Source organism: Clavibacter michiganensis (assembly GCF_002151125.1).
GTDB lineage: Bacteria > Actinomycetota > Actinomycetes > Actinomycetales > Microbacteriaceae > Clavibacter > Clavibacter michiganensis_C.
The window spans coordinates 113619-167637 of sequence record NZ_MDJZ01000017.1 but is presented as its reverse complement, the minus strand read 5'-3'; the positions used below and the strand labels follow the sequence as shown (position 1 = coordinate 167637).

Annotated in this window: 57 protein-coding genes, 1 pseudogene and 1 riboswitch (2 of these 59 only partly in view); of the genes and pseudogenes, 23 read left to right on the top strand and 35 right to left on the bottom strand. The window is 73.7% G+C overall.

The annotated features are described in order from the left end of the window. Both BFL37_RS12650 and BFL37_RS12645 read left to right on the top strand, forming a co-directional pair. Positions 1-69: the final stretch of an ABC transporter substrate-binding protein gene (locus BFL37_RS12650; protein ID WP_086515470.1), read on the top strand. It extends 1290 nt beyond the left edge of the window; 69 of the gene's 1359 nt are visible here — the last part of the coding sequence; its start codon lies off the left edge, out of view; it ends in the stop codon at positions 67-69. 51 nt (positions 70-120) lie between these two features. Continuing rightward, positions 121-185, top strand: a riboswitch (guanidine-III (ykkC-III) riboswitch). A 10-nt stretch (positions 186-195) separates the two neighbouring features. After that, positions 196-519, top strand: a complete 324-nt coding sequence (locus tag BFL37_RS12645) for a DMT family transporter (RefSeq protein WP_086515469.1) — start codon at positions 196-198, stop codon at positions 517-519. A gap of 23 nt (positions 520-542) precedes the next feature. On the opposite strand, the gene BFL37_RS12640 is transcribed toward BFL37_RS12645, so the two are convergent. The 3 genes from BFL37_RS12640 to BFL37_RS12630 form a co-directional block, all read right to left on the bottom strand. Further along, positions 543-1538, bottom strand: coding sequence for a carbohydrate ABC transporter permease (locus BFL37_RS12640; protein WP_086515468.1), 996 nt, complete (start codon positions 1536-1538; stop codon positions 543-545). Beyond that, on the bottom strand, positions 1538-2497 hold the full coding sequence (locus tag BFL37_RS12635) for a carbohydrate ABC transporter permease (protein ID WP_086515467.1): 960 nt from the start codon (positions 2495-2497) through the stop codon (positions 1538-1540). Before BFL37_RS12635 ends, BFL37_RS12640 begins: the two co-directional genes overlap by 1 nt. Before the next feature lie 211 nt (positions 2498-2708). Further along, positions 2709-3827 (bottom strand): ice-binding family protein, encoded by a 1119-nt coding sequence (locus BFL37_RS12630; RefSeq protein ID WP_086515466.1) that lies wholly within the window; start codon positions 3825-3827, stop codon positions 2709-2711. Between the two features lie 99 nt (positions 3828-3926). On the opposite strand from BFL37_RS12630, the gene BFL37_RS12625 reads away from it, so the two are divergent. Then, a complete protein-coding gene (locus BFL37_RS12625) occupies positions 3927-4349 on the top strand; it encodes a GNAT family N-acetyltransferase (RefSeq protein WP_086515465.1) in 423 nt (140 codons plus the stop codon). A gap of 13 nt (positions 4350-4362) precedes the next feature. Here the strand turns inward: BFL37_RS12625 and BFL37_RS12620 are convergent, their stop codons facing one another. The 3 genes from BFL37_RS12620 to BFL37_RS12610 form a co-directional block, all read right to left on the bottom strand. Beyond that, entirely contained in the window at positions 4363-5001 is a 639-nt protein-coding gene (locus BFL37_RS12620; RefSeq protein WP_241534074.1) for a hypothetical protein, read from the bottom strand. 77 nt (positions 5002-5078) lie between these two features. After that, positions 5079-5882, bottom strand: a complete 804-nt coding sequence (locus BFL37_RS12615) for a nitroreductase family protein (RefSeq protein WP_086515718.1) — start codon at positions 5880-5882, stop codon at positions 5079-5081. Next, positions 5861-6259 carry a hypothetical protein gene (locus tag BFL37_RS12610; RefSeq protein WP_086515719.1) on the bottom strand — a complete coding sequence of 133 codons (399 nt, stop codon included), beginning with the start codon at positions 6257-6259 and terminating at the stop codon, positions 5861-5863. The genes BFL37_RS12615 and BFL37_RS12610 overlap by 22 nt, the downstream gene beginning before the upstream one ends. 88 nt (positions 6260-6347) lie before the next feature. On the opposite strand from BFL37_RS12610, the gene BFL37_RS12605 reads away from it, so the two are divergent. Continuing rightward, a complete protein-coding gene (locus tag BFL37_RS12605) occupies positions 6348-6971 on the top strand; it encodes a histidine phosphatase family protein (RefSeq protein ID WP_086515464.1) in 624 nt (207 codons plus the stop codon). Here BFL37_RS12605 and BFL37_RS12600 read toward each other — a convergent pair. Then, positions 6968-7336 (bottom strand): hypothetical protein, encoded by a 369-nt coding sequence (locus BFL37_RS12600; protein ID WP_086515463.1) that lies wholly within the window; start codon positions 7334-7336, stop codon positions 6968-6970. The genes BFL37_RS12605 and BFL37_RS12600 overlap by 4 nt on opposite strands. Before the next feature lie 268 nt (positions 7337-7604). Between BFL37_RS12600 and BFL37_RS12595 the strand changes: the two genes are divergently transcribed. From BFL37_RS12595 to BFL37_RS12580, 4 genes are all read left to right on the top strand, one after another. Then, positions 7605-7943, top strand: a complete 339-nt coding sequence (locus BFL37_RS12595) for an STAS domain-containing protein (protein ID WP_086515462.1) — start codon at positions 7605-7607, stop codon at positions 7941-7943. Further along, positions 7936-8358, top strand: a complete 423-nt coding sequence (locus tag BFL37_RS12590; RefSeq protein WP_086515461.1) for an ATP-binding protein — start codon at positions 7936-7938, stop codon at positions 8356-8358. The genes BFL37_RS12595 and BFL37_RS12590 overlap by 8 nt, the downstream gene beginning before the upstream one ends. Beyond that, a complete protein-coding gene (locus tag BFL37_RS12585) occupies positions 8358-9683 on the top strand; it encodes a PP2C family protein-serine/threonine phosphatase (RefSeq protein WP_086515460.1) in 1326 nt (441 codons plus the stop codon). The genes BFL37_RS12590 and BFL37_RS12585 overlap by 1 nt, the downstream gene beginning before the upstream one ends. A 176-nt stretch (positions 9684-9859) precedes the next feature. Next, entirely contained in the window at positions 9860-11113 is a 1254-nt protein-coding gene (locus BFL37_RS12580; RefSeq protein WP_086515459.1) for a PP2C family protein-serine/threonine phosphatase, read from the top strand. Here the strand turns inward: BFL37_RS12580 and BFL37_RS12575 are convergent. Beyond that, entirely contained in the window at positions 11095-11634 is a 540-nt protein-coding gene (locus BFL37_RS12575) for a DUF2087 domain-containing protein (protein ID WP_241534073.1), read from the bottom strand. The two genes, BFL37_RS12580 and BFL37_RS12575, sit on opposite strands and share 19 nt — an antisense overlap. A 109-nt stretch (positions 11635-11743) precedes the next feature. On the opposite strand from BFL37_RS12575, the gene BFL37_RS12570 reads away from it, so the two are divergent. From BFL37_RS12570 to BFL37_RS12565, 3 genes are all read left to right on the top strand, one after another. Further along, on the top strand, positions 11744-11917 hold the full coding sequence (locus tag BFL37_RS12570) for an Rv0909 family putative TA system antitoxin (RefSeq protein WP_086515457.1): 174 nt from the start codon (positions 11744-11746) through the stop codon (positions 11915-11917). Between the two features lie 142 nt (positions 11918-12059). Then, the gene (locus tag BFL37_RS14615; RefSeq protein ID WP_172403816.1) at positions 12060-12200 is read left to right on the top strand and encodes a hypothetical protein; all 141 of its coding nucleotides are present in this window, start codon (positions 12060-12062) and stop codon (positions 12198-12200) included. A gap of 140 nt (positions 12201-12340) precedes the next feature. After that, positions 12341-12586: a hypothetical protein gene (locus BFL37_RS12565; RefSeq protein ID WP_086515456.1), complete on the top strand. Its 246-nt coding sequence runs from the start codon at positions 12341-12343 to the stop codon at positions 12584-12586. Here the strand turns inward: BFL37_RS12565 and BFL37_RS14890 are convergent. The 9 genes from BFL37_RS14890 to BFL37_RS12525 form a co-directional block, all read right to left on the bottom strand. Further along, a complete protein-coding gene (locus BFL37_RS14890) occupies positions 12568-12660 on the bottom strand; it encodes a pentapeptide repeat-containing protein (RefSeq protein WP_086515717.1) in 93 nt (30 codons plus the stop codon). The two genes, BFL37_RS12565 and BFL37_RS14890, sit on opposite strands and share 19 nt — an antisense overlap. 69 nt (positions 12661-12729) lie before the next feature. Next, complete coding sequence (locus BFL37_RS12555) at positions 12730-12921, bottom strand: DUF2795 domain-containing protein (protein WP_086515455.1); 192 nt, start codon at positions 12919-12921, stop codon at positions 12730-12732. A 159-nt stretch (positions 12922-13080) separates the two neighbouring features. Continuing rightward, on the bottom strand, positions 13081-13947 hold the full coding sequence (locus BFL37_RS14520; RefSeq protein WP_143331607.1) for a hypothetical protein: 867 nt from the start codon (positions 13945-13947) through the stop codon (positions 13081-13083). 270 nt (positions 13948-14217) lie between these two features. Then, a complete protein-coding gene (rfaE2, locus tag BFL37_RS12550; RefSeq protein WP_241534072.1) occupies positions 14218-15798 on the bottom strand; it encodes a D-glycero-beta-D-manno-heptose 1-phosphate adenylyltransferase in 1581 nt (526 codons plus the stop codon). Continuing rightward, entirely contained in the window at positions 15795-17297 is a 1503-nt protein-coding gene (locus tag BFL37_RS12545) for an aldehyde dehydrogenase family protein (RefSeq protein WP_086515454.1), read from the bottom strand. The genes rfaE2 and BFL37_RS12545 overlap by 4 nt, the downstream gene beginning before the upstream one ends. Before the next feature lie 107 nt (positions 17298-17404). Continuing rightward, positions 17405-19198: a glycoside hydrolase family 35 protein gene (locus tag BFL37_RS12540; RefSeq protein ID WP_086515453.1), complete on the bottom strand. Its 1794-nt coding sequence runs from the start codon at positions 19196-19198 to the stop codon at positions 17405-17407. Between the two features lie 86 nt (positions 19199-19284). Continuing rightward, positions 19285-20637 (bottom strand): ABC transporter substrate-binding protein, encoded by a 1353-nt coding sequence (locus tag BFL37_RS12535; RefSeq protein WP_086515452.1) that lies wholly within the window; start codon positions 20635-20637, stop codon positions 19285-19287. A gap of 67 nt (positions 20638-20704) precedes the next feature. Continuing rightward, on the bottom strand, positions 20705-21655 hold the full coding sequence (locus BFL37_RS12530; protein WP_086515451.1) for a carbohydrate ABC transporter permease: 951 nt from the start codon (positions 21653-21655) through the stop codon (positions 20705-20707). Positions 21656-21657: 2 nt separating this feature from the next. Beyond that, entirely contained in the window at positions 21658-22599 is a 942-nt protein-coding gene (locus BFL37_RS12525; protein WP_086515450.1) for a carbohydrate ABC transporter permease, read from the bottom strand. Positions 22600-22709: 110 nt separating this feature from the next. Between BFL37_RS12525 and BFL37_RS12520 the strand changes: the two genes are divergently transcribed. Then, positions 22710-23768 carry a LacI family DNA-binding transcriptional regulator gene (locus tag BFL37_RS12520; RefSeq protein ID WP_172403815.1) on the top strand — a complete coding sequence of 353 codons (1059 nt, stop codon included), beginning with the start codon at positions 22710-22712 and terminating at the stop codon, positions 23766-23768. Between the two features lie 76 nt (positions 23769-23844). Continuing rightward, entirely contained in the window at positions 23845-24981 is a 1137-nt protein-coding gene (locus BFL37_RS12515) for a glycosyltransferase family 9 protein (RefSeq protein WP_086515448.1), read from the top strand. 45 nt (positions 24982-25026) lie between these two features. Here BFL37_RS12515 and BFL37_RS12510 read toward each other — a convergent pair whose 3' ends face one another. The 13 genes and pseudogenes from BFL37_RS12510 to BFL37_RS12455 all read right to left on the bottom strand — a co-directional run bounded on the left by BFL37_RS12510 (position 25027) and on the right by BFL37_RS12455 (position 39366). Next, positions 25027-26337, bottom strand: a complete 1311-nt coding sequence (locus BFL37_RS12510; RefSeq protein WP_086515447.1) for an alpha/beta hydrolase — start codon at positions 26335-26337, stop codon at positions 25027-25029. A gap of 139 nt (positions 26338-26476) precedes the next feature. Further along, a complete protein-coding gene (locus tag BFL37_RS12505) occupies positions 26477-27859 on the bottom strand; it encodes a glycoside hydrolase family 26 protein (RefSeq protein ID WP_086515446.1) in 1383 nt (460 codons plus the stop codon). Between the two features lie 109 nt (positions 27860-27968). Continuing rightward, positions 27969-28973 (bottom strand): glycoside hydrolase family 26 protein, encoded by a 1005-nt coding sequence (locus BFL37_RS12500; protein WP_086515445.1) that lies wholly within the window; start codon positions 28971-28973, stop codon positions 27969-27971. Between the two features lie 204 nt (positions 28974-29177). Next, on the bottom strand, positions 29178-29882 hold the full coding sequence (locus BFL37_RS12495; RefSeq protein ID WP_086515444.1) for an SDR family oxidoreductase: 705 nt from the start codon (positions 29880-29882) through the stop codon (positions 29178-29180). Between the two features lie 75 nt (positions 29883-29957). Then, entirely contained in the window at positions 29958-31340 is a 1383-nt protein-coding gene (locus BFL37_RS12490; protein ID WP_086515443.1) for a PfkB family carbohydrate kinase, read from the bottom strand. Then, positions 31337-33337 (bottom strand): glycosyltransferase, encoded by a 2001-nt coding sequence (locus tag BFL37_RS12485; protein ID WP_086515442.1) that lies wholly within the window; start codon positions 33335-33337, stop codon positions 31337-31339. Before BFL37_RS12485 ends, BFL37_RS12490 begins: the two co-directional genes overlap by 4 nt. Beyond that, complete coding sequence (locus BFL37_RS12480) at positions 33334-34422, bottom strand: glycosyltransferase (protein WP_086515441.1); 1089 nt, start codon at positions 34420-34422, stop codon at positions 33334-33336. Before BFL37_RS12480 ends, BFL37_RS12485 begins: the two co-directional genes overlap by 4 nt. Further along, positions 34419-35570, bottom strand: coding sequence for a glycosyltransferase family 9 protein (locus BFL37_RS12475; protein ID WP_431305862.1), 1152 nt, complete (start codon positions 35568-35570; stop codon positions 34419-34421). The genes BFL37_RS12480 and BFL37_RS12475 overlap by 4 nt, the downstream gene beginning before the upstream one ends. A gap of 27 nt (positions 35571-35597) precedes the next feature. Beyond that, positions 35598-36089, bottom strand: a pseudogene (locus BFL37_RS14885) (D-glycero-alpha-D-manno-heptose-1,7-bisphosphate 7-phosphatase); the annotation flags it as partial. A 185-nt stretch (positions 36090-36274) separates the two neighbouring features. Further along, positions 36275-36934, bottom strand: a complete 660-nt coding sequence (locus BFL37_RS12470) for a hypothetical protein (RefSeq protein WP_086515440.1) — start codon at positions 36932-36934, stop codon at positions 36275-36277. Next, on the bottom strand, positions 36928-37773 hold the full coding sequence (locus tag BFL37_RS12465) for an endonuclease/exonuclease/phosphatase family protein (RefSeq protein ID WP_086515439.1): 846 nt from the start codon (positions 37771-37773) through the stop codon (positions 36928-36930). Before BFL37_RS12465 ends, BFL37_RS12470 begins: the two co-directional genes overlap by 7 nt. A 64-nt stretch (positions 37774-37837) precedes the next feature. Then, the gene (locus BFL37_RS12460; RefSeq protein ID WP_086515438.1) at positions 37838-38530 is read right to left on the bottom strand and encodes a hypothetical protein; all 693 of its coding nucleotides are present in this window, start codon (positions 38528-38530) and stop codon (positions 37838-37840) included. Positions 38531-38733: 203 nt separating this feature from the next. Further along, a complete protein-coding gene (locus tag BFL37_RS12455; protein ID WP_086515437.1) occupies positions 38734-39366 on the bottom strand; it encodes a GNAT family N-acetyltransferase in 633 nt (210 codons plus the stop codon). Between the two features lie 65 nt (positions 39367-39431). Here BFL37_RS12455 and BFL37_RS12450 point away from each other — a divergent pair, with 65 nt between their 5' ends. Then, the gene (locus tag BFL37_RS12450) at positions 39432-40055 is read left to right on the top strand and encodes a TetR/AcrR family transcriptional regulator (RefSeq protein WP_086515436.1); all 624 of its coding nucleotides are present in this window, start codon (positions 39432-39434) and stop codon (positions 40053-40055) included. A 19-nt stretch (positions 40056-40074) separates the two neighbouring features. Here BFL37_RS12450 and bla read toward each other — a convergent pair whose 3' ends face one another. Next, positions 40075-41082, bottom strand: coding sequence for a class A beta-lactamase (gene bla / locus BFL37_RS12445; protein WP_241534070.1), 1008 nt, complete (start codon positions 41080-41082; stop codon positions 40075-40077). A gap of 293 nt (positions 41083-41375) precedes the next feature. On the opposite strand from bla, the gene BFL37_RS12440 reads away from it, so the two are divergent. Together BFL37_RS12440 and BFL37_RS12435 are read left to right on the top strand one after the other, a co-directional pair. Next, positions 41376-42041 (top strand): DedA family protein, encoded by a 666-nt coding sequence (locus BFL37_RS12440; protein WP_086515435.1) that lies wholly within the window; start codon positions 41376-41378, stop codon positions 42039-42041. A gap of 58 nt (positions 42042-42099) precedes the next feature. Beyond that, positions 42100-43131 carry a glycosyltransferase family 9 protein gene (locus BFL37_RS12435; protein WP_086515434.1) on the top strand — a complete coding sequence of 344 codons (1032 nt, stop codon included), beginning with the start codon at positions 42100-42102 and terminating at the stop codon, positions 43129-43131. Between the two features lie 40 nt (positions 43132-43171). Here BFL37_RS12435 and BFL37_RS12430 read toward each other — a convergent pair whose 3' ends face one another. Together BFL37_RS12430 and BFL37_RS12425 are read right to left on the bottom strand one after the other, a co-directional pair. Continuing rightward, positions 43172-44236 (bottom strand): S66 family peptidase, encoded by a 1065-nt coding sequence (locus BFL37_RS12430; protein WP_086515433.1) that lies wholly within the window; start codon positions 44234-44236, stop codon positions 43172-43174. A gap of 35 nt (positions 44237-44271) precedes the next feature. Next, complete coding sequence (locus BFL37_RS12425) at positions 44272-44940, bottom strand: response regulator transcription factor (protein ID WP_086515432.1); 669 nt, start codon at positions 44938-44940, stop codon at positions 44272-44274. A 124-nt stretch (positions 44941-45064) separates the two neighbouring features. Here BFL37_RS12425 and BFL37_RS12420 point away from each other — a divergent pair, with 124 nt between their 5' ends. Together BFL37_RS12420 and BFL37_RS12415 are read left to right on the top strand one after the other, a co-directional pair. Continuing rightward, entirely contained in the window at positions 45065-45343 is a 279-nt protein-coding gene (locus tag BFL37_RS12420) for a GlsB/YeaQ/YmgE family stress response membrane protein (protein WP_086515431.1), read from the top strand. Positions 45344-45687: 344 nt separating this feature from the next. Continuing rightward, a complete protein-coding gene (locus BFL37_RS12415) occupies positions 45688-47583 on the top strand; it encodes an ABC transporter ATP-binding protein (protein ID WP_086515430.1) in 1896 nt (631 codons plus the stop codon). 25 nt (positions 47584-47608) lie between these two features. On the opposite strand, the gene BFL37_RS12410 is transcribed toward BFL37_RS12415, so the two are convergent. Continuing rightward, entirely contained in the window at positions 47609-48427 is an 819-nt protein-coding gene (locus tag BFL37_RS12410; RefSeq protein WP_086515429.1) for a sugar phosphate isomerase/epimerase family protein, read from the bottom strand. Between the two features lie 175 nt (positions 48428-48602). On the opposite strand from BFL37_RS12410, the gene BFL37_RS12405 reads away from it, so the two are divergent. The 3 genes from BFL37_RS12405 (at position 48603) to BFL37_RS12395 (ending at position 51167) form a co-directional block, all read left to right on the top strand. Further along, complete coding sequence (locus BFL37_RS12405; RefSeq protein ID WP_086515428.1) at positions 48603-49334, top strand: ThuA domain-containing protein; 732 nt, start codon at positions 48603-48605, stop codon at positions 49332-49334. Then, a complete protein-coding gene (locus tag BFL37_RS12400) occupies positions 49331-50437 on the top strand; it encodes a Gfo/Idh/MocA family protein (RefSeq protein WP_241534069.1) in 1107 nt (368 codons plus the stop codon). The genes BFL37_RS12405 and BFL37_RS12400 overlap by 4 nt, the downstream gene beginning before the upstream one ends. A 121-nt stretch (positions 50438-50558) precedes the next feature. Continuing rightward, entirely contained in the window at positions 50559-51167 is a 609-nt protein-coding gene (locus BFL37_RS12395) for a nitroreductase family protein (RefSeq protein WP_086515427.1), read from the top strand. Positions 51168-51250: 83 nt separating this feature from the next. Here BFL37_RS12395 and BFL37_RS12390 read toward each other — a convergent pair whose 3' ends face one another. Next, positions 51251-51658, bottom strand: coding sequence for a hypothetical protein (locus BFL37_RS12390; RefSeq protein ID WP_086515426.1), 408 nt, complete (start codon positions 51656-51658; stop codon positions 51251-51253). A gap of 356 nt (positions 51659-52014) precedes the next feature. On the opposite strand from BFL37_RS12390, the gene BFL37_RS12385 reads away from it, so the two are divergent. Both BFL37_RS12385 and BFL37_RS12380 read left to right on the top strand, forming a co-directional pair. Beyond that, on the top strand, positions 52015-53397 hold the full coding sequence (locus BFL37_RS12385) for a serine hydrolase domain-containing protein (protein WP_086515714.1): 1383 nt from the start codon (positions 52015-52017) through the stop codon (positions 53395-53397). 85 nt (positions 53398-53482) lie between these two features. Beyond that, positions 53483-54019, top strand: the 5' portion of a protein-coding gene (locus tag BFL37_RS12380; protein WP_241534068.1) for an acid phosphatase. 723 nt of this gene lie beyond the right edge of the window; the window shows 537 of its 1260 coding nt (coding positions 1-537); the start codon lies at positions 53483-53485; the stop codon falls past the right edge of the window.

Genomic DNA, 54019 nt, shown 5'->3' with positions numbered 1-54019 from the left:
ACCCCGGAGCAGGCGCTCGGCGACGCGCAGACCGCGGCCATGCGGGCCTACGAGCAGGCGGCCCGCTGATCCGCCGCTGACGTGCACATGGCGTGATCAGGGCGCCCGGCTACCGTGGGGACCGGGCGCCTTCCCGCGCTCCCGGACGAGGGATCAGTACCCGGAACGCGACAAGACTGGCCGCAAGGAGTCGTCATGTCGTGGATCGTCCTCATCGTGTCCGGGGTGCTCGAGGCCGTCTGGGCCACCGCCCTCGGGAAGTCCGCCGGGTTCACCAAGCTGGGGCCGTCGATCGTCTTCGGCGTCGCCGTCGTGCTCAGCATGGTCGGGCTCGCCTACGCGATGCGCGAGATCAGCACGGGCACCGCGTACGCCGTGTGGGTCGGCATCGGCGCCGCGCTCACCGTGACCTACGCGATCGTCACCGGGGAGGAGCCCGCGAGCGTCGTCAAGGTGCTGCTGCTGCTCGGCCTCGTCGGCTGCGTGGTGGGCCTCAAGGTCGTCGACACCGGGAGCTGACCTCGCCGCCACCGCCGCGCGGATCAGCCCTTGCGGCCCTGCGTGGCGATGCCCTCCACGAAGTAGCGCTGTCCGAACGCGAAGAGCACGAGCATCGGCAGGGTCACGAGGAGCGCCGCGACCATCACGAGCTGGTAGTCGCCCTGGCCGCCGTTGGTCGGGCTGAACGCGGTCATCGCGTAGGAGAGGCCGAGCGGCACGGTGAACCCCTCGACGCTGCCGGCGTTCAGGTAGATGAGCGACGCCTGCAGGTTGTTCCAGCTGGCCTGGAACTCGAAGATGAAGATGATGACGAACGACGGGATCGACAGCGGCAGCGCGATCCGCCGGAACATCCCGAAGTAGCTGGCGCCATCGAGGCGGGCCGCCTCGAACAGCTCCCGCGGCAGCCCGAGGAAGAACTGGCGCTGCAGGAAGATGTAGAAGGCGGAGCCGAAGAGGTTCATGCCGAACAGCGGGATCCACGTGCCGATGAGCCCGAGGTTCTTCCAGATGAGGAACTGCGGCACCATCGTCACGGCGCCCGGCAGCATCATCGTCGCGAGCACCAGGCCGAACAGGATCCTCCGCCCCGGGAACCGGAAGTACGCGAAGCCGAACGCGACGAGCGCGCTCGAGATCGACACGAGCGCGGCGGACAGGAGCGCGATCGCCAGGCTGTTGCCCATCCAGCCGAGGAGCGGCAGCTGCTCCCACACCTCGACGTAGTTCTGCGGCGTGAACGTGCGCGGCCAGAGCGCATTGTCGAACACCTCGCCGCGCGGCTTGAGGCTCGCCGCGAGCAGCCACGCGAACGGGTAGAGGAACAGGAGCGCGAAGCCCACGAGCAACGCCGTGATGAGGGCGCGGCCGATGCGGGAGCGCACGCGGCGGCCGCGGTCGGGGTCGGTGCGGCGGCGGAGCGGATCCCGCGACGGGAGCGGGGTGAGGGCGGCGGCGATGCGCGGATCCCCGGTGGCGGCGGCGGGTGCGGCCTCGGGCGTCGGAGCGGCGTCCGGCGTGCGGTCGGTGACGGCCATCAGCGGTCCCCCTCGTAGTAGACGAACCGGTTGCTCAGCTTCACCTGGATGAGCGTGATGATCAGCACGATCACGAACAGCAGCCACGCCATCGCGGCCGCGAACCCGAAGTCGAACGACCGGAACGCCTGCTGGAACAGGTAGACGCCGTAGAACAGCGACGAGTCGGGCGACGCGTTCGTCTGGTCGCGCCAGAACAGCAGGTACGCCTGGTCGAACACCTGCAGGGCGGCGATCGTGAGCACGACGACGTTGAAGAAGATGGCGCCGGAGATCATGGGCACGGTGATGGCGAAGAACTGCCGCACGGGTCCGGCGCCGTCGAGCGAGGACACCTCGTACAGCTCGCGCGGCACGTCCTTGAGGGCCGCGAGGAAGATCACCATGGTGCCGCTCACGCCCCACAGCGTCATGAGGACGATGGACGGCTTCACCCAGTCGGGGTCGATGAGCCACTGCGGGCCGTCGATGCCGATCGCCTCCAGCCCCTGGTTGACCGCGCCCGTGTTGCCGTTGAGCAGCAGCAGGAAGACGCTCGCCGTGGCGACCGTCGGGGTCATCTTGGGCAGGTAGTAGAGGGTGCGGAAGATGCCGGCGCCGCGGCCGAGGCGGGCGAGCAGGATCGCGAGCAGGAGCGCGAGGCACACCTCGAACGGCACGGCGAGGATCGCGTAGAAGAGGGTGTTGCCGAGGCTCAGGGCGACCCGCGGATCCGTGAACAGCCGCTCGTAGTTCTCGGTGCCGACCGGGGTGGCCACGTCGGTGGCGAGGTTGTAGTCGCTGAACGACACCACGAGGCTGTAGACCATCGCGCCGAGCGTGAAGACGAGGAACCCGATGATCCACGGGCTGATGAAGAGGTAGCCGGCGACGGCCTCGCGGCGGGCCATGCGGGACCGGCGGGGACGGGGCGGACGGTCGGCGGAGGCTCTTCGCGCAGGGCGGCTCGTCGTCGTCATGGTGGTCCTCGTCGACTGGTGGATCGGAGCGGCGCCGCTCCTCCTGCCGACCCTACAACTGCTTCTCCTTCGCGTCCGAGGGGGGATCCGGCGCCTGTCCGGCGGGCGTCGGCGGCGCGTCCGGCGGGCATCCGCGGTGGGCAGCCCCGGTGGGCGCGGACGCACGGACGCCCGCGCTCGGGGAGCGCGGGCGTCCGGTCGTGCGGGGGGATCAGCGGCGTCGGCGGCGGGTGCGGACGGCGATGACCGCGACGACACCGGCTGCGAGGGCCGCCGCGCCGAGGGCGAGCTCGATGACGAGGCGGGCGCCGTCGCCTCCCGTGCGGGGGAGGTGGTGGTTCGGGGGCGGCACGTCGCCGGGGGGCGTGGTCGACGACGGCACGCCGGAGGTGGGCGTGGGCGAGGGGGTGGGCGTGGATCCGCCGGTCGTGCCGCCCGTGCCGCCGCCGGTGGATCCGCCCGGCGGGGTGGGCGACGGCGCCGGCGTGGCCGTGGGGGCGGGGGTCGGCGTGGGCGCCGGGGTCGGGGTGACGACGGGGGTGGTGCCGGAGCCGACGGGCGAGGTGGCGGTGCCGCACGTGGAGGAGACGAACGCGTCGTCGTCGAGCGTGACGGAGCCGTTGCGGGCGAGCATGCGGCCGTCGACCGTGGCGCCCGTGCCGACGGAGACGCTCGTGAGGGCGAGCACCGTGCCCGCGAATCCGGAGCCCGTGCCGAGCGACGCCGAGCTCGACACCTGCCAGAACACGTTGCAGGCCTGGGCGCCGTTCACGAGCGAGACCCGGCTGCCCGAGCCCGTGGTGAGGGACGACGGCGCCTGGATGACGAAGACGGCCGAGGGGTCGCCCTGCGCGTCGAGCGTGACCGTGCCGGTGAGGCCGAGCGGGCCGGCAGCGGTGTACACGCCCGGGGTGAGGATGGATCCGACGAGGTCGGCGGGGACGCCGGCGGTGGTGGGGCGGCCGGCCGCGTCGTCGTAGGCGGTGGTGAGGTCGGACTGCGCCTGGCCGGCCGCCGCGTCGGCCGCGTGCGTGGCGCCGCCCACGACGCCGGGCGGGAAGCCCGTGACGGAGCCGGAGGGGCTGGTGCCGAGATCCGCGGAGAGCGTGGTGGGGCCGGTGTTGGTGACACCCTGGCCGGCGAGCACCGAGTACGACGCGGCAGTGCCGAGGCCCACGGTGGCGGTGGCGGCGAACGCGCTGGCCGGGGCGAGGAGGGCGGCTCCGAGGCCGCCCGCGGTGATGGCGGCGACGGCCAGCGAGGCGATGGCGAGGGACCCGGATCGGGCCCGGCGAGATGAGGAGGTGCAGGCATGGCGCGACTGGTGCATGGACAGCTCTCGTCGGAGGGGATGGCGGGTGGAACCGCGACCGTATCGACGGGCGATCCTCGGCCGTGCGCCGAGTGCACAGGCGGTTACGGTGTGGGGGTGACCCGCCTCGCCGACGAGATCCCCGCCCGCGACGAGCTGCTCGACCTCTACGGGTCCGTCGGCTGGACCGTCTACACGGGGGACCCCGCGCGGCTCGAGCGGGCGCTCGCCGGATCCGACCTCGTCGCCACCGCGCGCGACGACGCCGGCCGCCTCGTCGGCCTCGTCCGCACCGTGGGCGACGGGGTCACCGTCTGCTACGTGCAGGACCTCCTCGTGCGGCCCGACCGGCAGCGCGGCGGCGTCGGCCGCGCGCTCGTCGAGCACGTGCGCGCGAGCCATCCGTCCGGCGTCCTCCTCGTGCTCACCACCGACGCGGGCGGCACCGAGGACGGCGACCGCTCGCACCCCTTCTACCGGTCGCTCGGCTTCGCGCCGCACGCGGAGCAGGAACTCGCGGCGTTCTCGCTGCGGGTCTGACGGCGGTTGCGCCTCAGCGCGGCAGCGTGCGGGCGTGCTGCGGGTCCTCCAGCAGGCGGACCGTCTGCTCGATGTCGAGGCTCCCGGGGAAGTTGAGGTGCGTGAAGCGGCCGTCGGGGTCGTAGGACGCGGTGGGCGCCTGGATGCGGGATCCGCGCACCGCCGCCACGAGCGCCGCCGTGCGCTCCGGAGACAGGGAGTCCTCCGGCCCGATCGCGAGGATCACGCGGAAGCGCCGCTTGCCGGCGAGGTCGAGGCGGAGCACCAGGGGATCCTTCCGCGGTCGCTTCCTCGGCTTGTCGTAGCGCGACTCCGGCGGGATCTGCGGCTGCTCGACGCGCGCGGCCACCAGGTCGGTGAACGGCCGCTCCCGGCCGCGGAGCCGGAGGAGGCCGCGGTCCGCGTCGATGTCGAGGCCCGGGGTGAGGCGCGTGACGACGAGGAGGACCAGGGCGCCCAGCACGGCGACGCCGACCACGGTGACCGCGGCGACGGTGATCCAGCCGCCGCCGATGCGCTCCTCGAGCCGGACGCCGAGCCAGGCCGCCGGCCGCCAGCCGAGGTAGGTCGCGACGAATAGCCAGATGCCGCCCATGATCAGGCGCTGCACGTAGCTCGGCGGCGGGATCCGCACCCACGTCCCCTCGGCCATGCTCCGACCCTATGGGCGCGGGCCCACGGCCAGCTCCCGGCAGGCGCCCACCCGCGCCCCCAGAACGAGGCGCGTGCTCAGCCCTGCGCCGGCTCGTCCCACCCCTCCTGCGGCGTCTCGCACGTGCCGCGGAACACGTACTGCGACGGGAGCTTGCGCTCGCGGCTCGACCAGTCGATCGCGGGGCGGCGGGCCTCGGGCGGCAGGTAGCCGAGCCGGTACACGGCCTTCAGCTCGAGCTCCGGCGGCACGCGCAGCAGCTCCTCGACGCGGGTCCACTGCTCGCGGATCTCCATCGGGAACGAGATGAACTGGATCCCCATGCCGATCGCGCCCGTGGTCAGCCAGACGTTCTCCATGGCCGCCCCCATCGAGAACGTCGAGTAGAAGCCCGCGAGCGACTCGGGGCGCTCCTCGGCGCGGTCGAGCATCACGCCGATCAGCAGCGGGCTGCCGGCGACGAGCTTGCGGTTCTCGCGGCCGAGCGTCTGCGGGACCCGGAGTGAGTTCATGAGCCTCTGGCCGCGCGGCGTGAACGCCTGCTTCGTGAAGGGGCGCAGCGGCGCGGGCAGCCTGTCGAAGAGCATGCCGTCGCGGCGCGCGTCCATCTCCTCCTGCGAGAAGCGGAAGTAGTGCTTGTAGCGCTCGAAGAACGTGCCGTTCGACATCGTCTCGGTCATGCTCTCGCCGCTGATCTCGGCGATCCGCTCGATCGTGTCCCGCTCCTCCACGAGCACGAAGCGCCAGGGCTGGCTGTTGAGCTGCGAGGGCGCGCGGCCGGCCACCTCCATGAGGAGGCGCTGGTGCTCCTCGCTCACGGGATCCGGCAGGAAGGCGCCGTTGGTGGTCCGCCGGGCTCTCAGGACGTCGAGGAAGTCGATGGGTCTCTCCAGGTGGCGAGGGCGCCCCGGGCGAACCAGGGGGCGGCGGTCAGGGCGACGGCGGGGTGCCGGCGGGTGCGGGTGCCGACGCGGGGGAGCGCGGCGAGCGGGATCAGGGCAGGGGCCAGCGCGCGGGCGGCGCGGACGGCGGCGGGGCGCGCGGCGGATCCGGCCCAGAGCGGCGACGCGAGCGCGACCGCGGTGAGGGCGCTCGTGAGCACGTACGCGCGGTGGTGGAGGCGGAGCTCCGGACGGGGCGGCAGGATCCGCGTGGCCGCCGCGATCCCGATGGCGCAGTTCACGAGGTAGGCGGCGCTCGCCGCGGCGAAGGCGACGCGGACCGCGGGCGACGCGGCGCGGGTCCGGCTCCTGGTCATCCCCTCCGACGCTAGTCCGGCGTCGCGCCGGATGGCCGGGCGCAGCGGAGGCGCACAGCCGCGGGTGGCATCCGGGTTGGATGGAGGCATGCAGACACCCCCGGCGGCGCCCGCGCGCCTGCTCCTCACCCGGCACGCGCAGACGCCCTGGAACCGGGAGTACCGCTACAACTCGCGCACCGACGTGGACGTGGGCGACGACGCGGCGGAGCAGCTGGCGCCCCTCGCGGCGCGGCTGGCCGGTGAGGGCGTGGAGCGGATCCTCGTGAGCACGCTCGCCCGCGCCCGCAGCACCGCGCGGATCCTGCAGGAGCAGGGCGTCGCGCCGGGCGTCGCGCCCGAGCCGCGGCCCGAGCTCGTGGAGCTCGACTTCGGCGGCTTCGAGGGGATCACGCGCGAGGAGCTCCGCGGGCCCGTGCACGGGGAGGCGTTCGCGGCCTGGCTCACGGGCGACGACGGCGAGCCCGCGGCGCCCGGCGGCGAGACGTGGGCCGCCGCCGCGGTGCGGGCGCGGGCGGTCCTCGACGACGTGGCGGCGGATCCGCGCACCACCCTCGTGGTCGCGCACGGCTACCTGCTGCGCGTGCTCTACCTCACGGCGCTCGGCCGCTCGCCGGCGCTCACGCGGTCGCTGGTGTGGGCGAACGGGCAGCTCATCGAGCTGGAGCGCGACGGATCCGGGTGGCGCGAGCGGGGCGCTCCGGCCGGCTAGGCGTCCGCGTCCCCGGGATCCGCGCAGTCCGCCGGGTAGCGCAGCTCGAACACGACCTCGTCGAGCACGCCCGTCCAGACCATGTCGTCGCCGCGGCGCGCGAGCGGGCCGTCGGTGAGGTCGATGGCGTCGGCGAGGCCCAGCCCGGCGATCCACGACTCGATGACCTCGCGGCGCACCTCGGGCGCGTACGCGTCGGCGTCGCCCGAGAAGTGCACGCCCTCCCACGGCCCGCCGAGCTGCCACGCGAGCGGCGGCAGCCCGCGGATCGCGCCCTCGGCGTTCCACGCCAGCGCGACGGAGGTCTCGATCGCCAGCCGGGTGATGCGGCGCTCGGTCGGGACGTGCTCGGGTGCGGTCGACACGGTCTCTCCTCGTGCGGCCGGTGCGGCCGTGCTCGTGCGTGCGGGTCAGCCGCACAGTATCCGGGCGTCGAAGATCCCGCCGGTCGGATGCGCCACGCGGACATGCGACGGGGCGCCGGATCCATCGTATTTCCTCGCGCGTGGGATGAGAGGATGAGCGCGGCGGAGGCAGGGGATCCGGGCGGGGGACCGCGCGGGACCGGCGTCGCCCGCGGGCCGCATCGGGGGATGACGACGCCGGCGCACGACACCACCCGAGGGGGGACGCATGGCGCTCACGACCGCCACCGCACGACGAGAGGACGACGTCACCGTCGTCACCGCCACAGGCATGCTCAACATGGCGGCGGCGCCCGAGCTCCGCCAGGCGATCCACGACGCGCTGGATCCCGCGCCCCAGCGGGTCGTCATCGACCTCGCCGGCGTCGACTTCATCGACTCCTCCGGCCTCGGCGCCCTCATCGCGGGCCTCCGCGCGGCGCGCGACGCCGGCGGCGACCTCCGCATCGCGGCGCCCGGCCCGCAGGTCGCGATGGTGCTGCAGCTCTCCAACCTCGACCGCGTGCTCGTCTCCACGCCGACGGCCGAGGCGGCCTACCGTGACTGAAACGACGAGGAGCCTCACCCTTCAGTCCCCGCCCGACGACGTGGATGCCGTCCACGAGCTCGTCGCCGGCCTGTGGGACGACCGCCCCGACGTGGGCGCGCTCGACCGGATGGCGTTCGAGACCGCGCTCATCGAGCTCGCGTCGAACGTGATCGAGCACGCCGACCACGGTCAGGGCGTCTCGTGCGTGGTGAGCGTCACGGTCGACGACGGCCAGATGAGCGCGCGGCTGCGCGACGGATCCGAGCCCGGCGACTTCCGCCTCGCCCCGCGCGAGATGCCCGGCGTCGACGCCGAGTCGGGTCGCGGCCTCGCCATGGTGCAGATGCTCTGCGACGAGCTGACCTACGAGCGGGTCGGCGGCGAGAACGTGTGGAGCGTCCGCCGGACCCGGATCGAGCCCGAGGCGTCCTGATGTCCTCGCCCGCGCGCGCGCCACGGCTGCCCGCGCTCTCGCTCCCCGCGTGGGTCGGCCGCGTGGCCTGGATCCCCGAGTCGGCCGTCCGGACGGGATCCGCCGGCTCGTCCGGCCCGACCCCCGTGCTCAAGCAGCTGCCGATGCTGGTGCTCTTCGTGCTCGCGGTGCTCACCAGCCTCGCCGTGCCGTCGCTCGGCGTCACGGCGCCGCGCGCGCTCCTCGTGTCGTGCGGGATCCTCGCGGTCGCCACCGCGCTCGCGGTCCTCGTCTCCCTCCGCCGCGACCTCGCGCGCTACGCCGTCGTCGTGCCCGCGCTCGACTTCCTCGCCGTCGGCATGCTGCGGATCGGGACGGGCGAGAACGTGTCCGTCTTCGGATCCCTGGTGATCCTCCCGGTCGTCTGGTTCAGCCTCAACGCGAGCCGCTGGAACGTGCTCGTCGCCTTCGTCGGCGTCTACGTGTCCCTCGGCCTGCCGCTCCTCCTCGACCTCGGCGCGCAGAACGCGAACGAGCTGTGGCGCGGGTTCTTCAGCGCCCTGGCCTTCGCGGTCGCGGCGCTCGTGGTCAACGAGCTGTCCCGGCGCACGCGCTTCAGCCTCGAGGCGTCGCGCCACCGCGAGCGGCTCAGCGAGGAGGAGCTCGCCCGGGCGTCCCTGGTGCAGCAGGCGCTCCTGCCGCAGACCACCGCCCCGCTCGCCGGCTACCAGGTCGCGGGCGCGTGCCTGCCCTCCAAGGCCGTCGGCGGCGACTTCTTCGACTGGTACCCGGTGAAGGAGGGCCTGGCGTTCACCCTCGGCGACGTGATGGGCAAGGGCGTCGGGGCGGGGATCATCGCGGCCACCGCCCGCGCGGTCGTCCGCAGCGCCAAGAACGTGCCGGATCCGGTCGCCGCCCTCGAGCGGACGGCCGACTGCTTCACCGCGGAGCTCAGCGGCGCCGCGTCCTTCGCGACCGTCTTCCACGCGCGCGTCCGGGCGGAGGACCACACCGTCCTCTACGCGGACGCCGGCCACGGGCTCTCCGCGCTCGTGCGCGCCGACGGCACGCACCAGCGGCTCGAGTCGACCGACCTGCCGGTCGGTGTCCCGGGCGGCGGCTGGAGCGCGCACGAGGTCGTGCTCGGCCCCGGCGACCTCATCGTCACCTTCAGCGACGGCGTGCTCGACCTCTACGACGGCACGCTCCGCGCGGTCGACCGGGTCGCCGAGCTGGCGCGCGCGTCGGCGTCGGCGGACGAGCTGGTGGAGCGGATCACGACGCTCGCCGCCAGCCAGGCGAACCCGGACGACGTGACCGTGGTGGTGCTGCGCCGCGAGGCGTGACGGCCGGTCGCCCGATGCGCGACGGCGGCATCGGGTGGGCCACGGCGCCTTCCGAACCGGGGAGGGCTCCGAACCCCTGCGCATACACTCGAAGCAGGCGCCGCGGTCCGGGGGGATCGTGCGGCGGGCGGCCACCGCCCGGCGCGACCGGGCCCGGGACACTCGCAGGGGGACACATGGTCATGCAGCAGCCCGTCGCGCGCCAGGGCGGTTCGGATCCGGCCGGTCGCGCCACCCGCGATGCGGACGCGCTGCACGGCACCGCCGAGGAGGCGCGGCTGCGCGCCGTGCACGACCTGCGGCTCGTCGGATCCACCGCGGAGGAGCGCTTCGATCGCGTCACCCGCATCGCGCGCGAGCTGTTCGACGTGCCCGTGGCCGAGATCAACCTGGTGGACTCCGTCGAGCAGTTCACGAAGTCGCCGCAGCCCGCGGGCGTCTCGCTGCTCTCCGACCGCTCGCAGTCGTTCTGCGACGTCACGATCCGCAGCCCCGAGATCCTCGTCGTGCCGGACGCGACCCAGGACGTGCGCTTCGCGGACCGCACCACGGTCACCGGCCCCCGCCACATCCGCTTCTACGCGGGCCGTCCGCTCCTCTCCGGCGGCCAGACCGTCGGCACGCTCTGCCTCGTCGACACCGAGCCGCGCGACCTCGCCCCCGCGCAGGAGAAGCTGCTCGACGAGATGGGCGCGTGGGTGGAGCGCGAGCTCTGTGACAGCCGCGACGAGGAGCTCGCGGGCGACGTCCAGCGGCGGCTCCTGCCCGTGGACCGGCCGCTCTGGCCCGACTTCGACCTCGCCGGGATCAGCATCCCGGCGCGCGGCGTGGGCGGCGACTTCTACTCCTGGGGCGAGGATCCCGACGGGCTGCACGTGACCATGGCCGACGTGATGGGCAAGGGCGCGGGCGCGGCGATCCTCGCGTCGGCCGTCCGCTCGGGCTTCCAGGCGCACCGCGGGCCGGACGCCGCGCGCACGGTCACCGCCGTGCAGGCGCAGCTCCAGTCCGACCTCGACGCGACCGAGACGTTCGCGACGTTCCTGCACTGCCGCATCGACGGATCCACCGGGCGCCTCGCGTACGCGGACGGCGGCCACGGCCTCACGGTGCTGATCCGGGCGGACGGCGGGCACGAGATGCTGCCGGCGCTCGGCCTGCCGCTCGGCGTCGTGCCCGATGCCACGTGGGCGGCCGGATCGGACGAGCTGCGCCCCGGCGACCGGCTCCTCGCCTTCACCGACGGCGCGCTCGACCTCTTCGACGGATCCCTCGACTCGATCGCGCCGCTCATCGACCTGGTGCGCACGGCCGCGGACGCCGCCGAGACGGTGGGCCGCATCGCGGACGCGGCCGCGGAGGCCGCCGCGCGCGGCACCCTCGGCGACGACGTGTCGGCGGTGTGCGTGCGCTACGCGGGCGGCGCCTGAGGCTCGTCCGTCGAGGGCGTCATGTCGGCCCGGGCGTACTCGGATCCCGAGCGCGTCCGCAGCACGAGGCCCGCGTCCACGAGGTGGCGGCGGAGCAGCGCGTGGTCGTCGGTGAGGCGGACGAGGCGCTCGGTGAGGGCCTTCTCGTCGAGCACCTCGTCCGGCTCCAGCACGCGGGCGACGACGTGCTGCAGCAGCGCGTCGAGGTCGGCGGGGGAGGCCGGCCACTGGGCGATGCGGCCGTCGCGGAGGAAGCGCTCGACGCCCTGCGCGGGCGGGGTCGCGGGCTGCTGCGCCAGGATCGCGCGGAAGACGGCGTCGGGCGCCGAGGCGGTGCCGTCGGGGTCGACCGCCACGAGGCCGGAGCCGACGAGCGAGGCCTGCGCCTTCTTCCGTCGCGCCGGGGAGAGGTGCGCGAGGGCGTCGTCGAGGCCGGATCCGAGCACGACGCGCGCGTACGCGGCCCGCATCTCCGTGTCGGCGAGCACGGCGGCGAGGCGGCGCGGGTCGATGTGGTCCATGGATCCAGCCTCCCGCATCCTCGACCGCCCGGTCGCACCGGCCGGATGGGAGCAGGGTGGAGGTGCACCCCGCAGCAGCGGGGCGCGACGCAGACGACAGGAGGCGCACATGGCGGATCTCGCAGACAAGGCCAAGGGACTCATCGACAGCGACAAGGGCGAGCAGGCGACGGACGGAGCCATCGACAAGGGCCAGGACGCCGCCAGCAGCGCGACCGGCGGCAAGTCCGACGGCGCCGCGGAGAAGGCCGGCGACGTCGCCGACCAGAAGCTCGGCCAGTAGTCCCGCATCCCGACCGGACGGCCCCGACCCTCATCGCGAGGGCCGGGGCCGTCCCTCGTCCGGCATCGTCGCGTTCGCATGCCGCGCCCCCGTCCGTCGCCGTGCCTGGCGGGCCCGCGCGCGGCGCCGATACGGTCAGGAGATGACCGCCCTCCGCCTCCTCGGCCGCGCCCTGATGCGGATCCTCTACGTGCTCGGCAAGGTCCGCCTCGGCGGCAGCGGCCAGAACCCGTCGAACGGCGACCCCATGGGCTTCGACAGGCCGCAGCGGTACCGGCCCTGAGGGGCGTGGCCCGCCCCTCCTCCCGAGAGTCGCCGCGTCCCGGCAACTGACGGTTCATGTCGCGGGCGTCGTCGTCGTCGGTCGCCACACCTACCGTCGTGCGGACGGGGCGTTTCCCCGTGCGGAGAACAAGGGGGCCCATGCAGCACATCGACGGACGCCTCGAGGTCGTCGCGCTCAGCAGCACGGAGTGGCGGGTGTGCGATGCGCGCATCCCCGAGTCCGACGCGAGCCGCCTCCTCGCCTACGTGCAGCAGCACGACCACCGGGTGGAGCTCATGCGGATGCGGCCCGTGCCCGGCCTCTGCGACTGGTTCGGCAGCCTCGACGACGCGCTCGCCACCGTCGCGGCCGAGCTGCCGCGGGATCACGCGCTCACCGCGTAGCGCCGGGCGCTGAGCGGCGCGCCGCTGAGCCGCGCGCCGCTGAGCCGCGCGCCGCTGAGCCGCGCGCCGGACAGCCGGACAGACGAACGGCCCCGGCCCTCGCGAGGAGGGCCGGGGCCGTTCGCATCCTGCGTGGAGCCGGATCAGCTCGCGTCGGAGACCGCGGCGTTGATGGCGGTGGGCGCGTCGTACTCCGTGTCGGCGATGCCGCGGAGCGCGTCGAGGGTGTCGGAGTCGGCGCCCGACTCCTCCGCCTTCTTCACGATCGCGTCCTTGGAGGCCGGGTAGTCGAGGCCGCTGAGGTGCTTCTGGAGCTCGATGGGGTTGATGGCCATGGGGTGTCCTCTCGTCGGTGGATCAGAGCGACCGGCTTCCGCGGCGGCCACGTGTCAAGTTGACACCCGAGGGAGAGCAGTGAACAGGGCCCCATGGTGACTTACGGGGAGCTCCGGGCCACGCAATTGGAGATGTAAAAGGCCGCAGTCGGCGCATTTCTAATGCTCGGCAGAAAAATCATTATCTGGGTACCAGATGTCATTTGCGAACCTGGCAATATCGATACATTCTTCACGCCAATGTGAAAACTCGTCAGGACCTAGGCCGAAGTACTCCCACAGGGGTAGCATCACCTTTGTTTTGGCGAAGAATACAGGAGTGAGATATTGCTCGATATTGACAGTTAACCCAGGAGGGTGAAAAACAAGTGCATGGTCACTATGTAGCGCCTCCTCAATTAGCCAGTCGGTGCCCGGCCTTTCGGAGTGCGATAGTGAAGCCATCATGGCATAGTAACTAGACGATCGATCCTCTTCCGGAAGAGTCAGTACGGCTTTTGCTAGCATGGGTGGCGTGATGGTTTTATTCGGGTAGGAATCTTGCCCTCCTAGGGCCGCGAGCTCTGCTCCCCACGCTTCCCCTACTTCCTTGGCGTTGACGCCCCACTCTGGAGCGTAGGTCTTGTACTGCTCATTTGCCAAGAATGACACTGCGCGAATCTTTGAGCGCATATATCTGTAATACATATCAAGCGCCGACTCCCGGGAAAGTAAGAAGTGCGCCCTTCCAAAGCCCTCCGCAGAAGCCCTCGCTAAGGATCCGTAAGCCCATCCGCCCTGGTTCACGCTCTGTAGCGCGGAAGCAAAGGCGTTCAGGTGGTCATAGGCCGACCGGGCCGCTTGTAAAACGTCATGATTTGCTTTAAGTAAGTCGAGTTCGGGCACTAATCCTCGCTCGTCTAACGTTCGAGCGGCTTCCGACCCGGGCCGAGCTTTATTGTCAAGAAGGTCGAGCAGCATGCTGTAGGTGGTAGCTACATGTTGAGTCATTTTATCAGCTAAGACACTGAATGCGTCGTCGGTCATACGAAGAAATTGTAGTGAAGACGCAAGTAGTAGTAAAGACTTCGCCCCGAAGGGGGGGTCTGGGCCAAGATGAGATGAGAACGGCTTTACTCCAACGACGAGGGTGGCGGAAAGCCTCGTCGTTCAACAGGTCTAGTCAAAGCATGCCATGACCATGTGGCACCTCATTGTGGCCAATCGGTCCATCACTATGTGTGCGCGTGAAATCATCGACAATGTCCTCAAAGTTACACACACGCGATCAACTCATTGCCATCGACTTAGTCAAGCCTAAATCCCTGCGCTGTCACCGCTGATCTGAGATGGTTCGCTTTTCGAGCCAGGACCGGCGTTTTGGTCCGGCACCGGCGCGGACGTCGCGGTGCCCGCGGGCCGGGTGAAGCCGGGGTCGGGTGCCGAGGCGCGGATCCGGTCCACCATCGAGCTCGTCGATTGCGACGGCACGTAGCCGAGGATCGACACCTCGCCGCCGTACGCGCGCACCACGTCGGTCTCGTCGAGCATCTCGGGCGTGTAGTCGCCGCCCTTCGCGTAGACGTCGGGCCGCACGGCCTCCAGCAGCGGGATGGGGGTGTCGGTGTCGAAGACGGTGATCACGTCGACGCACGACAGCTCGGCCAGCACGCCCGCGCGGTCCTCGGCGGTGTTCACCGGCCGGTCGGATCCCTTCAGCCGCCGCACCGAGTCGTCGCTGTTGAGCGCCACCACGAGCACGTCGCCGAGCCGCTTGGCCTGCCGCAGGTAGGTGGTGTGGCCGCGGTGCAGCACGTCGAAGCAGCCGTTCGTGAAGACGATGCGGCGGCCCCGGTCGCGCTCGGCCGCCACGAGGTCCACGAGCTCGGCCTGCGACACGGTGCGCGACCGGGTCTCGCCGAGGTGATCCGCGAGGGTCGCCGCCGAGCACACCGACGTGCCGGGCAGGCGCACGACCACGTCGGCCGCGGCCTGCGCGAAGTCGGCGCTGACCGTGAGCGGGAGGCCGACGGCGCGCGCGAGCGTGAGGGCGGCGACGAACGTGTCGCCCGCGCCCGACGCCTGCTTCTCCGGCACCGGGTGCGCGCGCGTGCGGTACGGCTCGCCCGCGCCGAGCACGACGGTGCCGTCGCGGTCGAGCGTGACCACGGCGGTGGCGGATGCGGCGGCGGCCAGGATCCGGTCGCCGAGCCCCGCGACCACGGCCGCCCGGTCCTCGTCGCGCGCGAGCGGCCGGTCGATCAGCCGGCCGGCCTCGCCGGCGTTCGGCGTGATGAGGTCGGGCCGGAGCGGCGCCCAGATCGCGGGGTCGTGCGCGTCGACCACGGTCAGCCCGGGGCGGCGCTCGCGCGCGGCGAGCGACTCGAGCACCACGCCGTGCAGGGTGCCCGTGCCGTAGTCGGAGACGATCTCGGCGTCGACGCCGGCGGTGGCCTCGAGGGCGGCGCGGGCGAGGGCGCGCGCGTCGTCGCGATGGACGGATCCGCGGTGCACGTCGTCGACCCGCACGATCACCTGGTCGTCGCCCACGATGCGGGTCTTGGTGGTGGTCCGCAGGCGCGGCGAGTGCACGAGGCCGGTGACGTCCACGCCGGCCGCCGCGAGCAGGTCGCGCACGCGGTCGCCCGCGGCGTCCTGGCCGACGAGGCCGACCATCCGCACGGTGCCGCCGAGGCTCGCGAGGTTCACGGCGGTGTTCGCGGCGCCGCCGAGCGACTGGATCCGCTCGGTCACGTCCACCACGGGCGCCGGCGCCTCGCGGGTCATCCGGTCGCTGTGGCCGCGCCACCACTCGTCGAGGATCACGTCGCCGATGACCGTGACGGTCGGGCGGCGCTCCGCGAGGAGGCCGATGATCCCGCGCAGCTCGCTGGTCATCGCGCGTCGTCCGCGTCGGTGCTGACCGAGCCGGAGGCGTCCTCGGCCGGGGTGGTGGCGGCCGGCGCGTCGCCCGCGTCGAGCACGGGGAGCCCCAGGTGCACGACGGTCGTGGTGCTCATCTCGTCGAGGAGCTCGGGGCCGTAGCCGAAGCCGGATCCGCTGCGGCCGCGGGGCTGCGCGGCGCCGCCGGGTGCGCCGCCGAAGACGCCGTTGACCTTGATCGTGCCGACGGGCAGCTCGGCCGCCGCCCGCTGGGCGTGCTCCATCGAGGCCGTGAGCACGCTCGCGGCGAGCCCGTAGCGGTCGTCGGATGCGCGGGCGAGCGCCTCGTCGAAGTCGGCGACGACCTGCACGGCCGCGACCGGGCCGAACGTCTCGGCCGTCATCACGGTCATGTCGGCGGTGCAGTCGACGAGCACGGTGGCGGGGTAGCGGGATCCGGGGCCGTCGGGCACGCGCCCGCCGACGAGCGCGCGGGCGCCCTCGGTGAGCGCCTCCGCGACCTGCTCGTGCACGGCGTTGCGCATGCGCTCGTCGACCAGCGGGCCGAGGTCGCCGGAGGAGTTCCAGCGCTCGGCCTCCGCGACCAGCGCGGCGGTGAAGCGGTCGGCGATGTCGCGGTGCACGTAGATCCGCTCGACCGAGGTGCAGATCTGGCCGGCGTTGGCGAAGGAGCCGAGGGCGGCCTGGGCGGCGGCCCAGGCGGGGTCGACGCCGGCGTCGACGAGGAGCGGGTCGTTGCCGCCGTTCTCGCGGATCACGTGGGTGGGGGTGCCGGCGGCGCGGCGCGCGATGGCCTCGCCCGCGGCGGTGGATCCGACGTGCGCGACCATGCGCGTGTCCTCGTGCGCGACCAGCTGGTCGCCGACGTCGCCGCCGCCGACCACCGAGACGAGCACGCCGTCCGGCAGCGCCTCGGCGAGGACCCGGCCGAGCAGCTCGCCGGTGTGCGGGCAGCGCTCGCTGGGCTTGTGGATCACGGTGTTGCCCATCACGAGCGCCGCGCCGATGATGCCGGCGGCCACCGCGACCGGGTCGTTCCACGGAGTGAGCGCGACCGTGACGCCGCGCGGCCGCGGCACCGAGAAGTCGACGTTCGGCAGGGTGCCGAGCAGGCTGCGCCCGCGGTGCACGGGCCCGAGCTCGGAGTACTGCAGCAGCGTGTCGACGCCCGCGCCGACGCCGCCGAGCGCGTCGCCGTGCGGCTTGCCGGTCTCGCGCACGTTGAGCTCGGCGAGCTCCTCCGCGTGCTCGGCGAGCGCGTGGGCGGCGCGGCGCACGGCCTGGCCGCGCTGGGCGGGCGGCGTCGCGGCCCACGCGGCGGCGGCCTCGACCGAGCGGCGCACCGCGGCGTCGACCTCGGCGGGGGTGGATGCGTCGATGTCGCCCACGCGCGACCCGTCGCGCGGATCCGTGATCCGCAGCGTCCCGGGCCCGGCCTCGGTGTCCTCGGGGTCGATCAGGCCGTCGATGTCGAGTGCGGTGTCGGTGGTCATCGTTCTCCTCGTGCGGGTCGGCGGCCCGGCACGGGTGCGCGGGCGGTGGCGCTCGCGCGCCACCCGGCCCGTACCCACTTCTCCCGTCCCTCACACGGAGGCGCGGATCACGACTCCAGGTGCCCCAGCTCCGGCTGCGCCAGGAACGCCACGACCGGATCCGCCGCCGCGCCCGTCTCGAAGACGACCAGGTCGTTGCGGCCCGCGCGGAGCTGCGCGCCCGGCACGTAGAGCGTGTGCTGCGGCCCGCGGGTCCAGTAGCGGCCGAGCGCGAAGCCGTTGACGAAGGCGACGCCCTTGCCCCAGGAGCGCGTGTCGAGGAAGAGGTCGGCGGGCGCGTCCATCTCGAAGGACGCGTGCGCGAGCACGGGACCGTCGAGGACGGCGACCGGCGCGGTCGGCGCCACGGCGAGGGTCGCGGCCGCGACCACCGACGCCGCCATCGCCCCGAGGTCGAGCGGCACGCTCTCCCACCCGGTGAGCTCCTCGCCGTCGAGCGTCGCCGGCCCGATGAGGCCCTTCGCCTCGCCGATCCGCACGCCGTAGTTGACGCGGCCCTGGTCCTCCACGAGCACCTCGAGGATCCGGCCGGGCGGCACCGCGATCGCGGTCTCGTGCTGGTCGCGCTGGATCACGCCGACCCGCACCCCGTCGACCGAGACGACCGCCCGGTCGCGCACCTCGCCGAACGCGAGCACGCGCGTGCGCGGCGACGCGGGCAGCTCCACCCGGTGCAGCGCGAACCCGCGGAAGACGCCGAGCCGGTCCATCGACGGCACGGCGTCCGTCGCCCGCCAGGCGGCGGCGTCCGGCACGAGGTCCGCCAGCGACACGGCCGCGTCGAAGGCGACCTCGAAGGCGGGCGCGTCGCCGCGCTGCGCGGGCACCTCGTCGGGCACCGACCGGTAGCGGGCGATCACCTCGCGGAAGGCGAAGAACTTCTCCGTCGGGGATCCGGTCTCGTCCAGCGGGGCGTCGTAGTCGTACGAGGTGACGTGCGACTGGTACGTGCCCTTGTGGTTGGCGCCGTTCGTGAAGCCGAAGTTCGTGCCGCCGTGGAACATGTAGATGTTGACGGACGCGCCCGCGGCGAGCAGCGCGTCCAGCTCGGCGGCGGCGTCGGCCGCGGAGGTCGTGTGGTGGTGCTCGCCCCAGTGGTCGAACCAGCCGTCCCAGAACTCGCTGCACATGAGCGGGCCGGTGGGCTGGTGGCGGCGCAGGGTCTCGAGGCGCTCGGTGGCGCGCGAGCCGAAGGATCCCGTGCGGTGCAGCTCGTCGAGGCTGCCGCGGGAGAGCATCTCGTCGGTCGGCTGGTCGACGGTCGTGAGCGGCACGATGATGCCGGACTCGCGCGTGAGGTCGACCAGGTGGCGGAGGTACTCGGCGTCGTCGCCGTACGCGCCGTACTCGTTCTCGATCTGCACGAGGATCACGGGCCCGCCCATGTCGATCTGCCGCGGCGCGACGATCTCGTACACGCGCCGGAGGAACTCGTCGACCGCGGCCAGGTACAGCGGCTCGCTGCGGCGGACGCCCACCGCGGGATCCTCGAACAGCCAGCCGGGCAGCCCGCCGCCGTCCCACTCCGCGCAGATGTAGGGGCCGGGGCGCACGATCGCGTGCATGCCCTCCGCGTGCACGAGGTCGAGGAAGCGGCCGAGGTCGAGCCCGTCGGACGTGTCGAAGGTGCCGCGCTCGGGCGAGTGGGCGTTCCAGGCGACGTACGTCTCGATGGTGTCGAGCCCCATCAGCCGCGCCTTGCGGATCCGGTCGGCCCACTGGTCGGGGTGCACGCGGAAGTAGTGGAGGGCGCCCGCGATGACGCGGTGCGGTCGGCCGTCGAGCTCGAAGTCGTCGGCGCCGATGCGGAAGCGGGCGGAGGTGGCGGGAAGGCCGGGCATGCGTCGTGTCCTCTGTGTGCGGGGGTGGCATGGGAGAGGGGAGGCGCGACTCGCGTCGCACCTCCCCTCGGGTCGATCCGGTGGTGCTACTTCACGTCGACGGTGAAGCCCTGCTGCTGGCCGTACTCGGCGGCCGCCTTGCCCCACGCCTCGAGGACGGGGTCGAGCGACGTGCCGTTGGAGTACGCGGCCGAGGCCGAGTCGCTGAAGATGCTGTTCGTGTACACCTGGAAGGGCAGGTACTGCCAGTCCGGGACCACGTTCTTCGAGGCCTCGCTGAGCACCTGGTTGATCTTCTGGCCGCCGAAGTACTCCGGCGTCTCCTCGAGGAACTCGGAGCTGTTCAGGTCCGCCGTGGTGGACGGGAATCCGCCGGCGTCGAACGAGATCTGGCGACCCTGCTCGTCGGCCGTGGTGAACTTCGCGAACTCGGCCGCGACGAGCTTGTTCTCGGACTGCTGCATGACGGCGATGGAGGATCCGCCGCTCTCCGCGGTCGCGGTGTCACCCGCGGTGTACTGCGGCATGGGGGCGACGCGCCACTGGCCGGAGCCCTCGGCCGCCTGGGCGATGAGGTTGCCGGGCATCCAGGCGCCGGTGATCAGCGTGGCGATGGATCCGTCGCCGAGGCCGCGGAACCACTCGTCGGTCCAGCCGGGGGTCTGGGCCAGCGAGCCGTTCTCGACGAGCTGGTTCCACATGGCCGTGTACTTCTTGGCGCCCGCGTCCTGCATGTCGATGGTGACGTTGTCGCCGTCGACCTTGTAGGGCTTGCCGCCGGCCTGCCAGATCATGCTCGTGGTGAAGCCGGCGTCGCCGGAGTCGCTGGTGATGTACTGGTTCGGGTCGGCGGCGTGCATCTTCTCCGCGGCGGCCACGTACTCGTCCCACGTGGTGGGGACGGCGATCTGGTACTTGTCGAAGACGTCTTGGCGGTAGAACATCGCCATGGGGCCCGAGTCCTGCGGCAGCGCGTAGAGGGCGTCGCCCTCGGTGACCGCGTTCCAGGTGGACGCAGTGAACTGGTCCTCGAGGTCCGTGTAGCCGTAGCCCGAGAGGTCGGCGAGGGACTTGCCGAGCGCGAACTGCGGGATCGCGAAGTACTCGATCTGCGCCACGTCGGGGGCGCCCTTGCCCGCCTTGATGGCGTTCTGGAGCTTCGTGTACTGGTCGGCGCCGGTGCCGACGTTCTGCACGTCGACCGTGATCTTCGGGTGCTCCTTCTCGAACGCCTCCGCGATCGGCTCGATCGCGGGGGCCCAGCCCCAGACGGTGATGGAGGACTCGGTGTCGAGGGCCGTGGCGAGGTCGTCGGCCGAGGCGGAGTCGGCGCTGGCGCCGCCGGATCCGGAGGAGCACGCCGCGAGCGAGCCCGCGAGGACGATGCCGAGGCCGAGCGCGATGGCGCGCTTCGCCCTGCGGGGGAACGAGATGGACATGGTGGTGCCTTTCACTTCTTCGTGGTGGTGAGGGGACGAGCCGTGGTGCGAGGTGGGGCTTGGGGGACTACGCCTTGACGCCGCCGGCCGAGAGGCCGGACTGCCAGTAGCGCTGGAGGAAGAGGAACGCGATCACGATCGGGATGATCGCGAGGAACGAGCCCGTGATGACGAGGTTGTAGATCGGCTGGCCGCCCACGGTGGTGGACTGCGCGTTCCACTGGTTGAGGCCCACGGTGAGGGGGTACCAGCGAGAGTCGCTCAGCATGATCAGGGGCAGGAAGTAGTTGTTCCAGGTGGCGACGATCGAGAACAGCAGCACCGTGATGAGGCCGGGGCTGAGGAGCCGGAGGCTAATCGTGAAGAAGGTGCGGATCTCGCTCGACCCGTCGATCCGGGCCGCCTCGAGGATCTCCTCGGGGACCGAGTCGACCGCGTAGGTCCAGATGAGGTACAGCCCGAAGGGGCTGATGAGCGACGGCAGGATGATCGCCCACGGGGTGTTCGTGAGGCCCATCTGGCTGAACAGCAGGAAGGTCGGCACCGCGAGGGCCGTGCCGGGGATCGCGACGGCGCCGAGCACCACCGCGAACACGATCTTCTTGCCGGGGAAGTCGAACTTCGCCAGGCCGTAGCCCGCGAGGGTGGCGAGCAGCGTGGCGCCGCCCGCTCCGACGACCACGTAGATAAGCGTGTTGCCGAGCCAGCGCACGAACTCGCCGTTCCCGTAGGTCAGCACGCCCTGGATGTTGTCCCACAGCGCGAAGTCGCCCGAGAACCAGAGGCCGAACGAGCTGAACAGCGCGTCCTGCGTCTTGGTCGAGTTGACCAGGAGCCAGAACAGGGGGAGCACGGAGTAGATGAGCAGCAGCGCCATGACGAGCGTGAGCACGATGCTGCGGCGCTCGCGCGGGGCGCCGGCGGAGCGGCGGCGCTTGGGCGTCCTGTCGGCGGGCGCGTCCTTCATGGGCGTTCCGGCGTCGGGCGCGGCGAGGGGGGTTCCGGTGAGGGTCGACACGGTCAGCTGTCCTTCCGGGTGCCGACGAGCTGCACCACGTAGGCGACCACCATCGTCAGGACGCCCATGATGATCGCGATGGCGGCGGAGTAGTTGAACTGCTGTCCCGCGAAGGACAGGTTGTACGCGTACATGTTCGGGGTGAAGTACGAGCTGATCGCGTTCGGCGCCAGCGTCTGCAGGATGTTCGGCTCGTTGAAGAGCTGGAAGCTGCCGATGATGGAGAAGATCACGCCGATGACGAGCGCGCCGCGGATGGCGGGGAGCTTGATGCCGGTGACGATGCGGAACGGGCCGGCGCCGTCGAGCTCGGCGGCCTCGTAGAGGTCCGGCGAGATGACGCGGAGGGCCGCGTAGAACAGCAGCATGTTGTAGCCGACGAACTCCCACGTGACGATGTTGCCGATCGACGCGAGGATCCAGCTCTGCGAGAGCAGGTCGGGCAGGTCCCAGCCGGTGGCCTGCTCGACGTTGCCGACGAGGCCGAAGCGGTTGCCGTAGATGAAGCCCCACATGAGGGCCGCGACGACCGCGGGCACGGCGTAGGGCAGGAAGATCGAGATGCGGAAGAACGCCGTGAAGTGCAGGCGGGCCGAGTCGAGGGCCAGCGCCGCGAAGAGGGCGATGAACAGCATGATCGGCACCTGCACGACGAGGAACAGCGCGACGCGGCCGAGCGCGTCCCAGAAGTTCGGGTCGTTGAGCGCCTGCGTGTAGTTGGCGATGCCGACGAACGAGTTGCCGCCGATCATCCGCTCCTGGAACAGGCTGAGGTAGATCGAGTAGCCGACGGGGGCGATGAGGACGACGAGGAAGACCACGAGGAACGGGGCGACGAAGCCCAGTCCGGTCCAGCGTCGCTTGTCGCGTCGCATCGGGGGACCGCTCGGGCGGGCCGCGTCGGGCGCCTTCGGCCGGGTGGCCGAGGTCGACATCGTCGTCATGTGCTTCCACTTCGTCGGGGGATCTCCGCGCTGCCGGGCCGTTTCGAAAGGCCGGTCACCCACCTCGGGAGGATTGGGTGTTTGCGCAAACATCTGTGATGCTCGCAACCATGACATCTCCACCGTCGGCCGTCAAGTCGGGTGGCCGGCGCACGCCCGGCGGCCGCACCGTGTCGATGGCGGACGTTGCGGCGCACGCCGGCGTGTCCGCCCAGACGGTGTCCCGCGTGTCCAACGGCGCGCAGAACGTGGAGGCCTCGACCCGTCAGCGCGTGGTGGACGCGATGGCCGAGCTCGGCTACCGGCCGAACAGCGCGGCCAGGGCCCTGAAGACCGGCCGCTTCCGCAGCATCGGCATCATCATGTTCACCCTCTCGACGCTCGGCAACATGCGGACGCTCGACGCGATCGTCACGGCCGCGTCCGGCGCCGGGTACACGATCACGCTCATGCCCGTGCCGCATCCGACCGAGGGCGAGGTGGCCGGGGCGTTCAGCCGGCTGCAGGAGGAGGCGGTCGACGGGGTCGTCATCATCATCGAGGCGCACATGCTCGACCGGGCGGACGTGATCATCCCCGTGGGGCTGCCCGTGGTGATCATCGACTCCGACGCGGGCGACCCGTTCGTGGTGGTCGACACCGACCAGGAGCAGGGCACGCGCCTCGTCACGCAGCACCTGCTGGACCTCGGGCACACGGCGATCGTGCACGTCGCCGGCCCGTCCACCTCGTACTCGGCGGCCCGGCGCGCGGCCGAGTGGCGCGCGACCATGGTCGACGCGGGGCTCACGCCCGAGGATCCGGCGCAGGGCGACTGGACCACGCGGTCCGGCTACCGCATCGGGCAGGAGCTCGGCCGGCGCCCGGACATCACGGGCATCGTCGCCGCGAACGACCAGATGGCCCTCGGGATCATGCACGCGCTGCACGAGCTCGGCCGCGACGTGCCGGGCGACATCAGCGTGGTCGGCTTCGACGACACGGAGGAGTCGAGCTCGTTCTGGCCGCCGCTCACGACCGTGCACCAGGACTTCACGGAGATCGGCCGCCGCTCCATGCAGGTGCTGCTGGAGATGCTCGAGGGGCGCGAGCCGTCCGGCGACCGCATCGTGCCGACGCGCCTCGTGGTGCGCGCGAGCGCGGGGGCGCCGCGGGCCGACGCGCGCTGATCCGCCGGCGCCGTTTCGACACGGCCGCCGCGGGGAACGGGACGGGGGACCCGACCGCCCGATCTGGAGGCCGCCCGTGCCCGTCGTCGCCCCGCTCCACGAGACCTTCCCCGACGTCCGATCCATCGCCGTGCTGCGCGGCGGCGGGCTCGGCGACCTGATCTTCGCGCTGCCCGCCATCGCCGCGCTCCGGGCCGCGTACCCGGACGCGCGGATCACGCTGCTCGGCACGCCGCTGCATCGCGCGCTCCTCGGCGGTCGGCCGGGCGGGCCGGACGAGATCGAGGTGCTGCCGGTGGCGCACGGCGTGCGGGACGTGCCGGGCACGGATCCCGACCCGGAGGAGATCGAGGCCTTCGCCGCCCGGATGCGCGCGCGCCGCTTCGACCTCGCGGTGCAGGTGCACGGCGGCGGCCGGAACTCGAACCCGTTCCTGCTGCGCCTCGGCGCGCGCCACACGGTGGGCACCGCGACGGACGACGCCGAGCGGCTCGAGCGCGTGATCCCGTACGTCTACTACCAGCACGAGGTGCTGCGCGGGCTCGAGGTCGCGGGGCTCGCGGGCGCGCCCATCGCCGAGCTCGAGCCGGTCGTCGAGGTGACCGACGCCGAGCGGTCCGCGGCGGGCGAGCGCGTGACGGGCGCGCCCGGCGGACTCGTCGTCATCCACCCCGGCGCCACCGACCCGCGCCGCCGCTGGCCGGTCGAGTCGTTCGCCGAGGTCGCGCGGCGGGCCGCGGCCGACGACGCGCAGGTGGTCGTCGTGGGCGACGCGACCGACGCCGCCGACGCCGACCGCATCGTCGCGCTCGGCCGCGAGGGGCTTGCCGCGGAGCGGGCCGAGCGGATCACCTCGCTCGCCGACTCCCTCACCCTCGGCGAGCTCGCGGGCCTCTTCACCCACGCCGACGTGGTGCTCGGCAACGACAGCGGCCCGCGCCACCTCGCGCAGGCGGTCGGCGCGCGGACGGTCGGGGTGTTCTGGTTCGGCAACGTGATCAACGCGGCGGCCTTCGGGCGCACCCGGCACCGGATCCACCTGGGGTGGACCACCCGATGCCCCGTCTGCGGCGTCGACGTGACCCAGGTCGGGTGGACCGCGGAGCGCTGCGCGCACGACCCGTCGCACGTGGCCGAGGTGCGCGTCGACGACGTGCACGCGGACGTGGAGCAGCTGCGGCGGGCGTCGCTCGCGGAGCGCGCGAGCGTCTGAGCGCGTGAGCGCGTGAGCGCGTGAGCGCGGCGGCGCGGAGCGGGATCAGCCGACGGTGGTGAGCCGCTCGGTGGCGTGCGGCGTCGTCGCGATGGCCGCGTTCCGCAGCGACTCCGTGCCCGCGTCGAGGTAGCCGTACGTCTCCTCGTGGGCGGCGAACTCGGCGGCGCGCTGGGCGGGATCCCGGATGGTCGTCCAGGCGCGCGAGTCCGGGTCGTCGTTCCACGGGGAGTGCAGGACGGGCGCGTGGGTGGTCACGGGGAGGAGGCCGCGCGCGGGATCCCCGTCGACGGAGATGACGGTGGCGCCGAACGCGGGGGCGCGCGGATCCTGCCGGGAGAGGCGGCCCCACTCCGCCTCGTCGTCGTCCGACGCCTCGCCCGCGTAGACGTGGCGGGCGTGCAGGTGGCGCGCGTCCGGGATGCCGTCCTCGACGCCGGCCGAGCCGAGCATCACGAACGCGTCGACGCCGAGGTCGCGGGCGGCGAGGGCGTCGGCGGCCATGGTGGATCCGTAGGAGTGGGCGATGACGCTCACCGACGACAGGTCGCCGCCGCGCCGGGCGGCGTGCAGCCCCGCGATCTCGCTCGCGAGCAGCGGGGCGCCGCGCTCCGCGTAGTCGCCGAGCGTCGCGTCGACGCCGGGCGGCGGCGTGCGGTAGCCGACCCACGCGACCACCGCGTGCGCGGCCGGGGCGCCCACGGCCGACTGCGCGTCGAACACGTTCTGCGCGGTCTCGGTCCAGAGCTGCATGTCGTCGGTGTAGGTGCCCATGCCGGGCACGGTGAAGGCGACCTGGCGCGCGGTGTCGAGGTCGCCGACCGCGATGGCGGCGAGCGGCGGATCCCGGTGGGTCAGCGACACGAGCATGCGCTGGGGCGTGACGCCCCCGCCCGCGCCGGCCTTCGGGTGCAGCGCGGCGCGGATCGCCGTGAGGGCGGCGAGGCGGTTGCGCGCGTCGGCGTCGTCCGGGTGGGCGGTGACCGCCTCGTGCTCCGTGCGCAGCTCGGCGCGGAGCTCGCGGCGGTTCGCCTGGTCGCGCGAGGCGTAGTCGACGCCGTCGAGGTTGCCGACGAGCTCGGGCGAGCTGCGGATCAGCGCCCGCTGGTGCTTCCGGTCCTTGGAGGTCCACCACGAGACGACGCGCTCGGGCGACGCGTCCATCACCTCCAGCTCGAGCGCCGGGTGCGCGGCGATCATCCGCTGCGCCTGCGCCTCGGTGAGGGCGGCGTAGCGGTCGAGCTGGGCGAAGCCCCCCTCGACGCCGGATCCGGGAGGCGCCGGCAGGATCGCGAGGCCGACGAGCACGGCGGCGAGGGCGACCGCGGTCTCGCGCCGCCGGTGGGCTCGGGTCACCACCGCCTCCTCATCGCGCGCGTCGCCGTCGGGTCGGGCGGGCGCAGGTCAGAGCGTAGGTGCCGGGATCGGTCCTCGACCATGAGCGGGCTGGGCGACGCCTGGGCGCGCCCTAGGCACTGACCGGAGGCACGGCGGCTCAGCCGCGCCGGAGGGCGAGCGCGTCGCGGAGCGCGGCGGCCGCGGAGGCGGAGCTGTCGATGCGCCAGTCCTCCTCCTTCTGGAAGTCGAACCACACGAAGCCGAGCACGTCGGGCTGGGCCTGGAGGTACGCGACCAGGTCGCGGTTCCAGGCGGCCTTGGATCCACCGGTCTCGCTCGACGCCACCTCGCCGATGACGAGCGGCGTGCCCGGCGCGACCGCGCGGAGCTGCGCGATGCCGGGGCCGAAGAGGTCGGCGGGCGAGGTCCAGCGCTGGCCGGCGACCGCGCCCCAGTTGTAGCCGTCGAGGGCGACGACGTCGACCTGGTCGGCGCCGGGGTAGAGCGAGGCGATGTCGGTGGATCCCGGGTACGGCACGTTCGGGCTCCACACCCACTTCACGTTGGTGGCGCCCTGGGCGACGACGAGGTCGTGCACGTGCTTCCACGCGGCGACGTAGGAGCCGGGCGCGTTGCCGTTGACGCCGTCCGACCACGGGTACCAGTTCCCGTTCATCTCGTGGCCGAAGCGGAGGTAGACGGGCTTGCCGTGCTTCGCGAGGTCGGCGCCCCACGAGCGGATGTAGGCGTCGTGGTCGCCCGCGATGATGCGCGCGTTCGCGTAGGCGGGCTGGTCGACGCCGGCGCCGCCCTTCCACGGCTCCCACGTGACGAGGCTGTCGGCGCCGCGCGCGGCCACGCTCGCGAGGCCCGCGACGGGTGCGGGATGCGTGAAGTCGACGTGGCTCATCACGATGGACGGGCTCTCGCCGAGGGTGGCGGACGCGGCGTCGAGCTCGCCGTTCGCCGTCGGGCCGCCGGGGGTGGAGAGGCCGAGGCGGAGGCGGGCGGAGCTGATGGCGGGGGCGGCGGACGCGGCGGATGCGGACGATGCGGCGGGCGCGGGCGCGGGCGCGGGCGCAGGCGCGGGGGTGGCGGTCGGAGCGGGCGTCGGGGCGGGCGCGGGCGTCGGGGCGGCGACGCGGGCGGATCCGCTCGTCTTCGCCTTCGTGACCGTGAACGTGGATGCGGCCTTGCGGGCGCCGGCGGTCGCGGTGATCCGGATGGTCGACAGCGCGGTGCGCGGGATCGCGATGGCGGTGGTGAAGCGGCCGGCAGCGGTGGTCGTGATGCGCTTCACGCTGGATCCGGCGGCGACGACCGCGGCCTTCTTCGCGGGGAAGCCCGTGCCGGTGACGGTCACGGCCGTGCCGACCGGCCCGGAGGCCACGGAGAGGACGATCGCAGCGGGTGCCGGGGGCATTGCCGGCGTCGCGGCGGTGCGGGCCACGGCCGCCGGTGCCACGAGGACGGTGGCGGTCACGACCGCGGGTGCGACCGCGGTGACGACGGCGCATTTCAGGCGGCGACGAGTGGGCATGGCGATTGGGTCCTTCCCCCGACGGATGTATGCAAGCGTATGTTCTTCGGCACCGTCCGTCCATCGGATGTCCGCCGAGCGACGGGATCCGATGGAGGGCCGGAGCGGATCAGACCCGACGGGCGGCGAGCGCGTCACGGAGGGCCGTGGCGGAGGGCGCGGAGCTGCCGATGCGCCAGTCCGCCTCCTTGTCCATGTCGAACCAGACGAAGGCCAGCACGTCGGGCTGGGCGTGCAGGAACGCGACGAGGTCGCGGTTCCAGTCGGCCTTGGATCCGCCGATCTCGGAGGACGCGGTCTCCGCGATGACGATCGGCTTCCCCGGTGCGATGGCGCGGAGCCGCTCGAGGCCGGTGCCGAACAGGTCGCCCGGCGACACCCAGGCGTGGCCGGCGACCCCGGTGCCCCAGTTGTAGCCGTCGAGCCCGACGACGTCGACGTACGCGTCGCCCGGGTAGAGGCCGGCGAGCGCGGTGGATCCGGTGTACGGCACGTTCGGCGTCCACACCCAGCGCACGTTGCTCGCGCCCTGTGCGGCGACGACGTCGTGCACGTGACGCCACGCGGCGGCGTAGGAGCCCGGCGCGTTGCCGTCGACGCCGTCGGCCCACGGGTACCAGTCGCCGTTCATCTCGTGCGCGTAGCGGAGGTAGACCGGTCCGCCCCAGGCGGCGAGCTCGGATCCCCACTGGCGGAGGTACGCGTCGTGGTCGCCCGCGGCGATGCTCGCGTTCGAGTACGCGGGCTGGTCGGTGCCGGCGCCCGCCTTCCACGGCTCCCAGGTGAGGAGCGTCTCGGCGCCGCGGGCGGCGACGGAGTCGAGGGCCTGGATGGGCGGCGCCTGCGTGAAGTCGGAGTAGGAGAGCACGATGCTCGGGCTCTCGCCGACCTGCGCGGCGACCTGGTCGAGCTCACCGCCGGCGGTGGGACCGCCCGGGGTCGCGACGCCGAAGCGGAGCCGGGCGTCGGAGACGGTCGGAGCGGCGCTCGCGACGGTGGGGGCCTGGCCGGTCGCGGCGCTGGCGGGGGATGCCGCGGTGAGGATCCCGGCGGTGAGGGCGAGACCCAGGAGGAGGGTGGTCGCGAGGCGGATGGGGCGGGGGTGGTGCTGCATGGTGTCCAAGTCTCTGCGGATGTCCGCTCCCTGGAACCTATGCGGCGCTCGCCCCGCGAGAGCGCCCGATGTCCGCTCACGGCCGGACGGTCAGGCGATGCTCGGGTGCCCGCGGCACGGCGAGACAAGACGACACGAGCCCGGCCCCCGCGCTATGCGGGGCCGGGCTCATCTCATGCGCGGGTGGCGCGGATCAGCCGCGGATCACGGCCAGCTGTCCTCGAGCTCGTGGGTGATGACGAGCTCGCGGATCTCGCAGCCGCGGGGCTGGCCGAGGATGAACATCACCGAGTCGGCGACGGCGGCCGGGTCGTTGAGGTTCGCGTCGGAGCCGGGCTTGTACTTCGGGTCGCGGTCGTCGAAGAAGTGCGTCTTCATGCCGGAGGGGATCAGCGTGGTCACGCCGACCTCGCCCTTCGTCTCGGCGGCCAGCGCGCGGGTGAAGCCGAGCACGCCGAACTTCGAGGCGCAGTATGCGGTCGCATCCGAGACGGCCTTGATGGCGAGCGACGACGCGACGGTGACGACGCGGCCGTGCGACTCGGTGAGGAACGGCAGCGCCGCGCGGACGACGGCGACGGTGCCCATGAGGTTCACGCCGATGACCTTCTCCCACTCGGTGGGGGCGACGTCGACGAGGCGGCCGCAGCGGTCGATGCCCGCGGCGGTGACGACGGCGTCGAGGCCGCCGTGGTCGCGGGCGATCTGCGCCACGAGCGCCTCGGTGGCGCGGGTGTCGGAGACGTCGATGCGGTGCGCCTCCATGCCGGTGACGCTCGAGGTGTCGAGGTCGAGCACGATGGGCTCGCCGCCGGCCGCGAGGACCGCCTGCGCGACCGCGGCGCCGAGCCCGGACGCGCCTCCGGTGATGAGGACGCGGCCGGTGCTGGGGCGGGGGGAGTCGGTCATGGGTGTTCCTTCCGTGGAGCGGATCGCGCGTGGTCGGCGCGGTGGTACCGGGGATTCGGTGGTCGTGGGTCGGGCTCAGCCGACGCGGGCGAGCGCGCCGGCGAGCTTCGTGGTGGACCGGCCGGGGTGGTACGGCACGGTCACGGCCTGGCCGCCCCACTCGGCGATGACCGCCGACTCGGGGAGGTCCTCGGCGCGGTAGTCGCCGCCCTTGACCCAGAGGTCGGGCTTGATGGAGCGGAGCGCCTCCTCGGGGGTGTCCTCCGAGAAGAGCACCACCGCATCCACGACGCCGAGCGACATGAGGAGGTCGACGCGGTCCTCCTCGGTCATGATCGGGCGCTCGGGTCCCTTGAGGCGGCGCACCGAGTCGTCCGAGTTGAGGAGCACGACCAGGCAGTCGCCGAGCGCGCGGGCCGCGGCCAGCGTGCGGGCGTGGCCGGCGTGCACGAGGTCGAAGCAGCCGCCCGTCGCGACGACGGTCCCGCCCGCGGCGCGGGTCGCGCGGACCACCTGGAGGGCACTCGCCGCGTGGCCGCCGATGGGGCGCGCGGCGGGCGGGCCGACGAGGGTGGCGACGCCGCCCGCGTCCACGTACTCGGCGGCGGAGGCGACGGCGTCGCGCATGGCGTCGTCCACCGTGGATCCGCCGGCCAGCGCCGCGAGGGCCGTGGCCGCCAGCCGGTCGCCCGCGCCGCACGGGTCGCCGGTCGCGACGAGCGGGGCCGGGACGATGACGGGCATGGATCCGCCGGCCGAGCCCGGCGCGGGAGCTGAGACCAGCAGCGCGCCGCGCTCGCTCATGGTGACGGCGACCGTGCCCACGCCCCACCTCTCCTGGAGGATCCGGGCGGCGTCGGCCGCCGCGGACACGTCGCGCCCGGCGACGCCCGAGAACGCGCGCGCCTCGGCGAGGTTCGGGGTGGCGAGCGCGGTGTTCGGGACGGGCGGCTCGCCCGCGGGGTGCGGATCCCACACGAGCGGCACCTCGGCGGCGCGCGCGTCGAGGGCGGCGCGGAGGCGCGGATCGCGCGTGACGCCGCGGCCGTAGTCGGCGACCACGATGGCGTCGGCGGTGGCGATCGCGTCGAGCATCTGGTCGGTCGCGGCCGGGGTGGGCGGCGGCGCGCAGCCCTCGTCGATGCGGGCGACGGCGTGGCCGTCGGCGCGCAGGCGGGTCTTCACGGGCGTGGGCGCGCCGGACGGGCCGGCGACCACGTCGATCCGCTGGAGGCAGTCGCGGAGGGTCGCGGAGTGGCGGTCGTCGGAGAGCACGGTGACGAGGCGCACGTCGTGGCCGTCGCGGGCGAGCATCGTCGCGACGAGGCCCGCGCCGCCCGCGCGCGGCAGCGACTCCTCGACCTCGATCACCGGCACGGGCGCGTCGGGGCTGAGGCGGTGGGCGGCGCCGGTCATGTCGACGTCGAGCAGCACGTCGCCGACCACGACGATCCTCATGCCGGCACCTCCGCGGGCTCGGCCGTGGTGGACGCGGGGGCGACCGTGACGGGGACGGACGCGGCGCTCTCGGAGACGGTGCTCCCGGAGACGGACGCGGCGGCCGACGCGGAGAGGGTGGCGGCCGACGCCGACGCCGTCGCCGACGCGCGCGCCGCGGCCCGGTCGTTCGCCTTCAGCCGGCTCTCGAACGAGCGGCAGATCGCGTGCACGGCCACGAGCTGCGCCTCCTGCACGTTGGCCGACGGGCCGTCGAGCGCGAGGGACTCGTCGCACGCCTCCACGAGCGGGTTCGGGCCGGGGCCCGTCATCGCCCAGGTGGTCGCTCCCGCGGCGCGCGCGGCCGCGGCGGCGCGGAGCAGGTTCTCGCTGCGGCCGCTCGTGGACAGCAGCACGACGATGTCGCCGGATCGCGCGTGCGCGTGCACCTGGCGGGCGAAGACCTCGTCGAAGCCGTAGTCGTTGCCGATCGCGGTCACCGCCGACGACTCGGAGTGCAGCGCGATGGCGGAGAACGGGCGCCGGTCGCCGTCGAACCGGCCGACCAGCTCGCTCGTGAGGTGCTGGGCCTCGGCCGCGGATCCGCCGTTGCCGGCCGCGAGCAGGCGCGCGCCGTGGCTCATGCGGTCGGCCATCTCGCGGCCCCACGCGGTGAGGCGCGGCGCGTGCCGGCGGAGGTCGTCGAGCACCGGGCCGAGCGCGTCGAGGTGCGCGTCGACCACGGTCGGGTCGGCGGGCAGGTCGTCGGGGGCGGCAGCCTGGATCGCGCCGCGGTACGCCTCGGCGGTGCGCGCCGCGACGGTCGACCACGCGTAGCCGTGCTCCATGCGGTCGCGGCCGGCGCGGCCGAGCGCGCGCTGGCGGGCGGGATCCGCGAGCAGCTCCCCGAGGGCGTCCGCGATGGCGGCGGGATCGCGCGGCGGCACGAGGATCCCCGTCACGCCGTCGACCACGCTGTCGGTGAGGCCGCCGACCGCGGACGCGACGACGGGCACGCCGGAGGCCATCGCCTCGAGCGGCACGATGCCGAACGGCTCGTACCAGGGCGCGCACACCACGACGTCGGCGGTGCGCATCACGGCGGGCATGTCGGCCTGGGAGACGCGGCCGTGCAGGCGCACGCGGTCGGCGACCCCGGCGGCGCGGGCGGCGTCCATCAGGCGGCGGGCCTCCGGGTCGTCGGATCCGCTGGCGGCGTCGCCGGAACCGCCGACGACGACGAGCTCGACGTCGGTGCGTCCCCGGCGGGCGAGGATCCCGAGGGCCTCGATCGCGAGGTCGACGCCCTTGCGCGGCACCAGGCGGCCGACGACCATGACGCGCATGGGGCGGTCGGCGTCGGCGGCGTCGCCGTCGCCGTCGTCGGACCGGGGCATGAAGTGCTCGATGTCGACGCCGCACGGGATCACGGTGATGCGGGCCGCGTCGACGCCCGCGCGCACGAGCTCTGCGGCCTCGTCGGAGCAGGTCGCGATGACGGCGTCGGCGCGGCGGCCCACGCCGGGCTCCAGCTCGGCGCGCGCGGCGGGGCTCGTGTCCTCGGCGCCGAGGTGGCGGCGCTTCACGGACCCGAGCGCGTGGAAGGTGTGCAGCACCGGCGGCGCGGCGGCGGCGCCCGCGGGGGAGGCGGCGAGGCGCGCGGCGGCGTCGAGCGCGGCGACCCCGGACATCCAGAAGTGGCTGTGCACCACGTCGGGCCGGGCGGTGCGCCAGTCGGCGAGGAGGCCGTCGGCGAGCTCGCCCATGTGCGGCAGCAGCTCGTCCTTGGGCACCGCTCGCGCGGGACCGGCGTCGAGGTGCACGACCTCCACGCCGGGCGCGAAGGCGACGCGTGCCGGGAGCGCCGGGTCGTCGCGGCGCGTGTAGACGGTGACGGTGTGGCCCTCGTCCGCGAGCGCCGCGGACAGCGCCGCGACGTGCACGTTCTGGCCGCCGGCGTCGACGCCGCCGAGCGTCGCCAGCGGGCTGGCGTGCTCCGAGATCATGGCGATCCTCATCGTGTCGTCCTCTCGTCGAGCGGGTGGGGCAGGGGGTGCGTGTCGTGCGCGTCCGCGGTCGCGCCGGCGTCCGGCGGGGCGGTGGATCCGCCGGCCCGGCGATGCGCGCGCCGCCGGTTGGTCGCGTCCACCGCGTCGTGCAGCGCGGTGTCCATGTCGCGCAGGAACCGGCCGAGCGAGTAGCGGGCGAGCGCGGCCTCGCGGGCGATTCGGCCGCGGCGGGTGGCCTCGTCGGGATCCGCGAGCAGCAGTCGGGCCGCGCGCACGAGGTCGGCCGGGTCGGAGGAGATGGCGCCCGCGTCCGGCGGCACCGCGCGCGACGCCTCGGTCGCGTCGAGCACGAGCACGGGCATCGCCATGTGCATCGCCTCGAGCAGCGACAGGCCGAGCGAGGTCCAGCGGTGCGGGTGGATGTAGGCGCGGAGCTTGGCGAGCTCGGGGTGCATCCGGGCCGTCGGCAGGTCGCCGCGCGGCACGATCCGGCCGTCGAGCGTCGGGAAGGCGCCCGGCAGCAGATCCGTGCCCATGCCGAACACCTCGACGGGCGCGACCGCCGCGAACGCGGGAAGGAGGTCGGTGCCGGTGATGCGGCCGCGGCGCACGGGCTCGTTGATCACCGCGCCGAACGACCGCGAGGCGCCCGTGTAGAGCGCACCGGGGTCGGGCACGCCGTGCTCGACGACGGTGGCGGGCGCGATCCCGGTGTCCCACATGAGCGCGTTGAAGCGCGTGACGTGGATCACCGGGATGTCGTCGCGATCGGCCAGCGCGTGCACGGTCTCGGTCGGGGCGCCGCGCGGGGTGTTGTGCTCGAGGAATACGGCGGGCACGTCGGTGCCGAGGCGGCGCCCGAGCAGGCGCTCCGCCTCGTCGATCTCGGCCACGCGCTGGAGGAGCACGAGGTCGACGTGCGTCTCGTGCAGCGACGACGGATCCACCTCGCGCGCGCTCGCGGGCCAGGCGCGGCCGCCGCGGCCGAGGCCCCAGGCGTCGCGCGCCTCCGTGGTGGGGAACAGGATCTCGTGGGATCCGAGGACGAACGAGTCGGTCCAGCCGCCGTGGACGTGCCACATCAGGATCCTCATGCGGGCACCCCCGCGCTGGATCGGGCGGTGCGGGCGGCCGGCGTGGCGCGCCGCGCGGCGTCGTCCGCCGCGGCGCGCTCGGTCGCGTGGTCGGTTCCGGGCCCGCTGGTCGCGAGCAGCCGCTCGACCGCGTCGGCGACCTCCGCCGGCGACACCCCGCTGAGGCACGGGTGCCCCGGGATCGGGCAGTCGCGCGCGCGGCTGAGCCGGCACGCCGCGTCCTGGTCGCCGAGGAGGATCACGGGCACGCGGTACGGCGCCCAGCGGATCGGCGGCACGACCGGCGAGAACAGGCTGACGACGGGCAGGCCCACCGCGGCCGCGAGGTGCGCGGGCCCGGTGTTGCCGCTCACGAGCACGGCGGCGCGGCGCATGAGCGCGGCGAGGCCCGCGAGGTCGGTGCGGCCGCCGAGGTCGAGGGCGGTGGATCCGGCGACGTGCGCCGTGAGGTCCCGCTCGTCGGGTCCGCCCGTGACGACCACGGGGATCCCGCGCCCGCCGAGGAGCGCGACCGCGTCGCGGTGCTGGTCGGCCGGGTACGAGCGCGCACCGACCGCGGCGCCCGGGTGCACGAGCGCGAACGGGCCGTCGGGGAGGAGCGCTCCCACGTCGGACGGCAACGGGGCGTCGAGCACGGTGAGGCGCCCGTCGTCGTCGGCGGGCAGCGCGTGCCCGGCCGCCGCGGCGATCGCGAGGGCGCGCTCGGGTTCCGGCTGGTCCTCGTCGAGGTCCTCGCCGGGCTTCAGGCGCACGTCGAGGAGGGATCCGGCGTAGTCGACGCTCGCGCCGGTGATCCGCCCGACCCCGGCGAGCCGCAGCAGCAGCGCGAGCGGCAGCGGCGACTGGTGGAAGGACGTGAGGATGACGGCCTCGTCGGGCGCGACCTCCGCGAGGATCGCGTGCAGCGCGTCGACGCTGGCGGCGTCGGCGGCGGGCGCGGGGGAGGAGATCCACGGCGAGTCCCACACGTGCACCGCGTGGACGCCGGGCAGCAGCCGGCCGGCGGACGCGCCGCGCGGCCCGCACAGCAGGTGGACCTCGACGCCCGGGTCAGCGGCGACCGCACGCACCGCGGGTCCGGAGATGAGCACGTCGCCGACGGAGTCGAGCCGCACGACGAGCACGCGGCGGGGTGCGGGGTCGTGGATGAGGAGGTGAACGGCGTCGAGGATCGTCGGGGCCACGAGCTCCGCCTCGGCCACCTCCTCCTCGCGCGTGACGGGCGTCGGCACGAGCACGCCGCGGGCGCCCGCGTTCCGGGCGGCGCCCATGTCGGCCGCGATGTCGCCGACCACCGCGACGCGCGACGGATCCACGCCCCACGTCCGGCAGGCCTCGAGCACCATCCCGGGCGCGGGCTTGCGGCAGTCGCAGCCGTCGGCGGATCCGTGCGGGCACAGCAGCACGAGGTCGAACGCGCCGAGCAGCTCCTGCACGCGCGCGTTCACGGCGTCGGCCTGTTCACGCGTGATGAGGCCGCGCGCGATCCCGGACTGGTTGGTCACCATGCCGACGCGGAGGCCCGCGGCGCGCACGGCGTCGACCGCCTCGCGGGCGCCGGGCATGAGCGTGACGAGCGCCGGATCCCCGTTGTACGGCACGTCGACGACGAGCGTGCCGTCCCGGTCGAACAGGACGGCCTCGAGGTCGTTCCCGGGCGAGCGCATGTCGGGCACGTACCCGACTGCTCCTCCTCCCAAACCCGGCCCCGAGCACTTCTCCTCGTGCCGTCACACTCCTCCGCACGCGGGAGGAGCAGCGCCCCAGCACGGGGAGGAGCAGCGCCCTCGGGCGGGGGCGCGGCAATGGGGGCGCGGGCGCGGGCGCGGGCGGGTGGGGCCGCCCGACGGCGTCAGCGCGCGGGCGCCTCCGCGATCCACCGCGACCGCGCCAGCAGCATCGGCATCAGCGGCGCGATCAGCAGCGCCCCCAGCCCGCCGACCGCCATGTCGCCGATCGTGTCGTCGTAGCCGGTGAGGATCGCGGGGTCGAGCCATGCCTGCCCCGCCCACTCGCCGAGCTCCCACAGCGCCGAGAGCGCGAGGCCCACCGTGAGGCTGAGGATCCCGAGGGGCAGCGGCCGCCGGTCGACGACGACGCCGGCGCGGTCGGCCAGCAGGATCACGAGCGCGGCGAGCGCGGCCGTCGTGACGAGGTGCGCGGGGATGTCCCACCACGGCAGCCGCTCGTACAGGTCGAGCCGGTTGCTGGCGGCGGAGACGAGCGTCGTGATCCCGATGGCGAGGTCGAGCCCGGGCCTCGCCCCGAGCCCCCGCGGCGCCACGAGCCCGAGCAGCGCGAGCGCGAACATCGCGGAGGTCGTGCCCGTCCACGCGAACACGGAGACGAGGAACGTGAGCAGCCCGATCACGCGGACGACGTCGGCGAGCACGGCCGTGATCCCGCGCGGCGGCTGCAGGAAGGTGAGCCCGGCCAGCCCGGCGAAGGCCGCGACGTCCTCGGGTGGGGTCGGTGCGTCCGGCGGGGTCGGCGCGGTCGGATCCGTCAGCACCGCACCACCGCCTGCAGCGCCTCGTGGTCGCTCGGCGCGCGCCCGCCGATCCGCGTGGTGTTGATGCCGACGCGCTCCACCTCGATGTCGGGCGTGACGAGCATCCAGTCGATGCGCCGGGTCGTGCGCTTCGGCGCCTTGTAGTTCGACCACGTGCCCCACTCGGGTGTGAGGCGCTCGCGGGCGCCGTCCCACGCGTCGACGAGCGCGCCCGACTCCACGAGCAGCCGGTGCGGCTCGGTGTCGACGCCCGCGTTCGTGTCGCCCGCCACGATCGTGGGCGCCTGCACCTCGGAGACGATCTCGAGCATCATCCGCGCGCTCGCCTCGCGCGACCGGCGCGAGAGGTGGTCGAAGTGCGTGTTCACGTGCCGCAGCGGGAGGCCCGTCGCGCGGTCGGTGAAGTCGGCGACCACGGCGATCCGCGGCACCATGTTGCCCCAGCTACGGGATCCGGCGACCGCGGGAGTGTCCGAGAGGGCGACCTGCCGCCAGCTCGTGAGCTCGAGCCGGCGCGTGTCGTAGAAGGTGGGGCAGCCCTCGCCGTGGCCGTCGGCGTTGCGGCCGTGCCCGATCCGCCGGTAGTGCCGCCCGAGTGCGTGCGACAGGGCGCGCCCCTGCGTGGGCATCGCCTCCTGCGTGCCGAGGAGCGCGGGCTGCTCGCGCTGGAGGAGCGCGGCGAGGAGCGGCTCGCGGTCCGCCCAGCGGTCGGGGCTGCCGGGTCGGTAGTGCGCGAACAGGCGGCGGATGTTGTACGTCATCACGTGCAGGGCGGGGGCCTCGACCGGGCCGATCAGCGCCCGCCCGTCCGTGAGGGTGCCGTCGGCGCTGAGGGTCATGGATCCATCGTCCCCCAGTGCGGCGCCGGCGGGCGACGCTGGCGGGGAGATGTCACGAGGGGCGTCAGATGCAGCACTCGCCTGAGCCGACGGCCGCCCGCATCCGCGCCATCGTGGACTCGACGCGTTGGGCGCCGTCGATGAGGGTAGCGGCATCCGCGTGCACGTAGCCCGCGATGTCGATCATGTCGGCGAGGATCCGCGGGATGGGCGCCGCGTAGATCGGCTCATGATGGGCGAGCCGGTTGCGGAAGACGCGGATGCCGTCCAGCTTCCGGTGCAGCTCCTTCCGCCTCACCGTCCCGAGGTGTGGGAACGCCTTCCGGATGCGCGGCTGCCAGAGAGCTGTCTCGTAGCTCAAGAGCGGGTGGCGTGGGAGGCCGGCATCGGTCAGGCCCACCCACAGCCCGAAGCTCGTCGCCGCCACGATCTGTCCGGGCGTCGGCGCGTCGACTCCGCGTCGCCGCAGCTTCTCGATCGTGGCGGAGATCGCGAAGCGCTCTCGATCCAGGAGCCGCACGTGCGGTTCCTCCCACCAGTCGTCCCGACGGTCGCGTCGCAATGCGTCGTGGATGCTGTTCCGGACCACGACCTCGACCACGCTGACGGGACCCCAGCACGCCGCTGTCAGCTCCATGTTCCACGCATACAGGCGGAGCGCCAGGCCGACATCACCCGAATAGCGGTCTCGATAACGGGCGAACCTCGGTGCGCTCAGCAGGGAGGGGAGCGCGGGGAGTGTCGCGGGGTCGATCATCGCGCTCCTTAAACGACGATGGCCCCAGGAGTCCGACCGGAGTCGAATGGTCCTGGGGCGCTACATGGTCGAGGATACTAGCCGCGCGATCGCCTGTCGAGAGCGCTGCTGGCGTCATGGGGAATGAGTCGTGGTCGTGAGCCCGGCGACGCATGTGCACGGACGCGCTGTACTTCGATGGCGTGACCGCGGCGCGCGCGGGATCAGGCGCCCGCGACCCCCGCCGGACGCCACATCGCCGCCGGGCGGGATGACGCGAGGCCCGGGATCAGGCCCAGCTCGAGGAACGCGGCGCGGCGGTAGAGGGCGCGGTTGCGCTCGGTCGACGACTCCAGGTAGGCGGGGGCGCTCGACGCGTCGACGCGGGCGAGGCCGTGGGCGAGCAGCGCGGATCCGACGCCGAGCCCGCGCGCGGCCGACCCCACGCCGACCTCCGCGAGGTACCAGTGCGGCAGGCCCGGCCGGGCCCGGTGCATGGCGGCGAGGTGGCCGGCGGCGCGCAGCACGCCGCGGATCCCGAGCGCGCGGAGGAACAGCGGCGCGCGCAGGAGGAGGCGGTGCGCCGGGACGCCGCCCGGTGCCTCCCAGACGGCCGCGCCGAGGATCCGCCCGTCGGCGTCGACCGCGACGTCGACGGTGCCCGCGGCCAGCGGCCCGCTCCGCATGAGCGCGGCGAAGAGGAGCGCGAGGCGCGCGCGTCGGTCGCCGTGGGCGGGGAGGAAGTCGCGCATCACGGGATCCTCCGCGAAGGCCTCGGCGAGCACCGCGGATGCGCCCTCGAGGTCGGCGGCGCGGGCGGTGCGGATGGCGGGGGCGGCGGGGCGGTCGGTGCTCATGCCCCGACGCTAGACAAGTGATTGGGCCAGGTGGCCGAATCTTCCGCGGTTGGTAGCTTTCTCCCATGAAGGCCGCCTCCGAGAGCACCCGCGCGTACGGGTCCCGGGACGCCCGGCGGGCCGAGCTGCTCGACGCCGCGGTGCGCGTGATGGCCGTCACGGGCGTCGCGGGAGCGAGCACGCGGGCGATCACCGCGGAGGCCGGCCTCGCGCACGGCGCCTTCCACTACTGCTTCGGCGTCCGCGAGGAGCTGCTCGGCGCGCTGCTGCGGCAGGAGGTCGAGGCGGTCGTCGCGCAGCTGGAGGCGGCCGAGGATCCCACGGGTGCGCCGCTCGGCGAGGTCGTCGCCGCGACCCTCCGCGCCGAGCTCGACCGGGTGCGCCGCGAGCCCGACCGCCAGCGCGTGCTGCTCGACCTGGCGTCCGCGGTGCAGCGGATCCCCGCGCTCGCCGACCTGCCCGCCTGGGAGCACGGCCGCTACGTGGAGGAGACGCGCCGCCGGTTCGCCGCGGCCGGCCTCGACGACGCGCGCGCCGGGCGATGCGCGGCCCTCGCGGTCGCGGGCATGCAGGGGATCGTCGGCGCCTGGCTCGCGCGCCGCGACGACGGCGCCGACCGGGCCGCCGAGCAGGCCGTCGCCGACCTGTCCCGGGCGCTGGCGCTGCTCGCGGAGGACGGCGGGCGCTGATCCGGCCGGCCCGCGCCCGTCAGCCGAGCGCGCCCAGCGCCTCCGCCGCGGCCTTCGCGGCGCCCGAGATGAGGGCGTCGTCGGCATCCGCGTCCTGCTGGTCCTTCGCGGAGTGCACGGCGATGACGATGGGCGCGGCGTCCGACCGCCAGATCACCGCGATGTCGCCGCGGCTCGCGTAGGCGCCGAGGCCCGACTTGTCGCCGACCGTCCAGTCCGCCGGCAGCTCGGCGCGCACGAGCGTCGCGCCGGTCTGCGTCGCCTTCAACCAGCCGGTGAACAGGGCGCGCTCGTCGTCGTCGAGGGGATCCGCGATCGCACCCGGGTCGCCGAGTGCGTAGGCGCGGAGGTACGCGGCCGCCGCGCGCGGGGTCGTGGTGTCGCGGTCGTCGCCGGGAGTCGCCTCGTTGAGGTCGGGCTCGGTGCGGGAGACGACCGTCGTGTCGTCGCCCAGGGCCGTGAGCGCCGCATCCAGCTCGGCCGGGCCCCCCAGCGCCTCGAGCAGGAGGTGCGCGGCGGTGTTGTCGCTCCGGGTCATGGCCGCGTCGGCCAGCTCGCGGAGGGTCATCGTGCCGCCCACGCGGGTCTCGGTGACGGGCGCGTACTCGAGGATGTCGGCCGCCTCGATCGGCACGGCGCGCTCCATCCCGTCGACGCCGACGCGGTCGAGCAGCGCGGCCGCGAGCGGCGCCTTGATGGTGGAGGCGTACGCGAACCGCTCGTCCGCGCGCCAGGAGACCTCGGCGCCCGTGCCGGTGTCGACGGCGTGCACCCCGAGCCGCGCGCCGAAGCGCTCCTCGAGCGCGGCGAAGGCGGCATCCGCGGCGGCCTGGTCGACGGCGGGTGCGGCGGATGCGGACGGCGCGGCCGACGCGGACGCGGGCGGAGCCGTCGGGGCCTCGGCCGGGGAAGCCGCGCATCCGGCGAGGAGGGCGGCGGTGAGCGTCGCGGCCAGGGGGAGGCGGGCGGGCCGGGCGGAGCGGGCGGGCTGGGCGGGTCGGACGGTGGCGCGGGCGGGGTGGATCACGGCGGGGCTCCTCAGCAGGGGGCGTCAGTCAGGCGGGGCGTCGGTCGGGCGGGGCGGCGCGCGCCGCGGATCCAGCCTCTCGTGTCCCCGCGGATCCGTCGTCCTCCCGCGGATCCATGGCCGTCCGCCGCACGGACCACCGCCGATTCAGCGGTTGTGGAATCGCATTCCCTAAGCTCGCGGATCGGGGGTGTGCCATCCGCGCCGCCCGCACGCGGTCCACGGCCGCGCATCCCACGGCCCTGCCGTCCACGCACCACGACGCCCGACCCCCCGAGAGAACGAGAGGCCGCATGAGCGCCATCCAGGCAGCGATCCCCGCAGCGATCCACCCGAGCGAGGGATACGACGGCTTCGTCGGCTGGGTCCTCTCCCTCATCGAGGTGCTGGGGGAGGTGGGTGTCGGCCTCGCCGTCCTCATCGAGACGTTCGTGCCGCCGATCCCGTCCGAGGCGATCCTCCCGGTGGCCGGCTTCCTCGCCTACGAGGGCCGGATGAACGCGTGGGGCGCGTGGGCCGCGGCCACGATCGGCGCGCTCGTGGGCGCGCTCATCTGGTACGCGATCGGCGCCGCGCTCGGCCGGAACCGCACCCGCCGGCTCGTCGGCCGGATCCCGCTGCTCGACTACGCCGACTTCGACAAGGCCGAGGCGTTCTTCCAGCGCTGGGGCGGCACCGCCGTGCTCCTCGGTCGCTGCGTGCCGCTCGTGCGCTCCTTCATCTCCATCCCCGCGGGCATCGAGCGCATGCCGATCTGGCGATTCTCGCTCTACACGATCATCGGATCCGGCGCCTGGAACGCCATCTGGGTGGGCCTCGGCTTCGCGTTCGGCCCGGCGATCCGCCCGGTGCTGGAGGAGTGGAGCGGCCTGATCTCGTACGCGGCCGTCGGCATCATCGCGCTGCTCGTCGTGTGGTTCATCGTGTCGCGGCTGATCCGGCGGGCGCGGGCGGTCTGACCCGGGCGGTCTGCCTCCGCCCCGACCGCCGCTCCGCTCCTCTGCCAGGCTGGAACCCATGCAGATCCCCGGCGCCAGCGCCGCTCCCGACGCCGTGCCCGCTCCCGACGCCCCCGCCGAGATCCTCGTCCTCCGCGCCATCAAGCTCGGCGACATCCTCGTGGCCGTCCCCGCTCTCCGTGCCATCCGCCGCGCGCACCCCGACGCCCGCATCTCGCTCGCGACCACCGGCTGGCTCGCGCCCGTCGTGAAGCTCCTCGGCATGGTCGACGAGCACCTCCCGCAGCAGGGCTTCGACCACCCCATCGCGCGCGAGCCCGGCACGGTCGACCTCGCGATCAACCTACACGGCGCCGGCATCGAGAGCCGCACCCTCCTCCACGAGCTGCGCCCCCACCGCACCCTCGGCCACGCCGCGCCCGAGCTGGACGGGATGCCCGCCGCCGACGGCCCCGCGTGGGAGGACCACGTCCTGGAGCGCTACCGCTGGGCCCGGCTGGTCTCCTGGCACGGCATGCCCGCGGATCCGGAGGACGTCGGCATCCTCCTGCCCACCGAGCCGCCCGTCGCCGAGCACGCCGTCGTGATCCACGTGGGCGCCGCGTACGGATCCCGCCAGTGGCCCGTCGACCGCTTCGCCGAGGTCGCCCGCGCGCTCGCCGACGAGGGCCGCACGGTGGTCTTCACCGGATCCGACAAGGAGCGCGAGCGCGCCCTCGAGGTCGCCGCGATCGCCGGCATGCCCACAGAGACCGTGCTCGCCGGCGAGCTGGCCCTCGACGCGTTCGCCGGCATCATCGCCGCCGCCGACCTCGTGATCTCCGCCGACACCGGCGCCGCCCACCTCGCGACCGCCTACGGCATCCCCTCGGTCGTGATCTTCGGCCCGGCCCCGCCCGAGGAGTGGGGCCCGCCCGCGTCCGGCCCGCACATCGTGCTGACCGATGCATCGCAGCGCCTCGGCGACACCTTCTCGGCGATCCCGGATCCGGCCCTCCTCGCGATCACGCCCGCCCACGTCCTGGAGGCGGCCCGCTCCCTCGACGGCCACCGCGTCATCCGGCCGCTCACGGGCGAGCCGCGCGACTGATCCGCCGCGAAGCGCAGCTGGCCGCTACCGCCGGCGCGCGTCAGCTGTAGTCCGCGAACACCGTCTTCGCCGCCCCGTCGAGCCGCACCGTCCCGCCGTGGGGCAGGATCCACTGCGGTCGCGTGTGCCCGAACGGCACGCCCACGCACACCACCGCGCGCGGGTTGTACCGGGCGATCTGCTCGATGACGGTGTCGCGCTGCTCGGCCCGCAGCCGCGCGCGCTCCTCGGGCGACGGCACGGGCTGGCCCATCACGATGGTCACCGGCCGCGCCACGAGCACGCCCGCGACGACGGCGAGGATCCCGCGCTCGCCGAGCCCGCGCACCCAGCGGCTCACGCTGGCGGCCGACGGCACCTCCTCGCTCGTCTCGAGCAGCAGGATCCCGCCTTCGAGCTTGGCGGCCTCGGGCATGCGCCCGGCCATGGCGATCTGGTCGATCACCTCGATGCAGCCGCCCCACGTCGGCCCCTCCACCGTCGTCGCGGGCCCGGCCCACTTCCACGACTCGGTCGCCGACCGCTCGCCGTGCTCGGTGAGCGCGCGAGGATCCGTCCAGTCGACCCCGAAGTCCTCCGACTCCCCGGGCTCGGTGATCTCCAGCTCCCCGCCCTCGATCAGCGCCGCGCGCAGCGAGCGCAGGTGCACGTCGTCGATGCCGGGGCCGGCGCCGAGGTGCACCTGCGTGGATCCGCCGTAGAAGCTCGGGATGCCGAGCCCGGCGAGCAGGTTGTGCAGGTTCGTGTTGTCGCTGTAGCCGAGGAAGGGCTTGGGGTTGCGGGCCAGCTCCTCGATGTCGACGTGCGGGATCACCGTGACCTGGTCGTCGCCGCCGATGGTCGAGACGATCGCGCGGATGGAGTCGTCGGCGAACGCGGCCGTGATGTCGGCGGCGCGGTCGCGGGCGCTGGCGCCGAGCCGCCGGGTGGTCGGGTACTCGACGGGGATCAGCCCGGTCGCCTCCTGCAGCCGCCGCATCGCCTGCTCGTGCACCTCGGGCGCGACGGCCGGCGCGGCGAACGCGGGGCTCAGCACCGCCACCCGGTCTCCCGCCTTCGCCTTGGGCACGGACTTGCGGAACCGGGAGGAGGTGGAGGGGATCATGCGCTCATGCAAGCAGGCGCGGCTGGCGTCCCGCCCTACGGCCCGCCCAGCCAATGGTCGATCCGGTGGTGATCCGGGCTGAACCCGTGGCCCACGCCCCAGATGACCGCCTGGGTGCGGCTCTGCACCTGGATCTTCCGGTAGATCGAGCGGATGTAGCTCTTCACCGTGTTGGGGGAGAGGTACGTGAGCGCCGCCACCTCCTGGTTGCTCTTGCCCTGCGTGATGAGCGCGAGGATCTCCGACTCGCGGTCCGTGATGCCCTCGCGCTTGCCCGGCCAGTCGAGGGCCGCCGCGCTCGCGGTGCGCGCCGGCGCGTCCATGAAGAACGGCTCGCCCGCATGCACGCGCTCGAGTGCCTCCACGAGCTCACGCGCGGGAAGCGCCTTGGAGAGGTAGCCGTGCACGCCCTGCCGACGGGCGTCGGCGACGAGCTCGGGCTGGAAGTTCCAGGTGTAGACGACCACCTTGTGCGCGCGCGGGTTCCGCACGAGCTCCGCGATCTCGTGGTGATCCGACTCCGGCTGCGCGAACGAGTCGTAGAGCACGATGTCGATCTCGTCGGAGAGGGCCGCGTTCGCGTCGATCTCGGCGACGATCACGCGGTCCCGGTAGTCGTCGAACATGTGGGCGAGGCCCTTCAGCACCACGTCGTAGTCGTCGACGAGCGCGATCGTGACGGGGCGGGTGCGGGTGGCGGGCATGGATCCACCATCCCACCCCCAGGGGTGTGCTGCCACACCCCGCAGGGTGGTTGGTTGGAGTCATCGCCCCGAACGGGCACCACCGCGCGTCTTCCTGACGTGCTCGCACAGAAGAGAGATCACCATGCTCGGACTCATCATCAGCCTCATCGTCATCGGCCTGATCGCCGGATTCATCGCCCGCGCGGTCGTGCCCGGACGCCAGAGCATGTCGATCCTCATGACCATCGTGCTCGGCATCGTCGGCTCGTTCGTCGGCGGCTTCCTCGCGTTCCTCATCTTCCAGCAGGACGCGATGGACGGCTTCTTCCAGCCCGCCGGCATCATCGGCTCGATCATCGGCTCGATCATCGTGCTGCTCATCTACGTGAAGGTCGGCGGCCGCAAGTCCGTGCGCCGCTGAACACGGCCGGGCGAACCCTGGACGCGCTGGCGCGCTCCGGAGGACCGCCGGTAGTGGAGCACGAGGAGGGGCGGGTCGCCGAGGAGGCGGCCCGCCCCTCCGGCGTGCAAGGCCGCGGTCGACCAGTGAGGGCGTGATCGCCGCCGGGGAGGCGCATGATGGGGAGGCGCGCGTCGGCGGGCCGATCGGCGCGCGAGCGAGGTCCGTGAGTCCGCCGCCGACGACGATGTCGACGGCCGGGCCGCTTCCGGACGCCGTCCGGTCCGTCGCCGCCACCGCGGAGCATCCCGAGCCCCGGCGGCCCGCTTCCCGCACCGAGCGGGGCGCCCACGAGAGGAACCACCATGAGCATGGAAGGCGCGGCCTGGAGCTCGCTCTACAAGATCTCGAGCGCACGGGACGGCAGGCAGGGCATCTCGCGGGAGTCCGTGCGGCGGATCCTGACGTTCGCGGTGCCGTACCGGGCGAAGCTCGTGGTCTTCATCGCGCTGTCCGTCGTCGGCGCCTTCCTCGCGGTGGCGACCCCGGTGCTCGCCGGCCGGGTGGTCGACGTCATCGTCGCGCGGGGCGAGGTCGGCACGATCGTCGGGCTCGCCCTCGTCATCGCCCTCGTGGCCGTGGCCGACGCCGCCGTGTCGCTCGTGACGCGCTGGTACTCGGCGCGGATCGGCGAGGACGTGATCCTCGACCTCCGCACCGCCGTGTTCGACCACGTGCAGAAGATGCCGATCGCGTTCTTCACCCGCACGCGCACGGGCGCCCTCGTGAGCCGCCTCAACAACGACGTGATCGGCGCGCAGCAGGCCTTCAGCGGCACGCTCTCCGGCGTGGTCACGAACCTCGTGGCGCTGATCCTCACCCTGATCGTCATGCTCAGCACGTCGTGGCTCGTGACGGTCCTCGCGGTGATCATGCTCCCGATCTTCCTGATCCCCGCGCGCCGCATGGGCAGCCGCCTCGCGGCGCTCCGGCGCGAGGCCGCCGACCACAACTCCGCCATGAGCACGCAGATGACCGAGCGCTTCTCGGCACCCGGCGCGACCCTCGTCAAGCTCTTCGGCCGCCCCGATGAGGAGTCCGAGGAGTTCCGCGTCCGCGCCGCCCGGGTCCGCGACATCGGGGTCCGGAGCACGATGCTGCAGTTCGTCTTCTTCACCGCGCTGATGCTCGTCTCCGCCCTCGCGCTCGCGCTCGTCTACGGCCTCGGCGGCGTCCTCGCGCTCGGCGGCCAGCTCGACACCGGCGAGGTCGTCACCCTGGCGCTCCTCCTCACGCGCCTCTACGCGCCGCTGACCAGCCTCGCGAACGCGCGGGTGGAGATCATGAGCGCGGTGGTCAGCTTCGAGCGCGTCTTCGAGGTGCTGGACCTCGAGCCGCTGATCCGGGAGAAGCCGGACGCCGTCGCCGTCGCCGAGGGTCCGGTGGCGGTCGAGTTCGACGACGTCCGCTTCGCCTACCCGTCCGCGGACAAGGTGTCGCTCGCCTCCCTCGAGGAGGTCTCGACGCTCGACACCCGCGGCGGCGAGGAGGTGCTGCACGGCGTCTCCTTCCGGATCGAGCCGGGGCAGACGGTCGCCCTCGTCGGCACGTCGGGTGCCGGCAAGTCGACGATCGCGCAGCTGCTCTCGCGCCTGTACGACGTCGACAGCGGGGCCGTGCGCCTCGCCGGGGCGGACGTCCGCGACGTCACCTTCGCCTCGATGCGGCACAGCCTCGGCATGGTGACGCAGGACGGCCACCTGTTCCACGAGACGATCCTCAGCAACCTGCGGCTGGCTCGGCCGGAGGCGACGGACGACGAGGTCTGGGACGCCGTCCGGCGCGCGCGGCTCGAGCCGCTCATCCGCTCCCTCCCGGATCAGCTGGACACCATGGTCGGCGAGCGGGGCTACCGGCTCTCCGGCGGCGAGCGCCAGCGGATGACCATCGCCCGGCTGCTGCTCGCCCGCCCGCGCGTCGTCATCCTCGACGAGGCGACGGCGGCGCTCGACTCGACGTCGGAGGCCGCCGTGCAGGCCGCGCTCAGCGCGGCGCTCGAGGGGCGGACGGCTCTCGTCATCGCCCACCGCCTCTCCACCATCCGCAGCGCCGACATGATCCTGGTGGTCGAGGACGGCGCGATCGTCCAGCGCGGCACGCACGACGAGCTGCTGGCCGCGGGCGGGCGCTACGAGGAGCTGCACCGCACGCAGTTCGCGGTGCACAAGTCCGTCGCCGCGGACGAGGAGCCGGCGGGCTGAGCCGGGCGCTGAGCTCCGGCCGGGATCAGCCGAACACCCGCCGCACCACCTCGTGCTCCTGCTCGAGGCCGTCCCACTCGTCGGATCCGTCGGGCCGGCTCGATTCGTTCACCATCGCGAGCGCGCCCGTGAAGCCGGCGTCCTGGAGCATGCGGAGGGAGCGGGCGTAGTCGACGTCGTCGAGGCGGCCGTCCTCGTGGCGGTGGGCCTTGGCGTGGCAGGTGACGGCGTACTCGGCGATGCGGGCGAGCTGCTCGTGCTTGTCCGGCATGGTCCAGTTGCCGAGGTCGATGAGGAGGCGCACGTCCTCGGCCTGCTCCAGCAGGGCGAGCACGGCGTCCGCGTCGGGCATCATCTCGCGCCAGTTCTCGACGACCAGCCGGATCCCGGTGTGGGCATCCGCGAGCCGCGACAGCCGGCGCGCGCTCGACGCGAGGAGCTCGGGCGTGGGCGCGCTGCGGCCGGCGCCGACGCGGGCGTGGTCGGCGCCGAGGGCGAGGGCGTCGTCGAGCCGCTCGGAGATCCACCGCTCGTGCAGGTCGGCGTCGGCGGGGTGCGTGAGGTCGCCGTCGTCGACGAGGAACGCGTCGAGCACGATGCCGGACGACTCGAGCGACGACCGCAGCTCCTCCAGGTAGGAGGCGTCACGGGTGGGCAGCTGGAAGTGGGCGAGCTGCACGCCCGCGTACCCGCGGCGCGAGAGCTCGGCGGGCAGGTCGAGGAGGTCGAGGGCGCCGGCCGCCCGGGTGACGGAGCCGGATCCGTCCGGGCCGGGGACACGCGGATGCCCGAGCGTCCCGTCGAGGGACCAGGCGTGCACGGCCTTGTCGGTGGGCCCGATCATCGGATCGCTCCGTGGTCGTCGGCGATGGCGTCCATGCGTCCTCCGGGTCGCCCGCATCGGCGCGGGGCATGCGTACGATCGTAGGCGCGGGCATCCGCCGCGTCACGGCCGATCTCGGGCCCGACCCGGGCGGCGCGCGTCCCGAACCCCCGACCCCCGCCCGATGAGGAGCGCCATGGACATCGTCGTCTGGAACGAGAACGTGCACGAGAGCCGGGGGGACGCGACCGTCCTGTCGCACTACCCGGACGGGATCCACCGGGTCGTCGCCGACGGCCTCCGCGAGCTGCTCGGCGACGACGCGTCCGTGAGCACCGCCACGCTGCAGGATCCCGAGCACGGCCTCACCGAGGAGCGCCTCGCCGCCACCGACGTCCTCTACTGGTGGGGCCACGTCGCGCACGGCGAGGTCTCCGACGAGGTCGTCGAGCGCGTGATCCGCCACGTCCACGCCGGCATGGGCCTCGTCGTCCTGCACTCCGGCCACTACTCGAAGGTCTTCACGCGCCTCATGGGCACGACGTGCTCGCTGAAGTGGCGCAACGACGGCGAGCGCGAGCTCGTCTGGACCATCGCGCCGCAGCACCCCATCGCCGCCGGTGTCCCGCACCCGATCGTCATCGACCGGCAGGAGATGTACGGCGAGCAGTTCGACATCCCGCGCCCCGACGAGGAGGTGTTCCTCTCCACCTTCGCGGGCGGCGAGGTCTTCCGCTCGGGCGTCGCGTACCACCGGGGCCGCGGCCGGGTCTTCTACTTCTCGCCCGGCGATCAGGAGTACCCCGTGTACCACCACCCCGACATCCGCCGCGTGCTCGCGAACGCCGCCCGCTGGGTCGCGCCCGTGGACGGCCGCGCCGACCTCACGGCCGACGAGCACCCGCGCGACTGGTTCCTCGCCCGATGAGCGCCGCGAAGAAGGCAGCCGCGTCCGCCGCGTCGACCCCGCCCGCCTACGACGGCCCCCGCGTCCGCGTGATCCACGTCGGCCTCGGCGGCTGGGGCGGCGACTGGGCGCGCAACGCGGTCCCGGCCGTCGCCGAGATCGAGGTCGCCGCCATCGTGGATCCGAGCGAGCCCACCCGCGAGAGGGTCCGCGCGCTGCTCGGCCTCCCCGCCGAGGTCGCGTTCGCCTCGCTCGCCGACGCGCTCGCCGCGGTGGAGGCGGAGGCCGTCATCATCACCGCGCCCGCCGTCACGCACGCGCCGCTCGCGCTGGAGGCGCTCGAGGCCGGCAAGCACGTCATCGTCGAGAAGCCCTTCGCGAACTCGACCGCCGAGGCCGCCGCCGTGGTCCGCCGCGGCGAGGAGCTCGGGCTCATCGTGCAGGTCAGCCAGAACTACCGCTGGTACCCGGCGCCGCGCCGGGTGCGCGAGCTGCTCGCGGCGGACGCGCTCGGCGAGGTCGCGACCATCGAGATCGACTTCCGCCAGTGGGACAACGACGAGCCCGACGACTACCCGCACTACCGGTTCCCGCAGCCGATCATCAACGACATGGCGATCCACCACTTCGACCTGATCCGCATGGTCACCGGTCGCGAGGCCGTCCGCGTGTTCGCGCGCACCAGCCGCCCGTCGTTCAGCCACTACCGGGATCCGGCGGTCGCGAGCATGGTGATCGAGCTGGAGGGCGGCCTCATCGTCGACTACCGCGGCAGCTGGCTGCACCGCGGACCCGTCACGCCGTGGGCGGGCGAGTGGCGCATCTCCGGCGAGGACGGCGAGCTGACCTTCACGAGCCGCGGCGAGGGCGTCTCGGCCGACCGGGTCGGGATCCGCGACGCCACCGGCGCCGAGCGCGAGCTCGACCTCGAGACCCTGCCGCTGAAGGGCCGTGCCGCGGGCCTGCGCGCCTTCGCCCTCTCGATCCTCGGCGGCCCGCCGCCCGAGACCAGCGGCCGCGACAACCTCGGCAGCCTCGCCCTCATGGAGGCGGCGGGCCGATCCGCGGAGTCCGGGCTCTTCGAGGACGTGCGCGACCCGCTGGCCGAGCAGTCGGCCGGGTAGCGCCGTCCCGTCGGGAGCCCGGCCGTCCTCGCGTCACGGAGGAATAGCCGGGCTCCGCGCGGCATTGTGGATCGCGAGGCCCGACGGCGTGCCGATCCCAGCCCCGACCGGAGGAACGACCATGACCCTCACCGACGACACCACCACGACCGCGTCCACCGCTCGCACCGCCGACACCGTCGTGCCGATCGTGCGCGAGCTCGACGCCCGCTGGAGCCCGCGCTCCTTCGACCAGGCCGCCACCGTCTCCGACCAGCAGCTGGATGCGCTGCTCGAGGCCGCGCGCTGGGCGCCGTCCGGCAGCAACCAGCAGCCGCGCCGCTTCATCGTCGCCCGCCGCGGCACGCACGCGTTCGACACGATCGTCGACGCGCTCGTCGGCTTCAACGCCGCGTGGGCCGTGAACGCCAGCGCGCTCATCGTCGCGATCGCCGAGACCTCCACGGTCGAGGGCGAGAAGCGGCCCTACGCCGCGTACGACCTCGGCCAGGCCGTGGCCCACCTCTCCGTGCAGGCGCAGGCCGAGGGCCTCCACACGCACCAGATGGCCGGCGTCGAGTTCGACAGGCTGTCCGCCGCGTTCGACCTGCCCGAGAACCTCCAGCCGCTCACCGTCACCGCGGTCGGCACGGTCGCCCCCGCCGACGCGCTCGAGGGCCCGCTCGCCGAGCGCGAGACCGCGCCGCGCTCGCGTCTGCCGCTCTCCGAGCTGGTGCTCGTCCGCGAGTAGTCGCACCCGTGCATCGCAGCGGCCGCCGACCCTCGGGTCAGCGGCCGCTCGTGCGTCCGGGGTGGCGCCGGGCGGCGGCCTCGTCAGCCGCCGAGCACCCGGCCGATGAGGTCCTGCACGAACGGGATCGCGTCCTGCACCTGGTCGACGCTCGCGATGGTGGTGGCGACGAGCGGCCACGTGGATCCCACGAGCGTCGCCACGACGGTCGACACCGCCGCGATCCACGCGACGACGCCGCTGCGGGTCATGGCCGCGACGGCGAGCGCGGCGAGGCCCACGCCGAACGAGATCACGATGCCCAGGGCGATGAGGCCCACGGGCACGTCGAGCTGTCCCGCGGTGGTCGCGTCCGCCGCGCCGACGAGCCCGAGCACGGGCAGCAGCACGCCCACGACCACGACCGCGGACACGATGGCGCCCGTGAGCGTCGCGGCCCACACGGCCCGCGGGCGGCGGCGACGCACGGCCCCGTTGACGCGCGCGCTCATCGGCTGACCTCGGATCGTGGTCCTCGGGTCGTCTCGCGCATGGCTCGCTCCTCCTGGTCGGTGGCGGTGGTCCGTCGTCCAGTGGACGAGACGGGCCCGCGCGACGTCCTCCCGGTCCAGCGGGTGCACAGCGGGCGGGCCGGATGCTTCGGTCCGCGGACATGCCGTACCCGCCGGAGCGCCCGATCGGTGTCCGCCGCGCTGAGGGCGGCTCCCCGGCCGGCCACGGCCGCTCGCGTAGTGTCCGACGGGCGACACGCGTCCCGGAGGTCGGCGCCCGCCAGCCGAGCGACCGGTCGCGCATCCCCGCGAACACCGACGACGACACCGTCCCCGACACGAGCCGGAGCCCCCGCATGACCGAGATCCTCGACTACGTCCGCACCTGGCTCGACCACCGCGTCTGGCAGACCCGCGTCCCCGGCGCCCAGGTCGCCATCGCCCGGCACGGCGAGGTCGTGCTGTCGGAGGCGTTCGGCGTCGCGGATCCCACCACCGACGCGCCGCTCACGCCCGCGCATCTGTTCCGCGTGGCCTCGCACTCGAAGTCGTTCACGGCGACCGCGATCCTGCAGCTCGCCGAGCGAGGCGCCCTCCGCCTCGACGACCGGCTCGCCGCGCACGTGCCCGAGCTGGCCGAGGCCGGATCCGAGCTCGCCGACGTCACGGTCGCCTCCCTCCTCGAGCACGGCGCGGGCGTGCTCCGCGACGGGTTCGACGGCGACCACTGGCAGCACTCCGGCCCGTTCCCCGACCGCGCGCAGCTCCTCGCCGTCGCGACCACGCCCGGCGTCGCGAAGGTCGCACCCGACACCGCGTTCAACTACTCGAACGTCGGGTACGCGCTGCTCGGCCTCGTGATCGAGTCGGCGTCCGGTCTCTCCTTCGGCGACTACCTCGACGAGCGGATCGCCGCGCCGCTCGGCCTCCGCGACACCACGGCCGAATACGTCCCCGAGCGCGCGGACGAGTACGCGGCGGCGTCCACCTCGCTCCGCACCTCCCGCGAGCGCACCGTCCTCCCGCACGTCGACACGCGCGCGATGGCCGCGGCAACCGGCGTCACGAGCACCGCCTCCGAGCTCGTCTCCTTCTTCTCCGCGCTCGTGCTCCCCGACGACGAGCGGCTCATCTCGGCCGCGTCGAAGCGGATCCAGCAGCGCCCGCGGTACGGCACCAGCCAGGATCCGGCCGGCCCCCGCCGCTACGGCTACGGCCTCATCATCGAGCGCGTCGGATCCGGCGCGCACGAGGCCACGGTCGTCGGCCACTCGGGCGGGTACCCCGGCCACATCACGCGCACGGCGGTGGATCCGGCGAGCGGCTGGGCCGTCACCGTCCTCACCAACGCCATCGACGGCCCGGCGTCCGCGCTGAGCACGGGCGTGCTCGAGCTGCTGCTCGCCGACTCCGCCGCCACCGACGCCGAGCGCGCGGCGGTCGACGCGCCCTTCGCCGGCCGCTTCGGCAACGTGTGGGGCCTGCAGGACTTCCAGGTGGTCGGCGACCGCTTCCTCCGCATCGACCCGACGGCCGAGCACCCGCTCGACTCCGTGGACGTGCTCGAGCGCACGGGCGACTCCTCGGCGCGCATCGTCGAGGGCGAGGGGTTCGGGTCCGTCGGCGAGGAGGTCACGGCACACCGCGGCCCCGACGGCGCCGTCGACCGGATCCGCGCGGGCGGCGGCATGACGCTGGAGCCGCTCGTGCGCGAGTGGGTCCTGCGCTCACGCGGCTGAGGCGGTGAGGGGGCCGGGCGCATGCACCGCCCGGCCACCTCCGCTCCACCTCTCGGAGTGACCCGCGTCACGCGCGGTGCCTACGGTGCCCGAGGCCGCCCGGCCGCCCGCCCGTCCGACGAGAGGCACGATCATCCCCACCCCGTTCCGGCGCCCCCGCGCCCGCACCGCGACGCTGCTGTCGACCACCACGATCCTCGGCCTGCTGCTCACCGGCACCGGCGTCACCGCCGCGACTGCCGCCGACGCCCCCGCCTCGAGCACCACCGCCCCGGCCATCGCGCCCTTCGACCAGGCCGTGCTCGACGCGCCCTACCCGTCGAACAGCACCTACGACTTCGTGCCGATGCTCGACTCGTTCACGGCGCTGAAGGCCGACCGGCCCGACATCATGAAGCTGAACGACAAGAAGACCATCACGATCAACCAGGCCGCCACGAAGGCGCAGTCGGCCCGGGCGATCGTCGACCAGTACGCCGACATGTCCATCACGATGTCCGACGGTCTCGGCAAGGACCTGGGCGAGATCTACCGCACGGCGCGCGAGGCGGGCCAGCTCCCCAAGACGGATGCGCTGCTCGCCAAGAACGGCGGCCTCGTCGGCAAGTACTCCTCCACCAAC

What these genes read in the sequence shown, in the direction of transcription:
- BFL37_RS12645 (WP_086515469.1), top strand. Translation starts at nt 196, where the DNA reads ATGTCGTGGATCGTCCTCATCGTGTCCGGGGTGCTCGAGGCCGTCTGG.
- BFL37_RS12640 (WP_086515468.1), bottom strand. Translation starts at nt 1,538, where the DNA reads ATGGCCGTCACCGACCGCACGCCGGACGCCGCTCCGACGCCCGAGGCC.
- BFL37_RS12635 (WP_086515467.1), bottom strand. Translation starts at nt 2,497, where the DNA reads ATGACGACGACGAGCCGCCCTGCGCGAAGAGCCTCCGCCGACCGTCCG.
- BFL37_RS12630 (WP_086515466.1), bottom strand. Translation starts at nt 3,827, where the DNA reads ATGCACCAGTCGCGCCATGCCTGCACCTCCTCATCTCGCCGGGCCCGA.
- BFL37_RS12620 (WP_241534074.1), bottom strand. Translation starts at nt 5,001, where the DNA reads ATGGCCGAGGGGACGTGGGTGCGGATCCCGCCGCCGAGCTACGTGCAG.
- BFL37_RS12610 (WP_086515719.1), bottom strand. Translation starts at nt 6,259, where the DNA reads ATGACCAGGAGCCGGACCCGCGCCGCGTCGCCCGCGGTCCGCGTCGCC.
- BFL37_RS12605 (WP_086515464.1), top strand. Translation starts at nt 6,348, where the DNA reads ATGCAGACACCCCCGGCGGCGCCCGCGCGCCTGCTCCTCACCCGGCAC.
- BFL37_RS12595 (WP_086515462.1), top strand. Translation starts at nt 7,605, where the DNA reads ATGGCGCTCACGACCGCCACCGCACGACGAGAGGACGACGTCACCGTC.
- BFL37_RS12585 (WP_086515460.1), top strand. Translation starts at nt 8,358, where the DNA reads ATGTCCTCGCCCGCGCGCGCGCCACGGCTGCCCGCGCTCTCGCTCCCC.
- BFL37_RS12580 (WP_086515459.1), top strand. Translation starts at nt 9,860, where the DNA reads ATGGTCATGCAGCAGCCCGTCGCGCGCCAGGGCGGTTCGGATCCGGCC.
- BFL37_RS12575 (WP_241534073.1), bottom strand. Translation starts at nt 11,634, where the DNA reads ATGGACCACATCGACCCGCGCCGCCTCGCCGCCGTGCTCGCCGACACG.
- BFL37_RS12570 (WP_086515457.1), top strand. Translation starts at nt 11,744, where the DNA reads ATGGCGGATCTCGCAGACAAGGCCAAGGGACTCATCGACAGCGACAAG.
- BFL37_RS14615 (WP_172403816.1), top strand. Translation starts at nt 12,060, where the DNA reads ATGACCGCCCTCCGCCTCCTCGGCCGCGCCCTGATGCGGATCCTCTAC.
- BFL37_RS12565 (WP_086515456.1), top strand. Translation starts at nt 12,341, where the DNA reads ATGCAGCACATCGACGGACGCCTCGAGGTCGTCGCGCTCAGCAGCACG.
- BFL37_RS12555 (WP_086515455.1), bottom strand. Translation starts at nt 12,921, where the DNA reads ATGGCCATCAACCCCATCGAGCTCCAGAAGCACCTCAGCGGCCTCGAC.
- BFL37_RS14520 (WP_143331607.1), bottom strand. Translation starts at nt 13,947, where the DNA reads ATGACCGACGACGCATTCAGTGTCTTAGCTGATAAAATGACTCAACAT.
- rfaE2 (WP_241534072.1), bottom strand. Translation starts at nt 15,798, where the DNA reads ATGACCAGCGAGCTGCGCGGGATCATCGGCCTCCTCGCGGAGCGCCGC.
- BFL37_RS12545 (WP_086515454.1), bottom strand. Translation starts at nt 17,297, where the DNA reads ATGACCACCGACACCGCACTCGACATCGACGGCCTGATCGACCCCGAG.
- BFL37_RS12540 (WP_086515453.1), bottom strand. Translation starts at nt 19,198, where the DNA reads ATGCCCGGCCTTCCCGCCACCTCCGCCCGCTTCCGCATCGGCGCCGAC.
- BFL37_RS12535 (WP_086515452.1), bottom strand. Translation starts at nt 20,637, where the DNA reads ATGTCCATCTCGTTCCCCCGCAGGGCGAAGCGCGCCATCGCGCTCGGC.
- BFL37_RS12525 (WP_086515450.1), bottom strand. Translation starts at nt 22,599, where the DNA reads ATGACGACGATGTCGACCTCGGCCACCCGGCCGAAGGCGCCCGACGCG.
- BFL37_RS12520 (WP_172403815.1), top strand. Translation starts at nt 22,710, where the DNA reads ATGACATCTCCACCGTCGGCCGTCAAGTCGGGTGGCCGGCGCACGCCC.
- BFL37_RS12505 (WP_086515446.1), bottom strand. Translation starts at nt 27,859, where the DNA reads ATGCCCACTCGTCGCCGCCTGAAATGCGCCGTCGTCACCGCGGTCGCA.
- BFL37_RS12500 (WP_086515445.1), bottom strand. Translation starts at nt 28,973, where the DNA reads ATGCAGCACCACCCCCGCCCCATCCGCCTCGCGACCACCCTCCTCCTG.
- BFL37_RS12495 (WP_086515444.1), bottom strand. Translation starts at nt 29,882, where the DNA reads ATGACCGACTCCCCCCGCCCCAGCACCGGCCGCGTCCTCATCACCGGA.
- BFL37_RS12490 (WP_086515443.1), bottom strand. Translation starts at nt 31,340, where the DNA reads ATGAGGATCGTCGTGGTCGGCGACGTGCTGCTCGACGTCGACATGACC.
- BFL37_RS12485 (WP_086515442.1), bottom strand. Translation starts at nt 33,337, where the DNA reads ATGAGGATCGCCATGATCTCGGAGCACGCCAGCCCGCTGGCGACGCTC.
- BFL37_RS12480 (WP_086515441.1), bottom strand. Translation starts at nt 34,422, where the DNA reads ATGAGGATCCTGATGTGGCACGTCCACGGCGGCTGGACCGACTCGTTC.
- BFL37_RS12465 (WP_086515439.1), bottom strand. Translation starts at nt 37,773, where the DNA reads ATGACCCTCAGCGCCGACGGCACCCTCACGGACGGGCGGGCGCTGATC.
- BFL37_RS12460 (WP_086515438.1), bottom strand. Translation starts at nt 38,530, where the DNA reads ATGATCGACCCCGCGACACTCCCCGCGCTCCCCTCCCTGCTGAGCGCA.
- BFL37_RS12455 (WP_086515437.1), bottom strand. Translation starts at nt 39,366, where the DNA reads ATGAGCACCGACCGCCCCGCCGCCCCCGCCATCCGCACCGCCCGCGCC.
- BFL37_RS12450 (WP_086515436.1), top strand. Translation starts at nt 39,432, where the DNA reads ATGAAGGCCGCCTCCGAGAGCACCCGCGCGTACGGGTCCCGGGACGCC.
- BFL37_RS12440 (WP_086515435.1), top strand. Translation starts at nt 41,376, where the DNA reads ATGAGCGCCATCCAGGCAGCGATCCCCGCAGCGATCCACCCGAGCGAG.
- BFL37_RS12435 (WP_086515434.1), top strand. Translation starts at nt 42,100, where the DNA reads ATGCAGATCCCCGGCGCCAGCGCCGCTCCCGACGCCGTGCCCGCTCCC.
- BFL37_RS12430 (WP_086515433.1), bottom strand. Translation starts at nt 44,236, where the DNA reads ATGATCCCCTCCACCTCCTCCCGGTTCCGCAAGTCCGTGCCCAAGGCG.
- BFL37_RS12425 (WP_086515432.1), bottom strand. Translation starts at nt 44,940, where the DNA reads ATGCCCGCCACCCGCACCCGCCCCGTCACGATCGCGCTCGTCGACGAC.
- BFL37_RS12420 (WP_086515431.1), top strand. Translation starts at nt 45,065, where the DNA reads ATGCTCGGACTCATCATCAGCCTCATCGTCATCGGCCTGATCGCCGGA.
- BFL37_RS12415 (WP_086515430.1), top strand. Translation starts at nt 45,688, where the DNA reads ATGAGCATGGAAGGCGCGGCCTGGAGCTCGCTCTACAAGATCTCGAGC.
- BFL37_RS12410 (WP_086515429.1), bottom strand. Translation starts at nt 48,427, where the DNA reads ATGATCGGGCCCACCGACAAGGCCGTGCACGCCTGGTCCCTCGACGGG.
- BFL37_RS12405 (WP_086515428.1), top strand. Translation starts at nt 48,603, where the DNA reads ATGGACATCGTCGTCTGGAACGAGAACGTGCACGAGAGCCGGGGGGAC.
- BFL37_RS12400 (WP_241534069.1), top strand. Translation starts at nt 49,331, where the DNA reads ATGAGCGCCGCGAAGAAGGCAGCCGCGTCCGCCGCGTCGACCCCGCCC.
- BFL37_RS12395 (WP_086515427.1), top strand. Translation starts at nt 50,559, where the DNA reads ATGACCCTCACCGACGACACCACCACGACCGCGTCCACCGCTCGCACC.
- BFL37_RS12390 (WP_086515426.1), bottom strand. Translation starts at nt 51,658, where the DNA reads ATGAGCGCGCGCGTCAACGGGGCCGTGCGTCGCCGCCGCCCGCGGGCC.
- BFL37_RS12385 (WP_086515714.1), top strand. Translation starts at nt 52,015, where the DNA reads ATGACCGAGATCCTCGACTACGTCCGCACCTGGCTCGACCACCGCGTC.